Genomic DNA, 57,671 nt, shown 5'->3' with positions numbered 1-57,671 from the left:
GCGCCGCACAATTACTGATCGAGATTAAGCAGTGCTTAGCCGACTATCACGCGGCCCTCGATCAGCATCTGCCAACCTTACTTGCGGAGCTCGGCTTACAGGTTCAGCAGCTCGTGCAGGGCGCGTTGGGGCTGGAGCGCCTCAGTCAAATGTTGTTTCGGCATTGGCGTGAGCAGCGTTTAGGCTTGGGCTTGGCCGCAGAGATACAGGCAGCGCAGTTAGTCACGGCAGAGGATATTCAGTCCTATGCACAAGCCATCCAAAATCAGCAGCACTGGTTGTTGTTGAGCAATCAGCCGCTTGCTGGATGATCTGGGCGGGCGACGGCGCGCTTAAGGCGCGTCACGCCACGCTCTCGATTCTCTAACCCTTCTCCCTCTAATGGCCTGCTGCTAAAGCACTGTTCAGCGCTGTTGTGCTGCTTGGGCGCTGCTTTTCTGTGATTTTTTCCCGGTGCTGTGGGTCGCGGTTTTTCATCCTTAGGGATAGCGACTATTGAGCTGAAATAGAACGCTCTAAAGATCTGCTTAGTAAGTTCAAAGAGTTGGCCACTAAAGCTGCGTATTAGTCGAGCGCCTAGCTTCTAATAATCAGTGTCGAAGCGACTGATAGGTCAGTTGTTCCATTTTTGTGGAGAAGACTATGTATAACAAGAAAATTGCCAAACATATTTTTATGCCGTTAGCGCTCGCCGGCGCTATCGCAACAGCCAGCAGTCCAGCTCTGGCTGAGATCGTTCTGTATGATAAAGACGACACCACCTTTTCTACCGATGGTTATGTTAATGCGTTTTATGTCAACAGTGATGTTGACCGTGATGGTGATCAGTTTGACCGCCGTCAGTCGCGGATTAAAATGGGTTTCCTACCCAACTATATTGGTTTCAATATGGGTAAAAAAATTGATGGGTTGCAGCTAGGGGCGCGCGCATCATTTTGGGTGACGATCAACGACAGTGATGATAACGGTACAGGCACCGATATCGACGTTCGTCAGTTTTACGGTACAGCCGCCGGTGAGTGGGGTGAAGTGCTGATTGGTAAAGATTTCGGTTTGTTTGCCCGTTCCAACATCCTGCTGGATGAGCTGTTGGCCGGTTATGGTCAGGTCAGTGACACCTTGGGTCTTGTCGATGGCGGTGGTGTGTCCTTCGGTAATATCGGCAGTGGCTACCCGTATCCCTTCCCAACCTCACAGATTACTTATCGCTCGCCAGTGATGAGTGGTTTGCGGGTGGCGGTCGGGGTGATGGATCCAGTGGATACCAACGACAGCAGTGCCTTGGGTAAGGCGTATCAGAAAAACCCACGTTTTGAATCGGAAGTGACCTATCAGTTTGATCTGGCCGGTGCGAAGATTTACTCATGGTTGAACGGTGGTTACCAAACCTCTGAAAACACCGACAGCAGCGTTAAAGACGTGACCTCAAAAGGCTTAGGCTACGGCGTACAAGCAAAAATGGGTGACTTTACCCTCAGCGGTTCTGGCTTTACCGCAAAAGGCATTAACCCGTTCTTTACCAATAACGCCGGCAACGCAACCTTGCGCGATATCGACAGTAAAGGTTACTTGGCGCAAGGCTCCTATCGTTTTGGTAAAAACCGCTTGGCGTTAAGCTATGGCCAAACTAAAGACGATGGTAACGGTATTGGCGTAGGGGCTGATTATGAAACCCGTGGTATCGCCTTATTCCACGATATCAATGACAACTTAAAATTAGTGGCTGAATACAATCAGTTTGAAATTGATGGCCATAAGGGTAATACCGCGGTCAATGAAGACACCAATACCTTTGCGGTCGGTGCTGTTTTGACCTGGTAAGACACCTTAGCTAAAGCGAAGCCAGAAGTGTTCACACCTTCTGGTTTTTTTCTGTTCAGGACTTTAGTAGGTGCTGCTCGCGACTGAAGGGGCATGGGTTTATTACGGGATGCTTTTAAAATAGGGACATACTAGGTAGGTGAGTTATGGGTCTAGCACAGTTCTCATTTGATAATGAAGGTATCACCACAGCCGTCTCCTTTGCCCAACAGGCAGAAGAGGTGGCTGAGGATTTAGCACAGCAGTTGCTTAACCCAGATTTAGGCTTTGTCTTGTTTTTTTGTTCTGCTGAATATGATTTACCCGCTTTATCCAAAGCGTTAACCCGTCATTTTGGCGATATGCCGCTGGTCGGTTGCACCACTGCTGGGGAAATTACCCCTGAAGGTTATGGGCGTGGTTGTATCAGCGCGATCGGCTTTGATCATCGAAATTTTTCCATTGCCAGTGTCTTAATTGATGAAATGGAGCGCTTCAGTTTATATGACGCGCAAGCACTGGTAGATAATCTAATCAGTGATTGCCGTAGCAATGCGGTCGCGCCGATTAAAGATCACAGTTTTGCCTTAACGCTGCTGGATGGTTTATCCAGCCGTGAAGAAGTGGTCTTGGCTGCCCTCAGTGCTGCGTTAGGGAGCATTCCGCACTTCGGCGGCTCAGCCGGTGATGACAATCATTTAACCCACACTCATGTCTATTACAACGGCCAATTTCATAATGGCGCGGCGGTGGTGGTGTTGATTAACACCCACCTAGACTTTGAGGTTTTTACCACCCACCATTTGCAACCCTCCACAGAAAAACTGGTGGTGACCAAGGTCGACAGCGACTCACGACGGGTGTTGGAGTTTAATGCCGAACCGGCCGCCAAAGAGTATGCGCGCTTAATCGGCCGTGATTTAGATGAGCTGGATATGCATATTTTTTCCAGCCATCCATTGGCGGTGAAAATCAGTGAGCGTTACTATCCGCGGGCGATTCAGCAGACCAATCCAGACCAGAGTCTGACGTTTTATTGTGCGGTAGAAAATGGCATTGTCCTTACTGCGATGAACACCACGTCCTTGCTGGACAATGTCAATCAGCTGTTCCAAGGGCTCAATCAGCGCCTCGGTGAGCCATTAATTACGATTGGCTGTGATTGCTTTTTACGTCGTTTAGAAATTGATAGTAAAGGGGGGCAGCACGCCATCGAAGAGGTGTTGCAAAAACAGCATGTGATTGGTTTTAACACCTATGGCGAGCAGTTTAATGGCATGCACATCAACCAGACCTTTACTGGCGTAGCGATTGGACGACCTAAATATGGCCAGCGCTGATCTGGCCACGCAACTGCTGGCACTCCAGCAGGAAAATAGCAAACTGCGCCGCATCAATGCCGCTTTGGTCGAGCGGGTGGAGTCCGGTACGTCGCAAAGCTCGGATGCCTATGCGGCCTTTCGCCACTCCGTGGTGTTGGCTGAACAAGTACGCGAGCGCACCGACGCGCTCAATCAAACCATGGCCGATCTGCAAAAAAGCAACATCCTGCTCAGTGGTGCGCGGCAGACCGCCGAAGTGGCGCATCAGCATTTAATTGATGCGATTGAAAGTATCAGCGAAGGCTTTGTCTTATTTGATAAAGAACAGCGCATCGTTTTATTCAATCGCCATTTCAAACATTTCTGGGATAAAAGTGCCTACCGTATTGATGTGGGCACTTGCTTGCATGAGGTGAAAACCTTTATTGAAGACACCGGCCTGATTGTGGAAAAGCAACGCAGCGGTCGACAACGAATTTTATATCGCCTGCGCACTGGGCGTTGGTTACAAGTGACTGAGCGTCCCACGCAAGAGGGCGGTTTGGTGATTTTATACACCGATATCACCGAGCTGAAACACAGTGAGGCGCAACGCCGTGAACAGGCGCTGGCGCAAAAAACCCGACTATTACAGAAAACCGTAGATAACTTATCGCAAGGCGTGGCAATGGTCAGCGCTGAGGGTGTTTTAGAGCTGTGGAACCATCGTTTTCTGGAGCTCTGTGATCTGCAGCCGATCGAGGCCAATTGTTTCTTTGTTGAAGTCATGGCTGTCAGCGATACCGCAGTATTAACACCGCAAAGTCTCGATAAACGTGGCCAGCCTTTGTTGCAAAAAGAGCAGCGTTTAGCGGATGGCCGCGTGGTTGAAATTCGCACGCATCCGTTGCCTGGCGGTGGTTTTGTTAATACTTTTACCGATATGACCGAGCGCTATCAACATGCTGAAGCGCTGCGTAAAAGTGAGCAGTGGATACGTCTGATTACTGACCATGTGCCGGCCATGATCGCCTATGTCAATCAAGACTTTGTCTACGAGTTCACCAATAAAGTTTATGAGGAATGGTACCGCTGGCCGCGTAACAGTATTTTAGGGCACAGCTTGCGCGAGGCGCACAGTGATGAGCACTTTCTGCGTTTGCAGCCGTATATTATTCGTGCCTTAAATGGCGAAAGTCTGACTTTTGATGTGGCGGAAAGCAGTGTCTTGGGTAAGCCGCGTTTTATGCAGCGCTCTTATGTGCCCAATCGGCAAAGCAATGGCGACATTACCGGTATTTTTGTTTTGGTGCGTGATATTACCGAGCGTCGGCAAACCGCCGAAGCCTTGCATCAAGCCTATCAAAACCTTGAAGGGCGAGTGCGTGAGCGTACCGCTGAGCTGACCCAGTTAAACACCCAGCTAGTTTCAGAGATTGATGTGCGCAAGCAAGCGGAAGTGCATCTGCTCGATGCCAAGCGTGAAGCAGAAGAAGCCAATTTATCGAAAACTAAATTCTTAGCCGCAGTCAGTCATGACCTGTTGCAGCCACTGAATGCCGCGCGCTTATTTACCGGTTCCTTGGCCGAGCATCCGGAAGCAGCCAATTGTTTAACCTTGGTAAGAAATATCAGTAATTCGTTGGATGATGTCGAAAATCTACTGGGCACCTTGGTCGATATTTCCAAGCTGGATGCGGGCGTGATTAAGGCTGATGTTTCAGCGTTTGCAATCAAACAACTGTTGGATAACCTGGCGGTGGAGCATCAACAGCTGGCGAAAAGTGTCGGTCTAACTTTAGATTTTGTGCCCAGCTCGGTGTTGATCAAAAGCGATATTCATTTGCTGGCGCGAATTTTACGTAATTTCCTCAGTAATGCCATTCGTTACACCGAGAGTGGACGGGTGTTGTTAGGCTGCCGCCGCCATGCTGGCTATGTCTCGATTGAAGTCTGGGATACCGGAATTGGCGTTCCAGATGATAAAAAAGAAGAGATTTTTCAGGAGTTTAAACGCGGTGATGGCCAGCACTTAAAGCAAGACCGTGGTCTTGGTTTAGGCTTGGCGATTGTCGATAAAATTACCCGTATTTTAGGCCATCGCGTGCGCGTGGCGTCGCAGCCGGGTAAAGGCTCAGTCTTTGCCGTGGACGTGCCCTTAGCGCATGCGTATGAGCTGCAACAGCAGCCAGAAGTGGACGTGCCGTCTTATGCTTTAGATCGTCTGCAGGGTGCGCGGGTCTGGGTGCTGGATAACGATATGGCCATTTGTATGGCGATGCGCACCTTATTGGAAGGCTGGGGCTGTTTGGTCAGTACCGGTCTCTCGGAAGACGATCTAATCGAGCAGGTCGGTAGCTTTCAAGCGGCGGCAGATTTATTGGTTGTTGATTATCACTTGGATAATGAGGTCAATGGCGTTGATGTGGTGGTCAAGATAAATCAGCAGCGCAAGCAGCCGATTCCCACGCTAATGATTACCGCCAATTACAGCAATGAGCTGAAACAGCAAATGCGCGCTCTCGGCCATACTCTCATGCATAAACCGGTCAAACCCATGCGCTTAAAAACCGCCATGAATCATCTGCTGGATCAACAGCGTTAAAGCCTTGACTCTGATGCGCAGGGTCGTGGCAACATATCAATTGCTTTGTGTGTTTATAGAAACTAATATGTTGCTTATATCGATAAAAGCAATATATGTGTTTACCTATGGACTCTATTCTCCAACAAGTTAAAGAACGTCGTGAAGCACTGGGTTTTAGGCAGAGTGACATGCTGTTACGTATTGGTATTTCTCGACAGCAGTATCAGCGCTTAGAAGCCAAGGGCAATCCTCGACTGGATACCCTTGAGCTGATTGCCAAGGGGCTTAACAGCGAAGTTTTATTAATTCCCAAAGAAAAGCTTAATGCCGTCTTGGCTATTCTTAATACGGACGATGCTAACGTTTCAGCTGCTTCTGACAAACAACAGCTGTTTGATGAAGAAAAAGACTACTCAATTGATCCTTGGCAGGGATTGTTGGGGGACGAGACATGACTAGAGTGCCTCCCGATGAAGCAAGTGTTCTCCAGCTTAGCCTGTCAAGGACGCTGTGTGCGCCCAGGCAATCATGATTAACGCCAGCGAAGGCTTTTAGCGACGTAGGTAGGTGGAGAAATCAATATCACCGACGGAAAGGATGGCTTGCACGCGGTTGTGTACGTTGAGTTTTCTTAAGATCGCCGAGACGTGGGCTTTAACTGTGGTTTCGGCAATATCCAAGTTGTAGGCGATTTGCTTATTCGATTCACCCTTGGCCATGCGCTCGAGGACCTGCAGTTGTTTGCGGGTCAGGGCTTGCAGCAATTCTGGTGAAATCGTCGCTTCACGCGGCGTGCGGCGGGTGTTGGGTTGATCGGAGCGAATAATATCGGCCGGTAAATAGACATGGCCGGCGAGAACTTGCTCAATCGCTGCGGTCATTTTTTCGCGTGGCGTTGATTTAGTGATAAAGCCCACCGCGCCGTAGGTAATGGCTTGCAAAACAATATGCTTATCTTGTTCAGCCGAGACAATCACCACCGGAATGGTCGGTGCTTCGTTGCGTAAACTCATCAGGCCATTGAGCCCACTCATACCTGGCATATTTAGATCTAGCAGAATTAAATCGAGATTGTCATGCTCAGCGGCCAGCAGCAGAGTGCTGTCCAGATCAGCGGTTTCGAGAATCGTACAGCCTGGGAAACCGGAACGAATGACATTGCAAATTGCTTCGCGAAACAGCGGGTGATCGTCAGCAACTAAAATGTTGTACATGGTTTTTGATCTCTTTTTTATAGGCAAGGCATGCGATTACTGAAAAGGAACAGGTTGTGCGGGCACCAGCGGCAAATCAGCTTGTTGCCAGCCGTCAATGCCATCACGTAGCCAGTACAGGTTACTGTAACCTAAAGCGTCGGCACGTTTAATCGCATTCCAGCCCAACCAGCAGTCGGAGCGGCAATAAAATACGATCGGATGAGCTTTATTACCCTCAGTGGCCTGGGCAAACTGCTGTTGGCAGTAAGCTGCCCATTGCGCGTCGAGGACACCATCACCGCAGTTGGCCAGCCAAAGACTATTGGGCAGATTACTGTGCTGCTCTTGCAGGGTGTACACACCCCGTAGCCAAGGATTACGGTAGACATCAATCAACAACAGCTCGGGGTGTTGCTGCTGCAGGGCGACTAAATCGCTGGGCTCAAGGGTTTGCGCCTGCTCATGAAAGGTTGGTGTCGGGCTGCGGTAAAGGGTGTTGCGATAACCGTCTTCAGTAAATAAAGGGATGTCTGCGGCATAACTGGGCGCTGCCGCTACAGGCAGTAAGGTTAAGGCAAAGGCAGTAAGGAGTGTTTTTAACATTATTATTTCTCACTGTTGTTGAATTCATTAGATGCAAAACAGCCGTCTTTGGGAATGCTACATTGTGTGGCTTGGCTTTCTACTAAAGTACTGTTTTTCTGTGATTGCGCTTATTTACTGGGTGCCGTGCGTAAGGAGGTGCGTTTTGGGCTAAAGGTCAGCACCGCAGCACAGAGGCAGATGGCCGTGGTCGCCGCACAAACCATTAAGGCAACCGGGTTAAATTGTAAATACAAGGCATAGCGCACCAGTTCTACGCCATGGCTAAAGGGGTTGAGGACGCAGAGCCAATACAGCCAGAGGCTGGCTTCTTGCATTTTCCACAGCGGATACAGGGCTGAGGATAAGAAGAAGAGCGGGAAAATCACGAAGTTCATCACCCCAGCAAAGTTTTCCAGCTGACGAATGCCATTGGATAACAGCAAACCAATCGCACCGAGCATCAAGGCCACCATTAATAGCGCCGGTAACGCCACCAGTAAGCCCAGCAGTGGTGGTTGGACGCCGTAGAACCAGGTAATGGCTAAGAAAATATAGACCTGCACAATAGAAATACACGCGCTGGCCAGCAGTTTGCAAATCAGCAGAAAACTCCGCGGCTGGGGACTGGTCAGAAGAATGCGCATGCTGCCCATTTCACGGTCATAGACCATGCTGAGCGAGCTTTGCATGCCATTAAACAACAAAATCATGCAGGCCAAACCCGGCACGATATAGGTCTCGTAGGTGATGTAAGTGTCGTAGGGGGCAATAATAGCGATGCCCAGTGCCGCGCGAAAACCGGCGGCAAAGACGATCAGCCAGAGTAATGGTCGGACTAAAGCACTGAGTAAACGCGTGCGTTGCTGCCAAAAGCGCAACCATTCACGAAAGAAAATCCCCGAGAGGCAATACCAGTAGGCTTTCATAGCGGCGCCTTTTGCGTAAGCTGTTCGAATATCTGCGGCAAGGACTGCTGCTGATACTGGTCTTGAATCGCTGCAATACTGCCGTTGGCGACTAACAGCCCTTTATTGAGGATTAACACATGATCCTCAGGGCCGATTTCATCCAGTATGTGAGTGGTGGAGAGCACGGCAATATCGCGTTCTTGACAGAGGCTGCGCAGGTGCGTTTGTAAAGCTTGGCGGCTGGCCGGATCGAGACCAACGCTGGCCTCATCCAGCAACAATAGGCGTGGATTGTGCAGCAGCGCGCGGGCAATCTCGACGCGGCGGCGGTGACCGCCATTGAGCAGGCGGACTTTATCGTGGCGGCGCTCGCTGAGTTGCTGACGCTCCAACTCAGCATTAATGCGCTGCTTGGCGTCCGCCGGTGAGAAACCATGCAGGGCGGCATGGTAGCGTAGGTTTTGCTCAACGGTCAGATCCAAATCCAGCGTGCTTTGTTGAAAGACCACGCCGAGCTCACGTAACGCTGAGCGTGGTGCGCGCGTTAGATCGTGGCCACTGACCTTGATCTGCCCCTGTTGCAGCGGATAGAGGCAGGTGAGCAAGGAAATCAGCGTGGTTTTACCGGCGGCATTAGGCCCGAGTAAGGCCGTCACTCGACCTCTAGGGCAGGTAAAGTTCAGGCCATGCAACACGGCACGAGCGCCATAGGAAAAACTGACATCGCTGACTTGCAAAGCATTCATGGCGTCACCACAACACCCCAAGGGTAACGGCCGACTTTAATCGACTTGGTCACTTTAAGGCTGTCGATATCAATCAATGACACATCACCGCTGACACCATTGGTCGAAATTAGGGTTTTTTGATCCGGAGTAAAGGCCATGTGCCAAACGCGGCGACCGACCAGCAAGTAATCTAAAATCTCCCACGTCTTGGCATCCACCACAGCAATATGGTTGGCTGGGCCGAGAGCGACGAAAGCGTAGCGGCCATCGTCAGTCAGTTTGATGCCAACCGGTTGGATTTTGTCCGGGTGAATGCCTTTGATCTCAAAGGTCATGGTCTTCAAAATCTCCCGCTGATCGACATCGATAATGGTGACCGTACCGCCAATTTCAGCACTGGCCCACAGGCGTTTGCTGTCTTTGCTGAACTCGACATGGCGCGGACGTTGATCAACCAGAGTGTTATGCACCAGTTCATTGCTGGCTGTGTCGATCCAGTGCAGCATATTGGTGGTTTCGCTGGTATTCACCGCCCATTTACCATCCGGACTGACCGCCATCCCTTCTGGCTCAACGCCGACATCAATCTGTGCCATTACCACGTTGCTTTCGACATCGACCACGGTGACCAAGGCATCGTCTTCATTGGAGATATACAGCCATTTGTTGTTGGGGTGTAAAGCGAATTGCTCAGGGTCATCGCCTGAGGCCAGTTCTTTAATGATGCTGTGATTGCTTAAGTCCATGACTTGCACGCGATCCGAATCGCTGGCGCAGATATACAGTAGCTTGTTGTCATGTGAGAGCAACAGGCCGCGCGGACGCATGCCGACCTCTAAGGTCTCGGTCACGGTTTGTGTGGCCAGATCAATCACGCTGATCGTGTTGTCTTTCTCGTTGGAAACGTAAGCGGTCGCGGCCAAGCTGCTGTGGCAGATCAGCATTAGGGCAGATAAAGGCAATAAACGGCGCATGGTATGTCCTTCTTGTTATAAATAATTAACCAGTACAACAGGCAGTACGCGCTGTTGTTACAGGGCTTTGTCGCTTAAATGACAGGTGGTTTCTGCTTGGTCAAAACCTAAACTGTCCATTTCATTGTGTGGGTGCAGGTAGCCTTCTTGTGGTGAAGTACTGACCAATGCGCGAGGGTGGACTAAGGCGATGGGTTGACGTAATTGTCCGCTCCAAGGGCGAAAACTGAGTTTGCGTCCTTTAAAACCATCGATGGGTAATTGCTCGCTGAGCGCCAGTTCACGTATGGCCGTAGGATCAGCGTTGTTTAGTTTAGTCACCGCCGACGCAATGCTGCGTACGGCAATCCACGCCGCGAAGTCGACGCTATTCATCCAGCGTCCGGCGTGCTTTTCAAAACGTTTTTGCAGCTGTGCCGCGCCGTAGGTTTCAATGGTTTTATGCCAGCCGACGGGGGTTAAGCCTTGGGTGCCAATGACTGGCCGTGCTAACCAGGTGTTGTAGGGTAGGTATTCACCAAAATCACCGGCTTTGTCGGCCACCACGACCACGTCATACTCTTTGCTTTGGGTGAACAGCGGCATTTCGGCGCTGGCTGAGCGGCGTTGATCACTGCTGAAATCCCAGGTTTTTTCCGCTACGATTTTTAAGCCAAAGCGTTTTGCCGAGCGGCGTAGAGCATTGGCATAGGCGATATCTTCAGGGGCTTGGCCGACAATCAACAGCCATTTTTGCCATTGGCGCAAGGCCATAAATTGGGCCAATGCATCAGTCAACATGGCATTGCTGGGCAAGGTATGCAGAACATTAGTTAGGCAAGCGGACTGGCGTAATTCATCATCGGCGCTGCCAGCGTTAAACCATAAACTGTCCGGCAAGTGGTTGGCCAGTTGCTGCAAGATTGCCTGTGGGGCATTGACCACAAACAGGCGTACACCGGCGGCATGTTGCTGCTGCGCCATCGCCAGTAAGGTCTCGGCGTTATCCGAGCTGTGGCTGCTGAGGCTGTAGCTTTGTTTGAGAAAACGCCCGGTGCTGTTGTTATCGACTAAAGCCAATTCAGCACCGCGCAAGCCGGCATCGGTCGGCTCGGGAATGACATTCGACAACAACGGCCGCGGCGCCGGTTGATAGGCTAAATAAGCAATAGCGATATCGAGATTCGCAGTGCTCGCGGTTACCGCGTAGCTGACTGAGGCACAGCTCAGACCGATTAGAAATAGTAAAATGCGCATAATAAAGACGTCCTCGCTAATTAAAAACCAGCATAGGAACAGTGCGCCGCGAAAGGAATATGCAGAAAGTACCAACTAGGCAGTACCAAGGTAGGAGATTGTTTAGATTGGTGTCTGATTAGCATGGACTTGTCATAAAAATAACTAGGAAGACAGACTATGAGTTTTTTAAAAGCGACGACTTTAGCCACGGTGCTGCTCTGTGGTATGGCGGGGATTGATGCGGTTCACGCCGCCGGAGATTTGACCACTAAACCTGAGCGTCTAGCTGATTTAATTATGGGCTCTGAGCAAAGTGATTACAGTTTTTCAGAAAAAAGCTATCAGTTGCAAACCGGCAGTTCCTACCGTCTCAAGGTGATTTCTAACGGGCAAAAAGAGTGCGCGTTCCAAGCACCACAGTTTATGCAATCGATTTACTTACGCAAAGTTGAAGCCGGTGGCATCGAAGTGAAAGCGGTGATGTTGACCGAGCTTGAGTTTGAAGACGCCGGCCAAGCGGAGATGTTCTTTGTGCCGATTAAACCCGGTAGCTACCCATACTTCTGCAAAGGCCTGGAGAGTAAAGGGATGCAGGGCGAGTTTGTTGTTAAGTAAGCTTTAACCCACAAGGATCAAGCTGATGTCGACGCTATGGCGGATTAATGTCTATGTGACGCTATTTTTTGCCGCGGTGATTAGCGTCTGCTTAGTGGTGCTATTGCGTCAGGCTGAAGCCGATGTGCAGCGTGAGTTAGGCGCAGCACAAGTGTTGGTCGATTATTTAGCCGAAGCCGCCCCCAATGATCCTGAGCGTTTTGTTCGTTTAGAAGGCTATTTACGCCATGTGCGTCTGGAGTTGCTGGCCGAAGGGGAAAGCAGTCGTTTAAGTGCGGCTGCGCAGAACCATGATCGTTTAACCCGCTGGTTATACCCGCAGCCCGCGCCTTTACACCGCATTGAGTTGGACGATGGCCGCGCGCTGTTGTTGGCGATTGATCCAGAAGATGAAGTGGAAGAGGCACAAGATTCGATTGTGCAATTACTTGGCGTCTTTGCCTTAGCTCTGATCATGACTTTGCTGACCATTCGTTGGGCGGTCCGTCGTGGCTTGTTGGTGTTGGATGACGTGTTGTTAGCGTTGCAGCAAGTGGGCGAAGGGCAGTTGGCGGTACGTTTGCAAACCTATCCGCTGCTGGAAGCGGAACAGCTCGCCGAGCAGTTTAATAAAATGGCCGCAGCGTTACAGTCCACGCAAGCTGAAAATGTGCAACTGACCCGTGCCCTGCTGAATTTGCAAGACACTGAGCGCAGCCGTCTAGGGCAGACCTTACATGATGATTTAGGCCAATATGTGGCGGGGATGCGTGCGCAAATTAAGCTACTGCAAGTGGTGCACGAGCAACCGCAAACTGTGCTGTCGGTGGCGCACGTCTTGGAAGAACATGGCCGGCAATTACAAACCGGCTTTCGCTGTTTAGTGCGCGATCTGTACCCGGCCATGCTCGATCACCTCAGTGTCGTAGAAATGCTGGATAACCTGCAGGAGCACTGGCAGCAAAGTCATGCTGGGCAGTGTCGTTTGCATATTCTGGGTGCTATTCCGCGGTTAGCGGTGGCGCAAAAAAACCAGCTCTATCGTTTTCTGCAAGAAGCCTTAACCAATGTCAGCCGTCATGCCCAGGCCACAGAGGTGCAGCTCTGGCTGCAGTATAAAGATCATGCCTTGCGTATCTTATTGCGCGATAACGGCAGCGGCTCAGCGCTGCCACAGCAAGGTTTAGGCTTGCGCTCGATGGCCGAACGCGCGCGTACCCTCGGTGCACAGTTGCAGATTCAGGCGCGCAGCAGTCGCGGTTGGAGTATTTATCTCTATTTACCACTGACAGGTGACAACAATGAAAATACTATTGGTTGATGATCATGCGGTGGTGCGTCAAGGCTATGCCAGTTTACTCAAAGCCTTATTGCCCGAGGTACAGGTCGATGAAGCCGGCAGTGGCGAGGACGCCTTGCAGTGCGTGCCGGTATTAGCGCCGCATCTGGTAGTGTTGGATATAGGTTTGCCGGGGATCAGTGGTTTAGAAACCTGTCGACGTTTGCGCCAACGTTTACCGCAGTTACCGGTGCTGTTTTTTAGCATGCACGATGAATTGTCATTGGTGCGTCAAGCTTTAGATGCTGGCGCGTCGGGCTATATTACCAAAAGCTCCGCGCCCGATGTGTTGGTTGAAGCCGTACGGCGCACGCTGGCTGGGCACATGTATATTGAACAGGAATTGGCCACGCAGTTGGCCTGTCATAAGTCCAGCCACGGCGCGCTGGATCCGCGTTTGCAAAGTATGACGCCGCGTGAAATGGAGGTCTTTGTGATGTTGTCGCGCGGCTTTCCGACCCAGCAAATTGCCGCAAAACTCTGTATCAGTCATAAAACGGTGTCCAACTACATGACCTTACTCAAGCATAAACTGCAGGTCAGCTCGCATGTGGAATTGGTGCATTTAGCCATTGATACTGGGGTGCTGCGTATTGGTGAAGCCAGCTAATAAGCGCTGAGTTAAGCGCTATTAGCGACTCGCTGAGACATGTGTTTTACCAATCGAGCGGACATGCCGTGCAGCCTTCCATAAAGGTTCCGAGGAAGGTGGCGTAGTGACGGCGCGCGCCGGTCATATTGGCTTTCGCCATATTGGCTTCGCTAAGTTTTGACTCTTGCAGATTGGCATCGATAAAAGTGGCCTTGCGTAAATCGCTTTTATTCAGCCAAGCCATTTCTAGGTTGGCCGCATTAAAATTAGCACCCGGTAACTTAGCACCGGAAAAGCGGGCGAAATCTAAATTGGCTCCGTTGAAATCAGTATTTTTACCTTTTGCCCCTTGCGCCATCAGTGCCCAGCCAGTGATCGCGATCAGTTTGGTATTATCCAGATTAGCCCCGCGTAAGCTGGCTTGTTGCAGGCTGGCGCGGGTCAGGTTGGCGCCGGTTAAGTTGGCTTGATTGAGGGTGGCCAGATCCAATTGCGTGTGACGTAAGTTGGCACCGGATAAGTTGGCTTTGTCGAAGTTGATTTTTTTCAAATTCATATTGCTGAGATCGGCATTACGCAAATCCATGCCGGCACAGTTACTGGCGGGTTCAAGCTTACAGCCATTGATCGTTGGGACGTCGTCTTGATTGGCGCAAACGCCGGTGCTGATCACCAGCGCTAAAGCAGTTAAAAGATGGCGTTGCATATCGAGTTCCTCAGGAAAACCGCTGCTGCGCGAGCACAGCAGCGGTGAGTGCTAAGTGAATAGACGTGTGGTGATTACTTCTTGTCCCACTCAGGCAGTTTGAACACCCAGAATGAGCCACCTTGAGCAACCGGCTTGGTTAACTCAGCCATATCGCCACCCCACAGTGGTACCGCGCCGCCGTAACCTGAGGTCACGCCGATGTATTGCTGACCATCCATTTCCCACGTCACTGGTGGTGAAATCACGCCACTACCGGTTTGGAATTTCCACAGCTCTTTACCGGTTTTAGCGTTAAAGGCTTTGAAATAACCGTCACTGGTTCCGGTAAACACGAGGTTACCTTTGGTCGCCAGCACGCCAGCCCACAAAGGTAACTTCTCTTTATGTTCCCAGGCCACTTTACCGGTGGTAGGGTCCATCGCGCGTAAGATACCGACGTGGTCATCAAACAGACGTTTGATGCGGAAGCCTTGACCTAAGTAAGCCGAACCTTTTTTGTAGCTGACTTCTTCAGTCCAGTAATCTTCTTTCCAGTGGTTAGCCGGTACATAGAACAAGCCGGTGTCTTGACTGTACGCCATTGGGTTCCAGTTTTTACCACCTAAGAACGGCGGTGAAACTTCCACTGACTTACCGCGTTTCTCACCGGGCTCAGGCTTAGCTGGACGCTGTCCTTCGTTTTCAACCGGACGACCGGTTTCCAAGTCAATATGCGAAGCCCAAGTGATGCCATCGACAAATGGGAAGGCGTTTTTCAACTTGCCGTTGTTGCGATCAACGACATAGAAGAAGCCGTTACGGTCAGCGTGCGCAGTAGCTTTGGTGACCTTACCGCTTTTATCTTTGTGATCAAACAGCACTAACTCGTTGTTACCTGAAAAGTCCCATGCATCGTTCGGGGTGTGCTGGTAGAACCATTTAACTTCACCGGTGGTAGCGTCAACGCCCAACTGGCCAGATGTGTAGAGGCTATCGAAATCTTTTGGATCGCCGCCCTCAGCGGTACGCTCCCAACCATTCCAAGGTGCTGGGTTACCGGCACCAATAATAATAGTGTTAGTTTCTTCGTCAAAGCTTGCGCTCTGCCAAGGCGCACCACCGCCTTGACTCCAGGCTTCTTTTTTACCCGTTGGGTGATTTGGATCATCGGGCCATGACGGCGCTTTAATATCACCGGTAGGCGTGCTGTCTTTACCGTTGAGGCGGCCCATATGGCCTTCAACGAATGGACGCATCCACACTTCTTCACCGGTATCAGGATCGCGAGCAAAGAGTTGACCGACCACACCAAACTCATCACCGGAGCTGCCGTGAATCAGCAGGACTTTGCCGGTTTTGGCGTCTTTGGCCATGGTTGGCGCACCGGTCATGGTGTAACCGGCGGCGTGATCACCAAATTTCTTGTTCCAGACCACTTTACCGGTGTCTTTATTCAGCGCAACAACGCGTGCATCGAGCGTACCAAAGTATACTTTATCGCCGAAGATCGCTACGCCACGGTTCACTACGTCACAGCATGGACGGATATCGTCAGGCAGACGATGGCTGTAGTTCCACAGGCGTTTACCGGTTTTGGCATCCAGTGCCCAGACCCGTGAATACGAACCGGTGACATAAATAATACCGTCATGAATCACTGCTTGTGATTCTTGGCCGCGCTGTTTCTCATCACCGAACGAATAGCTCCAAGCTGGGGTCAGCTTGAACACGTTGTCTTCGTTAATTTTGCTGAGTGGGCTGTAGCGCTGAGCGTTGGTGCCCATCCCGTATTGCAAAACGTTGTTAGTGGATAAGTGATCCTGCGCAATATCTTCCCAGGTCACTGGCGTCGCAAAGCTGAGGCTGGAGCCAAGTAGGGTGGCGCCTAAGATTAAGCCCTTGACGGCCAGGGCTAAGGGTTTGGCAGAGCTGGGTAATTGTTGTTTTATCATTGCTGTACTTCCCGTGGTTACATGTTGTGAGTCGTGCGCCAGATCTCTGCGCAGTGACGGTCTCCATGGTGTGAAAGTACGAGGAGGATGCATACGGAATTTTTCCCGTTGGTGGCGGGAGATATTCCCAGGTGGCAGATCAATTGGCAGTGCTTCTAAAACGCTTATTTTGTATACCTTTGCACCTACTACTAAGGGCGTGGTTCTCGACCACTAAAGCAGCGTTCAACTCTGCCCGTAGCATTTCTAACATAAATGGCATGGTTCAGCTGATTGGCGAACGTCTTACATATCATTTTTGATGGTGGAAATAATGAATAAGAAAAATACAATATTTGCCGCATTAATCGCCGCAACTTTCGGGTTCTCTAGCGCTGCATACGCACACGGTGATGTGGTGCCGCAGAGTGTTAATACCGGTGAATTGCATGCTTTGGGTGCCGAGTGGTTGGATGAAAACCCCTACCGCGCGCCGAATGAACAAAATGAGTTGGCGATCGAAATTGGCTCATCAGCCTATAACCAAAACTGCGCACGTTGCCATGGCCTAGAAGCCATGTCCGGTGGCATTGCTCCTGATTTGCGTTTATTAGAAGTCGGTCTGGACGGCGATGATTGGTATAAAGAGCGCGTGATCAATGGTGCGGTGCGCAATGGCGCGGTGTATATGCCAAGAATGGCCGACTATTTAAGCCAAGAAGCGCTGTGGGCGATTCGAACCTACATTGAAAGCCGTCCTGTACCGGAGTGATAACGATGATGCGTCGAATCTTAATCGCGTTGTGTGCTGCAATCAGTCTGTCGCTGAGCGCACAGCTGTATGCCGAAAGTCTCAGCACTGCGGTGCGCACATACGATGACATGATCGCCGCAGGTACATTAAAAGTCGCTGTCTACGAAAACTTTGCGCCCTATAGTTTTCGCCTTGATGGTCAGCCGCAAGGTGTGGATGTCGAATTAGCTGAGCAGGTTGCGCAAGAACTGGGCGTCACCTTAGAGATAATCTGGATGACACCGGGTGAAAAACTCGATGATGATTTGCGCAATTTTATTTGGCGCGGTCATTATTTACGCAAGGATATTCGCGCCGATCTAATGCTGCGCGTGCCTTACGATCGTGAGTTTTCCAATCGCCGCAATGAGCTGGGTGAGCTGGTCAACGAGCTGGTGGTGATGTTTGGCCCCTACCAGCGTGAACGCTGGCTGACCGTCTATAACAGTCGCCGCATCAAGAACTTGGAAACCGTTGGTGTGTTTCAGTATCACCCCGTTGGGGTTGAGGATGATTCAGTCCCTTCGTTTTACTTGCTCACTGCTTTTGCTGGACGCCTCAGTTCCAGTGTTAAACACTTTGTCAGTCCGACGGCAGCTTTTGCGGCCATGCAAGAGGGCAAGGTTGATGCTGTGATGGCGATGCGCGGTGAATTGGAATGGCTACTGAGTCAAGCCAAAGACGAGGCGCTGAAAAAATCTGATGCAGCCTATCCAAACTTGGGCCAAGCGACTTGGGATGTGGGCATGGCGGTGCATGAAAGCAATCGTCAGCTGGCCTATGCCGTGGAAGCCCTCACCGAAGCGATGATTGCCGATGGGCGTATGCAGGCCTTGTATGCGAAATACCATTTGAGCTATGAAGTGCCTGGTTTGTACCAGTAACTGCAACATCCTATCCCTGTGTCGTAACGCTGGAGGTGGTATGAACACGCGTATTATCTATGCCTTAGCCTTGACCCTAACATCCTGCTGGGCGCATGCCGTTGAAGGTGATCCGCAGCCTTCGGTGATGTGGGAATACTTCCATCAGCGTCTCCTCGACAATGCTGACTTTGTTTTTGACGAGGCGGTAAAGGTTAGCGTGCCGCCGTTTGCCGAAGATGCACGACAAGTGCCGATTGAAGTGGATGCGCGGGCGTTGCCTGGCAAAGTCGAGCGGGTGATGATTTGGGCGGAGCTCAATCCGATTCCGCAAGTCTTGACCTTGTATCCCAGTGCTGAACTGGAAAAGTTTTTGGCGGTGCGTATTCGTGTTGAACAAGCCACGCCGATTCGTGCGGCATTGTTAATGGATGACGGCATCTGGCATGTCGGCTCAGCGCGAGTGGAAGCGGCTGGTGGCGGTTGCAGTGCGCCCAGCGTGGTCAGGGCGCAGGAAGGCTGGGAAGACCATCTCGGAGAAATCTTTGGTGCGCGTTTTAAGGCCGGCGATAACAGCCGTTTACGCTTAAGCGTTTCTCATCCGATGGATAATGGTTTGGTCGATTCGATTCCTGAGTTTTATGTCAACCAAGCCGAGCTGCGCGATCGTTCCGGTGCGGTGCTGGCGCGCATCGATTTATTTTCTGCGGTGAGTGAAAACCCAACCCTGACTTTGGGGATTAAGGGCCATCCAGAAACGCAGTTGTGGCTCCGTGATAACAACGGCAATGAATTTACCGCAGATATTCCTTAGCGCGCAGCATGCCGTTAGTGCTGTTTGCGCCGTTTGCGCCGTTTGCGCGTCGCGTGTTGCTAGGCGTTGCGCCGTCACTGAGCTGCGTCTTTTTTGATCGATTGAGGTGAGGTTATGCGTTGCTTATTGATCTTTTTATGTAGCAGTATATTGAGCTTTAGCGCTTGGGCTGACTATCAGTTAACCCCAAAAAAAATAGCCGAAAACACCTGGCTGCTAGAAGGCTCCACGGAAAACTTTAACTTTGAAAATGGCGGCAATATTGTCAATGCCGCCTTTATTGTCACCGATACTGGCGTGGTAGTGATTGATACCGGCCCGTCCTTGGCCTATGGCAAAGCCTTGCGCGCCGCGATTGCTACGGTCACCGATAAACCGGTCATTCAAGTCTTGCTAACCCATCACCATCCCGATCATGTCCTCGGTAATCAAGCCTTTGCTGATGTACCAATTGCGGCGCTGGCTGGCAGCAAACAGCTGCTGCAAGAGCAGGGCAATCACATGGCGGAAAATATGTACCGCGTGGTTGGCGATTGGATGCGTGGCACCGAAGTGCTATTACCCTCACAGCTTGTTGAGGCGGGCGTCTTAACGATTGGCGGACACCCGTTACAGCTCTTAAGCCTGACGGGGCATACCGGCGCGGACTTGGTGATTTTAGATCAGCGTACTGGGGTGTTATTTGCCGGTGACTTAGTCTTTTATCAGCGCGCTTTAGCCACGCCCAATACTCCAGGACTTGCAGCGTGGTTGGCGGACATCGATACCTTAGAAAAACTGCCATGGACACTGATTGTGCCCGGTCATGGCCCGCTGGCCAGTGACGCACAACCCTTTGTGCAGATGCGTGATTATTTGACTTGGCTCGATAGCGCCTTACGTGAGGCGGCGCAGACGGGGATGGACATGAATCAAGTGTTACGACTGCCAATTCCCGAGCGCTTTGCTCAGGTCAGTTTGACTCGCTATGAGTTGATCCGCACGGTCAGTCACCTCTATCCGTTGTATGAGAAACAACAGTGGCAGCGCCTTGATCAGGACTGATTGATCTCTGCTGAGTCACGCCTGACCTCATCGATAACCCTCAAGCATTGCTGGCGCAGTCTTGGGGGTTTTCTTTGTCAGGCGCTTGATCAATTGGCGTGCTGCGTCGAGTGCTGGCTGGCTGATGCCTGTTGTTGCGGCGATGAGCGCGGCGAGGTGTTACTACTAACGTAGGTACTAACTAGGCTTTGAGGTCAATTGTTGTTGAGCCTGCTGCAGCGAAGAATCTATAGCGGTTCGGGATTATTTCCCGATCACAATAATAACGCTGTAGAGGTGGCCATAATGAAACGCACAAGATTGCATCAAATGTTTGCTCTATCCGCATTATGCGGCGCAATGCTGCTACACAGTGTCGGTGTACAAGCAGTCACTGACGAAGAAATTTTAGACGATGCCAACACCACTCACCAGATTGTCAGCAATGGTTTAGGTTTGGCTGGGCAGCGTTATAGCCCGCTGGCAACAGTCAACGTTGACACCGTGCAACAGCTGCGTCCAGTTTGGGCTTTATCCTTTGGGGGGGAGAAGCAGCGCGGGCAAGAATCACAGCCCATGATTAAAGATGGCGTGATGTATGTCACCGCCTCCTATTCGCGGGTTTTCGCAATGGACGCACGCACCGGTAAAGAGCTGTGGCAGTACGACGCGCGTCTGCCGGATGGCATTATGCCGTGCTGTGACGTGATTAACCGTGGTGTTGCTTTGTACGGCGATTTAGTGATTGTCGGTACCCTGGATGCCAAGTTAGTCGCATTAAATAAAGACACCGGTAAAGTGGTTTGGCGTAAAACTGTCGCCGATTACAAAGCGGGTTATTCGATTACTGCCGCGCCGATTGTGGTTAAAGGCAAGCTGATTACCGGCGTTTCCGGTGGTGAGTTCGGTATCGTTGGTAAAGTTGAAGCCTACAACCCTGTGAATGGTGATTTGATCTGGACGCGTCCGACGGTTGAAGGCCACATGGGTTATGTTTGGAAAGACGGTAAGAAAATTGAAAGTGGTATTTCTGGTGGTGAAGCCGGCAAAACTTGGCCGGGTGATCTCTGGAAAACCGGTGGTGCTGCGCCATGGCTCGGCGGCTCTTATGATGCTGAAACCGACTCATTATTGTTTGGTACCAGTAACCCGTCACCTTGGAACTCGCACATGCGCCCAGGCGACAACCTGTTTTCATCGTCACGCTTAGCGCTGAATCCTGATGATGGTTCGATCAAATGGCACTTCCAAACCACACCACACGATGGTTGGGATTACGATGGTGTGAACGAGCTGGTGTCGTTCAGTTACGAAGAAAATGGCAAAACGGTTAAAGCGGCAGCGACCGCCGACCGTAATGGTTATTTCTATGTCTTGGATCGCAGCAACGGTAAGTTCATCCGTGGCTTCCCATTCGCCGACAAGATTACGTGGGCGAAAGGCTTGGATAAAGATGGCCGTCCAATCTATGACGAAAGCAACCGTCCAGGCGCGCCGGGCGAGGGCAAGCAAGGTTCTTCAGTCTTTGTCGCGCCGGCGTTCTTAGGTGCGAAAAACTGGATGCCAATGGCCTACAGTCAAGACACCGGTTTGTTCTATGTGCCGGTCAATGAGTGGGGTATGGACATCTGGAACGAAGGTGTGACCTACAAGAAAGGCGCGGCGTACTTAGGTGCGGGCTTTACCATCAGACCGTTGAATGAAGATTACATTGGCGTGTTAAAAGCCATTGATCCAAAAACCGGTAAAGAAGTTTGGCGCTATAAAAACTACGCACCACTGTGGGGCGGCGTCTTGGCGACCAAAGGTAATCTGGTGTTTACCGGTAACCCTGAAGGTTTCTTAATGGCCTTTGATGCAAAAACTGGTAAAAAACTCTATGAGTTCCAAACCGGTTCTGGCGTACTGGGTTCACCTGTCACTTGGGAAATGGACGGCGAGCAATATATCAGCGTCGTTTCCGGTTGGGGTGGCGCGGTACCTTTGTGGGGCGGCGAAGTGGCGAAGCGGGTTAAAGACTACAACCAAGGCGGCATGGTCTGGACCTTCAAACTCCCTAAAGAACACACGCTGTAATAACCGCGCGCAGCATGTAAGTGCTTAAGTGTCATCGATATTGCTTAAGCAGTATCGAAACAACAAAACCGGCCTCGCCGGTTTTGTTGTTTCTGCACATCCCCTACGGTAGCGGCGCATTCTATCTAGTTCTAAATAACTAGATTTTCTGTGCCTAGGGTGCATTCGTCTGGTTGCTGGGAGTGGCTATTATCGAACCATAACCTGCCCGTGGTTGGCGCAGGCACTGAATAAGAAGAGGCTACGCAGATGATTTATGCACAACCAGGTACACCAGGTTCTTTACTGACCATTAAGCCACGTTACGGCAACTACATTGGTGGCCAGTTTGTGCCACCGGTCAATGGTGAGTACTTTACCAACACCACACCCGTCACTGGTGCAGTGGCCGGTGAATTTCCGCGCTCAGATGCTGACGATATTAATCTGGCTTTAGATGCTGCCCACGCAGCGGCATCGGCTTGGGGTAAAACCTCAGCACAAGACCGCGCCCGCGTCCTGTTACGCATTGCTGATCGTATTGAAGACAACCTAGAGTTGTTGGCAGTCGTCGAGACTTGGGACAACGGCAAGCCTGTGCGTGAAACCCTCAACGCTGACATCCCATTAGCCGCTGACCATTTCCGCTACTTCGCCGGTTGCTTACGTGCGCAAGAAGGTTCCGCTGCAGAAATCAACGAACACACCGCTGCTTACCACTTCCACGAGCCACTCGGTGTAGTGGGACAAATTATTCCATGGAACTTCCCATTGTTGATGGGTGCTTGGAAACTGGCGCCAGCCTTGGCTGCGGGTAACTGCATCGTGCTGAAACCAGCCGAGCAAACGCCACTGTCGATCAGTGTGTTGATGGAATTGATTGGTGACTTATTGCCAGCTGGCGTACTTAACATCGTGCAAGGTTATGGTCGTGAAGCCGGTGAAGCACTCGCCACCAGCAAGCGCATTGCTAAGATCGCCTTTACCGGTTCAACTCCAGTCGGCTCGCACATTATGCATTGTGCGGCAGAAAACATTATCCCAAGCACAGTTGAGCTGGGCGGCAAATCACCGAATATCTTCTTTGAAGACATCATGAATGCCGAGCCGGCCTTTATTGAGAAAGCCGCTGAAGGTTTAGTCCTCGCGTTCTTTAACCAAGGTGAAATTTGCACCGCACCATCGCGCGCTTTGATTCAAGAATCAATTTACGAACCTTTCATGGCCGAAGTCATGAAGAAGATCAAAAACATCCGTCGCGGCAACCCGCTCGACACTGAAACCATGGTTGGCGCACAAGCGTCAGCGCAGCAGTTCGATAAAATCATGTCCTACATGGACATTGCTAAAGACGAAGGTGCAGAGCTGTTAACCGGCGGTAAAGTCGAGCAGCTGGAAGGTGACTTCGCCAGCGGTTATTACATCCAGCCGACCTTGCTCAAAGGCCACAACAAAATGCGCATCTTCCAAGAAGAGATTTTTGGTCCAGTGGTCGCAGTCACCACCTTTAAAGATGAAGCAGAAGCGCTGGCCATCGCCAACGACACCGAGTTTGGTTTAGGTGCAGGCTTGTGGACGCGTGATATCAACCGTGCCTACCGTATGGGCCGTGCTATTCAGGCGGGTCGTGTGTGGACCAACTGCTACCACCTCTATCCAGCGCACGCGGCCTTTGGTGGTTACAAAAAATCGGGTGTGGGCCGTGAAACCCACAAAATGATGCTGGATCACTACCAGCAGACCAAAAACCTGTTAATCAGCTACGACATCAATCCTTTAGGCTTCTTCTAAGAGGCGCTACAGATGCCGCTGGAGCGATCTGGCGGCATGCACGGCAACATTGCAGAATGTTGATTAAGTTATGCTTGTGACTGGACATGGACGTTTTCTTATCGACGAGAAGAGCTGCGTTGTCTAACGTCATCTCCCCCGCGAACTTGCTCTATCTCGGTCGAAACGCAGCCCTTGGGTTGCGTTTTTTTTTGCCTAAAATATAGCGTTTAGCACGTGGATAAAGACAGTGCGACCAATGGCAAGCTAAACCGGTTCCAAAGTACCGTTTTCTGCATGGGCGAACAGCGCTATTAATAGAGGCACCGGAATTGACCGGTGTTAATAAGAGAGAGGAATCTGCTATGTGGACTAAACCTACCTTTAATGATCTGCGTATTGGCTTTGAAGTGACGATGTACATCGCAAACCGTTGATACACGTCGCTTTATGTTAATCGTTTAACGATCAGGCCCCAGCTTGCTGGGGCTACTAAGGAATACCAACATGTACATTCAAGTATTGGGTTCAGCAGCAGGCGGTGGTTTTCCGCAGTGGAATTGTAATTGCCACAACTGCCATGGTTTACGCTCCGGCACCTTGCGTGCTGTACCACGTACACAGTCATCGATCGCCATTAGCGACGATGGTGTCAACTGGATTTTATGCAATGCTTCGCCAGACATTCGCAGTCAGATCGAAGTATTTCCTGCGCTACAACCGGCGCGCCAGGCTCGCGACACAGCGATTGCTGGAGTTATCTTACTCGATAGTCAAATTGACCATGTCACCGGCTTGCTGACCTTGCGTGAAGGCTGTCCGCACGATGTTTGGTGCACCGAGATGGTCTATCAAGACCTCACCTCAGGCTTTCCGATCTTCAAGATGCTGGCGCATTGGAACGGTGGTCTTAAGCATCAACTGATCAGCCTCGATGGCACGCCCTTTACGGTGCCAGCCTGCCCGGCCTTAAGCATCACCGCAGTGGCGTTACGCAGTAATGCTCCGCCGTACTCACCCCGCCGTGACGATCCGCACCCCGGTAATAATATTGGTCTGTTAATCGAAGACACGCGCAGCGGTAAAAAAGTCTTTTACGCGCCGGGTCTCGGTGAGATGGACGATAACCTGCGTAGCATCATGCGCAGTGCCGATTGCTTATTGGTGGATGGCACGGTCTGGACTGATGATGAAATGCAAGTCTACGGGGTCGGCACTAAGCTCGGCAGCGAGATGGGGCATTTGGCGCAAAGCGGCCCCGGCGGCATGCTCGAAGTACTGGCCGATTATCCTGAGGCGCGACGTATTTTAATTCATATCAATAATACCAACCCCATTCTCAATGAGGACTCCGCCGAGCGCGCGCAAGTGCAGGCTGCCGGTGTCGAAGTGTCTTATGACGGAATGAGTATTCAACTCTAGGAGCCTGCGATGAGCCAGCCAGCGATGACCCCCGAACAATTTGAACAGGCGCTGCGCGCGAAGGGTGCTTATTACCATATTCATCACCCGTACCATATCGCCATGCACAACGGGCAGGCCACGCGTGAGCAAATCCAAGGCTGGGTGGCCAATCGGTTTTACTATCAAATCAATATCCCGATGAAAGATGCAGCGATTATGGCCAACTGCCCTGAGCGTGATGTGCGTCGTGAGTGGGTACAACGCATGATCGATCACGATGGTGCGCCGGGTGAAGAAGGTGGCATTGAAGCGTGGCTGCGTCTGGCCGAGGCGGTTGGCTTGGATCGCGAGCAGGTCATCTCAGGCGAGTTGGTGTTGCCGGGGGTGCGTTTTGCCGTGGATGCTTATCTTAACTTTGCCCGTCGTGCCAGTTGGCAAGAAGCCGCCAGCAGTTCTTTAACTGAGCTGTTTGCGCCACATATCCACCAATCGCGTCTCGATGCCTGGCCGCAACATTACCCATGGATTGATAGCAGCGGTTATGACTATTTCCGTAAGCGTCTCAGTGAAGCACGGCGTGATGTTGAGCACGGTTTGAAAATCACCTTGCAACACTACACCACGCTCGAAGCACAGCAGCGCATGTTAGATATTTTGCAATTTAAACTGGATGTGCTGTGGAGCATGTTGGATGCGATGAGTATGGCCTATGAGCTGAAGCGTCCGCCGTATCACAGCGTCACCGAGCAACAGGTTTGGCACCGAGGGTTGGGGGTATGAGTGACAATGAACTGAACCTGCAACAACCTCTGCGTATTCGTCGTGGCTTTCGTTTGCAGTGGGAACCGGTACAAAACGGCCATGTGCTGCTCTATCCTGAAGGCATGATTCAGCTGAATGACAGCGCTGCGCATATTTTAAAATTAGTCGATGGCCAACGCAGTATCGAACAGATTATTAGCGAGTTGCAGACACAGTTTCCCGATGTGTCCGGCCTCGATGAAGATGTCTTAACCTTTATGGGGGTGGCACATGCACAGTTCTGGCTTGAATACTGCTAATCCGGTGAGCGCCACGCAAAGCCCGCCGCTGTGGTTGTTGGCTGAGCTGACCTACCGTTGCCCATTGCAGTGCCCCTATTGCTCGAATCCGGTGGACTTTGCCAAAAGTGGTGAAGAGCTGACTACCGCGCAATGGATTGAGGTGTTTCGCCAAGCGCGTGAGCTGGGTGCGGCGCAACTGGGTTTCTCCGGTGGTGAGCCCTTGGTGCGGCAAGATTTGGCCGAGCTGGTCAAAGCCGCGCGCGATTTAGGCTATTACACCAACCTGATTACCTCGGGAATTGGCTTAACGGAAAAGCGCATTGCTGAGCTGAGTGAGGCCGGATTAGATCATATTCAGATCAGCTTTCAGGCCGCCGATGAAGAGGTCAATAATATGTTGGCCGGCTCGAAAAAAGCCTTTGCGCAAAAACTGGCGATGGCCAAAGCGGTGAAAGCCGCAGGCTATCCGATGGTGCTGAACTTCGTCACCCATCGGCATAACATCGACCGTATGGATCGTATTATCGAGCTGTGCATCGAGTTGGATGCCGACTTTGTTGAGCTGGCCACCTGTCAGTTTTATGGTTGGGCCGAACTCAATCGTGCCGCCTTATTACCGACCCGTGAGCAGCTTGAGCGCGCCGAAAAAGTCACGCAACAATGGCGTGAAAAACTTGCGGCAGAAAACCATCCCTGTAAGTTGATTTTTGTTACTCCAGATTATTACGAAGAACGCCCCAAGGCCTGCATGAATGGCTGGGGCAGTTTGTTTTTAGATATCACCCCAGACGGCACCGCACTGCCGTGTCACAGTGCCAGACAATTGCCCATCCAGTTTCCTAACGTCAAAGAGCACAGCATCCAGCATATTTGGCAGGAATCCTTTGGCTTTAATAAATTTCGAGGCTTTGATTGGATGCCAGAACCCTGTCGCTCCTGCGATGAAAAAGAAAAAGATTTCGGCGGCTGCCGTTGCCAAGCCTTTATGCTCACCGGTGATGCCAGCAATACCGATCCGGTGTGCAGTAAGTCCGAGCACCACGACAAGATTCTCGCCGCACGCGAACAGGCCGAACACGCGCCTTTAGGGGTCGAGCAGATGGTTTATCGCAATGAAAAAATGTCCAACATTATTATCAAAGGCTAAGTGGCGATGTTAGCGCAAGACAGCCCCGCCGCTGGCTTTTGGCCGAGTGACTGGAGCGCCGAGCAGGCTGCGGCGGCAGGACGTGAAATCAATGAACTGAAAGTCTCGGCGCAGGGGGTGTTTTGGTCGGAGTCTGATCCAAAAACGGCACAAACCCTGCTCTATCGTTATCAACACAGTACGCAAAGCAGCACTGTCTTTACCCCCGCAGGCTTCTCGGTGCGCAGCCGCGTTTATGAATACGGCGGCGGCTCGTTTTGCCTGACTGAGCAGGGCGTAGTGTTTACTAATGAAGCCGATCAGCAAGTCTATCTGCAACGCTGGCAGGGTGCGCCGCAAGCGTTAACTCAGCGCAGTCAGTGCCGTTATGCCGATATGCAGTTTGATCCGCTGAGCAACAGCATTATTGCCATCGAAGAAGAGCAGCAGGCGCAGGCGCTGATTCATCGGTTGGTGCAGATTGAGTTACCCATTGATAACAGCTCTGTTTGCCGCGCCCCCAGACTGATTGCCGAAGGCAGCGACTTTTATGCGGCGCCACGTTTAAGCCCCAATGGTCAGCGTCTGGCCTGGATTGAATGGCAGCGCCCCGATCAGCCCTGGACACAAACGCAGCTCTTCTGCGCCGCCCGCCAGCCCGATACACGCTGGGGAACGCCGATCTGTATGGCAGGCGCAGAGGGTGATGCTTCACTGCAACAACCGGTATTCGATCAACACAACCGCTTAAACGTACTCAATGACCAACAAGGTTATTGGCAGCCGTGGCGCGAACAGCCTGGCGGACACTTAGAAAAACTGCAGGGCATCAACGCCGACTACAGCGGCGCGCCGTGGCAGTTGGGTGGTTGTAACTATCTAGCGCTGAGTGCTGATACCTACTTAATCAGTTGGCTGGAAGATGGCCATGGCCAGTTGGCGGTGTATTCGTTTGCCCAGCAAGCGATTCGGCAACGGCTGGCGACGGACTACAGCCGCTTACGCCATTTAGCCGTTGATCAGCAGTTTTTTTATTGCATTGCCGAACATCAAGCACAAGGCCGCGCGGTGTTAGCCATCGAGCGTCACAGCGGGCACAGCCACATCCTGCAACAGTTAAGCATTGGCTTAGCCGCCGAAGAAATTGCCCATCCGCAAAGTTTTTACTTCCCCAGCACGGATGATGAACAGGTGCACGGCTTTTTCTATCCACCGTGCAATAGCCAGCACAGCCTCAAAGACCAAGAGCGGCCACCGCTGCTGGTGTTTCTGCACGGCGGCCCCACCTCGGCCTGTTATCCGGTGTTTGATGCGCGGATTCAGTTTTGGACGCAGCGTGGTTTTGCCGTGGCGGATCTCAATTACCGTGGCAGTACCGGCTTTGGTCGCCGCTACCGGCAGCGCTTACACCAGCAGTGGGGGCGTGTTGAGGTGGAGGATATTTGTGCCTTGGTGCAGAGCTTAATTGCTCACGACAAAGTCAATCCCCAGCAAATCTGCGTGCGTGGTGCCAGTGCCGGTGGCTACAGTGCATTATTAGCCATCGCTGCCAGTCCGAACTTTGCTGCTGCTGCGAGTTTATATGGGGTCAGCGATCCGGAGGCGTTACGCAAGGTCACGCATAAATTTGAAGGCGATTATCTCGACTGGCTACTGGGTTGCCCCGAGCAATTTGCCGCACGAGCGCCGCTTGAACAGGTGGCGCAGATTCACACGCCAGTGATCTTCTTTCAGGGCGGGCGTGATGTGGTGGTGGTGCCTGCACAAACCACGGATATGGTCAGCGCGTTACAAGCGCAGGGCGTACGCGTCGATTATCATCTCTACCCAGAAGAAGGCCATGGTTTTCGGCAGGCGCATAACTTAGCCGCAGTCTTGCGTTTGGAATTGGCTTTTTATCAGCAGGTTTTTCAGAATAGCTGAGCGCCGTGGCCAAAGCGCAGATTAAACACCAGCGCGCAGCAATGGCTGGACTCTTAGCTAGTGCTTAAAGCTTGAGTGTAGCGCTATACTATTGCCCATAGTCTGAGTTGTTGCCTGCTGCATAGGGATCGCGCTGTTGATGATTGCTTCAGTCTGTTTTCGCGCGCATAAAAAAGTGCAAATATGCCTGCTTGGCCAATCCAATAACAATAAGACGAGTCGCTATGAACCGATCAATCAGCGAATTACGTAAATTCGTTTCTCCCGAAATTGTCTTTGGTGCCGGTTGCCGGCATCGTGTCGGTCACTTTGTCAGTGTATTTGGCGCGACAAAAGTGTTGATTGTTTCTGACCCTGGGGTGCAAGCGGCCGGATGGGTGGCGGATATTGAAGCCAGTTTGCAAGAGCAGGGCATCAGCTACCATTTATTTACCGAGGTCTCGCCCAATCCACGCGTTGAAGAAGTCATGCATGGTGCAGAAATTTATAAAATGCACAACTGCACGGCGATTGTTGCGGTGGGAGGTGGCAGCCCGATGGATTGCGCGAAAGCGATTGGTATTGTTGCCGCGCATGGTCGCAGTATTTTAGAGTTTGAAGGGGTGGATACCATCCGCCTGCCCAGTCCGCCGCTGATTTTAATCCCCACTACCGCCGGTACCTCTGCCGATGTCTCGCAGTTTGTGATTATTTCCAATCAACAGCAGCGGATGAAATTCTCCATTGTCAGTAAAGCCGTGGTGCCGGATGTGTCGTTAATTGACCCGGAAACCACCCTGACCATGGATCCGTTTCTTGCTGCCTGTACCGGTATTGATGCCTTGGTGCATGCCATTGAAGCCTTTGTTTCGATTGGCAGCGGGCCGTTGACCGATCACCATGCCCTCGAAGCCATGCGTCTGATCAGTGGCAACTTAATAGAAATGATCGCCAACCCCAGCGATATCGTTCTGCGCGAGCAAATCATGCTCGGCAGCATGCAAGCCGGTTTGGCTTTCTCCAATGCCATCTTAGGTGCCGTACATGCCATGTCGCACAGCTTGGGTGGTTATCTGGATCTGCCGCACGGGCAATGTAACGCGGCGTTGATTGAGCATGTGGTGGCGTTTAACTACCACTCCGCACCCGAGCGTTTTAATATTATTGCGCAAACTTTCGGCATTGATTGCCGTGGCTTAACCCCAGAGCAGATCCGTCAGCGCTTAATTGATTTCTTAATTGCCTTTAAACAGGCAGTCGGTTTTCATGACAGCCTCAGCGTCTATGGTGTCAGCCCATCAGATATTCCTTTTTTATCACAGCATGCGATGGGCGATCCTTGTATTTTGACCAACCCCAGATCCTCCAATCAGCGCGACATGGAAGTGGTGTATGGCGAAGCGCTCTGAACATACCTTAGCCGGGTTATTAGGCTTAAGTGATCAGTCGGCGCGCAAAAGTCATTATCCTGAACTGTTGCTGCAGCTGGAAGAAGTGGAGCGCGAGCGCAATCGCTATAAATGGCTGTTTGAACATGCCACCTACGGGATTTTTCAGGCGCATATTGGTGGCGGCTTTAGTGCGGTCAATCCGGCGTTAGCCAATATGCTGGGTTACAGCAGCGCCGAAGAATTATTGGCGATGAACCGCACTGAAGCCGATCATCTCTTTCTTGCCGGCGGCGACGAAGTTAAACGCATTCGCGCCGAGTTACTGCAAAAAACCATCGTCCGCGGTTATGAAACCCGTCTCCTGTGTAAAGACGGTAAAACCCTCGATGTGTTGATGAATCTGTTGCTTAAGCATGATGAACCCGGCGTGCTCGAAGGTTTTGTCGCGGATATTTCCGAACGCAAAAAGAGCCAAGCGCGCCTGCAACAACTCAATCAAGAATTAGAGCAACGGGTCGCGGTGCGCACCCGCGAGCTGCAACTGAGCAATGACGGCCTGCAACAACAAATTATTCAGCGCGAACAGATGGAAGTAGCCTTACGTGAAGCCCGCGACGCCGCTGAAGAGGCCAATCGCAGCAAAGATAAATACCTCGCCGCCGCCAGCCATGATTTATTGCAGCCACTGAATGCCGCACGTTTACTGATTTCCACGTTGCGCGAGCGCACGTTGCCGCAGGCCGAAAGCCATTTGCTGGAGCGCGCGCACATGGCCTTGGAAGGGGCAGAGGATTTGCTCGCCGATCTATTGGATATCGCTCGCCTCGATCAAGCAGCAATCACCCCGTCCTTATCGGTGTGCAGCATTGATGAGTTGTTTCGTTCACTGGCCTCAGAGTTTGAACCGGTCGCCGAGGCGGCTGGCTTACAACTGAGCGTCTTTGCCACCGGCTTACAGGCCTATACCGATTGTCATCTGTTGGTGCGGATTTTAAGAAACTTCCTCAGTAACGCCTGCCGCTATACGCCGGCTGGGCGCATTTTGCTCGGCGTACGTCGTCGTGGCGATAACGTCCGTTTAGAAGTGTGGGATACCGGCTTAGGTATTGCGCTGGATCAGCAGGAGAAAATTTTCCAAGAGTTTAATCAGCTGGGTAATAACCACGCCAGTGGCCGTAAAGGCGTCGGTCTTGGTTTAGCCATTGTCGAGCGCATCGCCACTATTATCGGTGCGCGGATTCAGTTGCGCTCAACGGTGGGACGCGGTTCGTGCTTTAGTGTCGAAGTGCCGCTCAGTCAGGTCACTGCACCACGGCCCAGCGTCAGCCTTCCCAGCCCTGCCGACAGCCATAACCTCGAAGGTCAGCGCATTTTAGTCATAGATAACGAGCCTGAAATTCTGCACAGCATGGGCGCGCTCTTGACTCAGTGGCGCTGCGATGTGTTGTTGGCGAAGGATTACAGCGGCGCGCTGGACGCACTGGACGGGCAGGCACCGGATTTGATTATTGTTGATTTAAATTTAGACAATGATGTCACCGGCTTGCAGGTGGTTGAGCAGCTCAGACGCGATTTTGCACATATCATTCCTGCAGTGTTAATCACCGCCGACTACACCGATCAAGAACAAGCACTGCGCAAAAAACTGCAGATTCCGCTGCTGACCAAACCGGTACGCCCGGGCAAACTGCGTGCCGCGCTCAGTCATCAACTCAAACCCTCAGCGCCTCAGCCCACGCAATAACTCCGCATGCTCAGCAAACTGCGCGACTAACCACTGATACACCGCAGCAAAGCGTGCTAACTGTGCGGTTTGTCGGTGGCTGAGCAGCCAAATCTCACGAAACACCACCGGCCCCGCGCTCAGTTGCTTTAATCCAGCATTGTCCGCCAGCATGCACGGCAAGAGCGCCAAACCCACACCGTGCTTGCAGGCTTGAATCAAGGTTTCGAGATGACTGGACTGCAACAGCGCTGGCGCAGTTAAGCCCAGTTGCTGCAACCAGCGCATTTCCGGCACATGGGCGAGATCCTCGGTGTAACTCAGCCAAGCTTGCTGCGGCCACTCGGCAGGTGTCAGCGGTGCCTGCTCGGCATGGCCATACACCGCCCAGCCCATCTCGCCAACCTTACGCATAAATAACGCCGCATCACCCTCAGGCCGCGCTAAACGAATGGCAATATCCGCCTCACTCTGACTAAAAGATAAATCACGATTGTCGTTTAGCAGTTGCAAATTCAACTGAGGATGCTCTTGGGTCAAACTGGGCAGATGCTTGACCAGCCACAGGCTAAACAGACAATCCACCGCGGTGATACGCACCGTACCGCTGATGCTTGCGGCGCTGTTTTGGGTGTTCTCCAGCATCTGCTGAATATGCCCAGAAATACCCTGCGCCGACGCCAAAAAAGTTAAACCGGCTGCCGTGGCTTGATAACCACTGGGGGTACGAATAAACAAGCGCGTTTGCAAGGTCGTCTCGGCGGCGCTGAGGCGGCGACTTATTGTCGACACATCCACCCGCAAAATCCGTGCAGTGGCGCGCAAGCTGCCTTCACGCTGTAAAATCAGCAGCAAGCGAATATCATTCCAATCAAAGGCATGGGCTAGCATCGTCGTTATTCACCTGTCATCACACTGTTGCACAGATGCAAACAGCGGCGACCAGTGTAGAGCCTGTCACTGCCACGCGCACTCCGACAATGGCAGCGCCTAACTACGACTGCAGAACAATAAGCAGACCGCTGCGACTACCACCCAGCAAAAAACACCGTTATGCTCACCTCCAGCCAACCATAAACCAGCAAGCACGACACGCTCTTGTAGGCGCTGGCCATGCCTGCGACAGCGCTATAGCAAACAGCATAGCGCCAGCAAGCACCACACGCTCTTGTAGGAGCTGGCCATGCCTGCGACAGCGCTATAGCAAACAGCACAGCGCCAACAAGCACGACACGCTCTTGTAGGAGCTGGCCATGCCTGCGACAGCGCCACTGCAAATAACACCGCGTTAGCCAACACCCTAATAACCGCTCTATAAGGTAAATATTTTGATAAACACATGGATTGATGCTTTTTATTCAATAAAACCCGATGCCCACACCCCAGCTCAAGCCGTGAGTTTTGGCACCTCGGGGCATCGTGGCTCTTCGTTACACGCCAGCTTCAACGAGCTGCATATCCTCGCCATCGCCCAAGCCGTGGTTGATTACCGCCAACAAAAAGATATCAACGGCCCATTATTTCTCGGCCTAGATACCCACGCCCTATCGCGTCCGGCGTGGGATGTAGTGTTGCAGGTGCTGGTGGCCAATCAGATCACTGTACAAGTCGCAGTACAGCAAGGCGTCACCGCCACCCCTTTAGTCAGCCGTGCGATTTTGACCTATAACGCGCAGCGCAGCACCGACTTAGCCGATGGCTTGATTATCACCCCCTCGCATAACCCGCCGGAAGATGGTGGGATTAAATACAACACGCCCGATGGCGGACCCGCCGACAGTGAGGCCACCACTTGGATTGAAAGCCGCGCCAATCAGTATCTGCAGGATCAATGCACCAAGGTCAAACGCATCAGCCAGCAAGAAGCACTCAGTCAAGTCGGAGAATACGATTACGTTGCCCAGTATGTCGCTGAGCTAGAGCAGGTTGTTGATTTGCCGGCGATTCGCAAATCAGGCCTGACGCTCGGTGTCGATCCGATGGGCGGCACCGGACTGGTAGTCTGGCAGGCGCTGGCGCTGGATCCAGCGTTAGGTATTCACATCGTCAATAGCAGTCAAGATGCTAGTTTTGCCTTTATGCCGCCGGATCATGATGGCCGTATTCGCATGGACTGTTCCAGCCCGGCGGCGATGGCCAATCTGCTGGCCATTCGTCAGCAGTTTGATTTGTCCTTCGCCAATGATCCGGATGCCGATCGGCATGGCATTGTCGATGCCGCTGGCTTAATGAACCCCAACCACTTCTTATGCGTGTGCGTTGACTACCTGTTAACCCATCGCCCTCAGTGGTCGGCGGCGCTGAAAATTGGTAAAACGCTGGTGACCTCATCCTTAATGGATCGCGTGGTCGCTGCGCATGGCCGTGAACTGTATGAAGTACCGGTAGGCTTTAAATGGTTTGTTGAAGGCTTACACCAGCGCTGGCTGGCCTTCGCTGGTGAAGAAAGTGCTGGCGCGAGCCTGTTAACCTTCGCTGGCGACACTTGGACCACCGACAAAGACGGCATTGCTCTGTGTTTACTGGCTGCCGAAATCACCGCCGTCACCGGTCTCACGCCATCGCAGTACTACGCCACACTCACCGCCCAACACGGCCATCCGTACTACCGCCGCATCGATGCCGCCGCCACGCCTGAGCAAAAAGCCGCTTTTAAACAACTCAGCGCCGAACATATCCAAACCAAGACTTTAGCCGGTGAAGAGATCAGCGCGATACTGCTCAACGCACCTGGCAATGGCGCAGCCATCGGCGGGATTAAAGTTTGCACCGCTAACGGCTGGTTCGCCGCCCGCCCCAGCGGCACCGAGAATCTCTATAAAATCTACGCGGAAAGCTTTATCAGCGAACAGCACCTACAGCAGTTGATTGATGAAGCACAGACGCTGTTGGCCAGCGTGTTGTAGCGCGTAAATAATCCTGCTGTCGGTTGTGCGGCCGGCAGCAGGGCAGAGCCGCTTAAGCTAGCGAGACAACCACTGTTGCAAAAACGCAAAGCAGAGCTGCACATTTAGCGATTCCAATTGCCGCGCGTCACTTCGACAATGAGCGCACTCAACTACAACTGGAGAACAACAATGAGTCAGTTTCCGACCCTGTTTCAACTCACCGGCAGCGAACACCCCGTCGCACAGTGGCAAGATGCCGTCTTGGTGATTATCGATGCGCAAAATGAATACCGCATCGGTGATATGCAATTGCCCGATGTCGAGCCGGCGACCGTACAGATTCAACAGTTATTAGCCGCGGCGCGCGCGCATGGCAGCCCCGTTGCCCATATTCGCCATATCGGCGTACCCGGCTACTTGTTTGATCCAGAGGGTCCACGCGGACAGATTTTTGATGAGCTGACGCCAGTCGATGGCGAAGCGGTGATTGATAAACCGCTGCCCAACGCCTTTGCTCACAGCAGCTTACAAGCGTTTGTGCAAAGCACCGGCCGCACTGATTTGATTGTTTGTGGCTTTATGACCCACATGTGCGTCAGCGCCACCGTACGTGCGGCAAAAGATCTTGGCTACCAAAGCACCGTGGTTGCCGATGCCTGCGCCACGCGAACCTTACCCGGTTTAGCCACAGGCCACTTGGATGCCAAAGCACTGCATGAGATGGAACTGGTAGCTTTAGCTGACTTCTTCGCCTGCGTGGTTAAAGACGCCGCCGCGCTAGGCGCATAAGCACAGCAGCAACAGTTTTCGCTGCAGCACAGACACAATCTCGGCTGGCAAAGCTGGGGTTGTGTTGCTCTGGATCAAGGATAATTGGCCTTAATCACACAGATGCCAAGCATAAATATTCTGTTAGAAGACTAGTCAAGCCGCGCAGAACGTCATAAACTCCGCCATCAGTTAAGCGGATCACCTTGGTTCTAGTATAAAAATGCTCGACGCGAGCACAACGCCCAAGCTGATGTTAAATCGATATCTAAGTCTGTGGTCAGCCTGTTGTCGCACATGATTGCACAACCCTCACTGCGCTAAAAACATAGCAAACAGACCTGTTATCCAGTGCAGTTTAGAAGGGACTTTAGTGAGCCATGGCCAGTCAATGCCGCTTACACGCAATTGCTGATGCAAGACATGCTCTCAAGCACACCATGCTTATGAAAGAGCGCGCAGTCTATGCTGCGCAACTTCAAACTAGCGCACAATCCGCTCGACCACAGCCTCAACAGACTGCTCATGACAATATGGCGTGGTCGTATTGAGCATGAAACAAACCTCCCCCGCAGCCGAGCACAGCGCAGCTGATCACAACTGGTATGTGGTGTTGACCAAGCCTAAGCAAGAGCTGCGCGCACAAGACAACCTTGAGCGCCAAGGCGGGAGCGTTTTTTTACCGATGTTAGCCATCGAGCGTATCAGCCGCGGCCAACGCGTCATGCGTCAAGAGCCATTATTTCCCGGCTATTTATTTTTACAGGCCGACGCACAAGACCCTATTTTAAGTAAAGTGCGCTCCACCATGGGCACACGTCAGTTGCTGACCTTTGCCAGCCAAGTGATGACCGTCGATAACAGAATCATTGACGATTTACGTCAGCGTAGCAACACCGATCACACTGTCCAGCAATTCAGCGCTGGGCAAAGCGTCACCCTAAACAACGGCCCCTTTCAACACTATCAAGCCCTATTTAAAGAGTACGATGGCGCAGAACGGGGCATTATTTTGCTCAGCCTACTGGGCAAGCAAAACGAATTACTGATCCAACTGGCCGACCTGCGCGCAAGCTAACGCACAACTGACCAGCACAACTTAAACACGATGCGACTTAGGGGCGATACGCGAACAACCCTAGGGCGGTAGCGTGCCTGAAACAGTTAGCCTAGTAGGCGTCTGTTTCAGGCCAATAAAAGGCTTGCAGCCAGCACCCTCGTGTAGGAGCTGGCCATGCCTGCGACAGCGCTAGTGCAGACAGCATAGCAACAGCACATGCAACTCTATCTTTAATACATTCATACATACGGTAAATGAGCACTCTACTTATGCTGACTTTAAAAAATATCAAACTTGCAGTCATTGGCCTTGGCTATGTTGGGCTACCTCTTGCCGTTGAATTCGGTAAAAAACGTAGTGTGGTCGGGTTTGATATTAACCAACCGCGCATTGACGCGTTGCAAGCAGGGCATGACGCCACCTTAGAAGTCAGCAATGAAGAACTCGCCGAAGCAGTCCAGCTGAGCTACACCGCCAGCTTCGATGGTCTAAAAGATTGCAATGTCTTTATCGTCACCGTACCCACACCAATCAACGAACACAAACAGCCTGATTTAACGCCACTGATCAAAGCTTCGGAAACCATAGGTAAAGTACTGAAAAAAGGCGATATCGTTATTTACGAATCGACTGTTTACCCTGGTGCTACCGAAGACGATTGCGTACCTGTTCTGGAACGTGTGTCTGGTTTAGTATTTAACCAAGACTTTTACGCAGGCTACAGCCCAGAGCGGATTAACCCAGGCGATAAAGAACACCGCGTCACCAATATCAAAAAAGTCACGGCAGGCTCCACGCCAGAAGTGGCTGATCTAGTGGATGCGCTGTATAACGAAATCATTGTGGTTGGCACTCATAAAGCCAGCAGCATCAAAGTCGCTGAAGCGGCTAAAGTGATTGAAAATACCCAGCGCGATGTCAATATCGCTTTGATCAACGAGCTGGCAATTATCTTTAACAAGCTGGGCATTGATACCGAAGCTGTATTAGAAGCCGCGGGTACCAAATGGAACTTCTTACCTTTCCGCCCAGGTTTGGTCGGTGGTCACTGCATCGGTGTTGACCCGTACTACCTCACCCACAAAGCGCAAAGCATTGGTTACCAGCCAGAAATTATCCTGTCGGGTCGCCGTCTGAACGACAGTATGGGCGAATACGTGGTCAGCCAGCTGATTAAAGCCATGCTGAAAAAACGCATTCACGTGCAAGGCGCGCGCGTATTAATCATGGGCTTAACCTTCAAAGAGAACTGCCCAGATTTACGCAACACCCGCGTAGTGGATATTGTTAAAGAACTAAAAGAATATGGCATTCAAGTGGATGTATTTGATCCTTGGGTCAACCTACAAGAAGCCCAGCACGAATACGGTATTACTCCAGTCGCCGAAGTTGAGCAGGGGGTTTATGACGGCATCGTTTTGGCCGTCGGGCATAACCAGTTTAAAGATATGGGCGCAACTAAGATTCGAGCATTAGGTAAAGCCGAGCATATTTTATACGACTTAAAATACTTACTCAGCGCCGCCGAATCCGACCTACGCCTATAAATGTAGATCGGCCTGTAGGAGCGGGCCATGCCCGCGATTAGAATAAGATATGCAGCCCGGGCTAACCCCACGCGGATGACATATATGTGTAACACCTTGGAGAACACATGAGCGCTTACCAACAACTGTTAGAGCAACTGCCACAACAGCCAAAAAAATGGCTGATCACCGGCGTTGCCGGCTTCATTGGCTCTAACTTGCTAGAAACACTACTCAAGCTAAACCAACACGTAGTAGGTCTAGACAACTTTGCCACTGGCCATCAATACAACTTAGATGAAGTGCAAGGGTTGGTCAGCGCTGAGCAGTGGTCAAACTTTAACTTCATCGAAGGCGATATTCGCCAGCTCGATGATTGCCAGCGCGCCTGCCAAGGTGTCGATTACGTTCTACACCAAGCTGCTCTTGGCTCAGTACCACGTTCAATCAATGATCCAATCACCACCAACAGCACTAATATCGACGGCTTTTTAAACATGCTCGTCGCTGCGCGCGATGCCAAGGTACAGAGCTTCACCTACGCGGCCAGCAGCTCCACCTACGGTGATCACCCTGCATTACCTAAAGTTGAAGACCATATTGGCAAGCCACTATCGCCTTATGCCGTCACTAAATACGTGAACGAGCTCTACGCGGATGTGTTTGCCAAAACCTACGGCTTTAACTGCATTGGTCTGCGTTATTTCAACGTCTTCGGTCAGCGACAAGATCCAAATGGTGCTTATGCGGCAGTGATTCCAAAATGGACTGCAGCAATGATTCAAGGCGAGCCAGTGTTTATCAATGGCGATGGCGAAACCAGCCGCGACTTCTGTTTTATCGATAATACAGTACAAGCTAATTTACTCGCAGCAACAACAACTAATCCAGATGCTAGAAATCAAATTTATAATGTCGCTGTAGGCGATCGCACCACATTGAATCATCTGTTTGAAGCGATTCAGGCTGCATTGCAAGAAAACAGCGTTAATCACAGTAAAAAACCAGTTTATCGCGAGTTTAGAGCTGGGGATGTACGTCATTCACAAGCTGATGTAACCAAGATCAAAACTTTATTGGGTTACGAGGCTGATTTTGTAATTAAAGATGGAATTGCTAAAGCGATGCCTTGGTATGTCGCTAATGTCAAAGCTGCAAGCTAGCGTGGAAAGTAATAAATACAAACGCATGGCCAAAAATGCGGGGATGCTCTACATCCGCATGCTACTTACTATGGCTGTGAGCTTGTACACCTCAAGGGTCGTATTACAGACCCTTGGTGTTGATGATTTTGGTATTTACAGTGTGGTTGCTGGCTTCGTCACCATGCTGGGCTTTTTAAATAGTGCCATGTCGTCAGCTACCCAGCGCTTTCTCTCGTTTGAGCTAGGCAAGCCAGGTGATAAGGATGTGCGCGGTATATTCAGCATGAGTTTGAATATCCACGTGCTTATCGCTGTGTTTGTATTGGTGTTGGGGGAAACGGTTGGTCTGTGGTTTGTGAAAACACAGATGACCATACCTGCCGATAGAATGCTGGCTGCCGAGTGGGTTTTTCACTTTGCGCTACTGTCGTTTGTAGTCACTATCATTAGTGTACCGTATAACGCACTGATTATTGCCCATGAACGTATGAGTGTGTTTGCTTGGGTGAGCATTATTGATGTGATACTTAAGCTTTTGATTGTGTTTATGTTGAGCTGGTTTGGCATGGATAAGCTGATTCTCTATGCAGTGTTCAGTCTGTCTGTCGTCTTTATCATATTTATGGTGTACCGCAGTTACTGTAAAAGCCGCTTTGCAGAATCTCGTTTTAGGCTGTACTGGGATAAGAAACTATTCAATATCATGCTGCCTTACACCGGCTGGAACCTGTGGGGCAATATCGCGGCGGTTATGAGCGGGCAGGGTGTGAACGTACTGCTGAATATCTTTTTCGGCCCATCAGTCAACGCCGCTAGAGCTATTGCGATGCAAGTTTCTGGAGCCTTGAATAGCTTTGTGCAGAATTTACAAGCAGCAATTAATCCGCAAATTATCAAATCCTATGCGGCAGAAGATATGACCTATATGCACAGACTTGTGTGTTATGGAGCGAAATATAATTTTTTTCTACTTTTGTTTTTATCTATGCCGGTATTGATAAATATAGAAAATATTTTAAGTGTTTGGCTAGGAGTCGTCCCGGAATATACAGCTTTATTTGTTAAGCTTATTATTATCAATATTTTAATTGATAGTATATCCGCTCCATTAATAACTTCAGCGCAAGCTACTGGTCGAATAAAACTGTATCAAACTGTAGTGGGCGGTATTCTTTTGTTAAACTTACCTATTTCATATTCTATATTGAAATTTGAAGGGTCGCCAGAAAAAGTAATATACGCAGGGATTGTTACATCTCTTATTGCGCTACTGGCAAGATTAGTGATCTTGAAAAAGTTAACTTGTCTTCCCGTTAAAAATTATCTTAAAGAGGTTGTTGGTCGAAGTATATTCGTTGTCGTTTTTGTGATTGCTGCATACTATTTCTTGCTTCTAAGTCTATCTGATGAGATTGGTTTTTGGTTGGGATCTATATATATATCTAGCTGTATTTTTTTTGCGGTATTGGTTTTTGGCCTTGATCGTTTTGAACGTGGATTTTTAATTTCTAAGATTAAATCTAAAATTATATAGCTATCTATAGGTAGGTTTATTGTGCTTAATGTTTTTTTAAGGAAGATGAAAAGTTTTTTACTGTATGGAACACCATTTGGAGAAGTCTATACAAAGATATGTGATTTGATGCATCACTTAAAATATGGTTTTAAAGAAAGAAATTTAAAAAATGATAAAGCACATTTAAAATACTATTTAACAAAGCATTATCATATTGTTGAAAAAGGCCTTGCTTTACCTGAGCCAAGGCTAGGTTTTGGTCAGCCAAAAATACTTAATGTAATCAGTAAAGCATCACAGTATGAGAGTTTATATGGTGCTGATGGTTTGATTGTATCTATAAGAAAAACTTTTTCAGATTATCTTAAGTTTAACGAGGAAAACAGTTTTGATCTTCCATCAAGTTTTGAACTGGCTGTTACTGAGTTTATAAGTGAGGGAAGTCATGATGGTAATGGTGGGTTAAAACACATACAAAAAGAGTTTTCTAGCACTTTAGATTTACAGGAGTTTCGTGATTTTGCTCAAGGTAGGGTTAGTGTTAGAGATTTTTCTAGTGAAACTATTTCTGCTGAAACTATACGTGACATAGTTGATATTGCTAAAAGTGCACCTTCTGTATGCAATAGACAGGGCTGGAAGGCACATTGTTATAGCGATAAATTAAAAATTAAAGAATTATTATCTTATCAAAATGGTAACGCTGGGTTTACTGATGTGATTGATAAGCTCCTTATAGTTACAGCAGACGCAAAAGCTTTTACGAATTATGAGAGCAATCAGATTTTTATTGATGGTGGACTTTTTTCAATGAATATATTGTTAGCTATTCACGCCGCAGGCCTTGGTGCATGTCCTTTAAATACATGCTATCCCTATTTTATTGAGAAGAAAGTGAAATTGGCTTCAGAAATACCTGATAACGAGCGATTAATCATGATGATAGGTATTGGTTCTTTGAAAGAAAACTATACTGCTGCATATTCTCCTCGCAATCCAACAGATGAGATTTATGTTGCTCACTGATATAGCCGATATTTCCCTAGGTGATGCCTGGCTCGAACCCTATAGCCAAGACGGTCGTGGTACCAGTGTAATAATTACTCGCAGCTCATTGGCTGAAGTAATCATACAAGAAGGGGCAAGCAACTCGGCGCTGTTCATTGAATCAATCAGCTCCGACACCATGCGTGCGTTCCAGCAAGGCAGCTACAACCATAGACACGAAGGTCTTTACGTTAGAATCAAAGAAGCACAAAAGAAAAGTATAACCATACCCGAGAAAAGGTATGGAAAAAATAGTGTTTCACTCGATGCAACGCTGGTACAAAAACTAAGACGGGCTTCCCGTAAGAAAAGCTTAGAGGTTTGGAGCCAGAGCCCGTCAGCCGCAGAGTTTGATAAAGAAATGCACAAGATGCTCTTATCTTTAAGGCTTGCTACTCGTGGAACATACTATAGACGAAAAGGCTTTAAGCACTTGGTAACACGCGTAATTGTACGAATAATGAGGCAGAAATGAAAATTGCAATAATGACTCAGCCGCTTGGTCATAATTATGGCGGTATTATGCAGGCTTTTGCTTTGCAAAAAGTACTGCGTACACTAGGGCATGATGTCGTCACAATTGATTATATTGATAATAATCCTGGTTTTTTATATAAGCAGATAAGGTTTGGATATCGTCTCTTAATGAAGTTGAGAGGGAGGCGTAAGGTACCTATAGATTTTGAAAAGCACTTCGAATATTTTATGGCAGGAAATCATAAATTTATTAGGGATAATATTTTTCAGACGGAAACTCTTAGTACTGAAACAGAATTAAAGTTAAATTTTTATAGGAATCGCTATGAGTTAGTAATAGTTGGTAGTGATCAAGTCTGGAGACCTAAATACTCATTAAATATCTATAATTATTATTTAGACTTTTTAGAGAATTGCGATAAAGTTAAGCGTATATCTTATGCAGCATCATTTGGTGTAAGTGAATGGGAGTATAATAAGAAAGATACTGCTAAATGTGCTGAGCTTGCGAAAAAGTTTGATGCAATATCTGTTAGGGAGCAGTCAGGAGTTGACTTGTGCTCAAAGTATTTAGGAGTTGATAGTGTTTGCTTATTAGATCCTACTCTCCTATTAGATAAAGAAGAATACTTGGCGTTATTAGGCGATAAATGCAAGGGTGAGAGTGAGGGTGTTTTTACTTATTTTTTAGATAAAACTGAAGAGAAAATAAATTTAGCTAAAGTGATTGCATCTAGATTAAATACAGAAACTTTTAGTTGTCAGTCGAGGCTTGGATTAGGAGATTTAATCTCTAGTGATATGGAAGATTATAAAATACCTGCCGTAGAAGACTGGCTATCATCTTTTGCTAGTGCTAGCTATATAGTTACCGATTCATTTCATGGGTGTTTATTTTCAATTATTAATAAAAAGCCTTTTTTGGTGATCGCTAATTTACAGCGAGGAGTGTCGAGGTTTGAGTCGATCTTGGGAAAATTAGGGCTGTTAGATCAAATAATATATGATTTTGATAGTGTAGATCTTGATTTTAAAATAAAAAATAAAATAAATTGGTTTCATGTTGATGATATTATAATGCAAGAGAGAAGTAGAGCTTATAAGTTTTTTAAGGATAATATAAATTGAATAGTAAAGTCTCAAATTGTTGTGTGATAATAACAACTTATAATGATGAGTATTCTGATTTAAGTAGAGCTGTAGAATCTGTTATTAATCAAAAAGTTCTCCCTGAACAAATTATTGTTGTAGATGATGGGTCTAGTAATAATACATCAGATTTAGTTGCTGATAATTTATTCAAGCTTTCATCCTCACCTATTTTCTTATTAAAGAAAGAGAATGGAGGACCATCATCAGCTAGAAATTACGGATTAAAATATTGTACCTCTGATTTTGTTACTTTTTTAGATTCAGATGATGTAATGCTGGAAGATAATATAGAGAAGAAAGATCTTGCTATGAAGACGCTTAGCTTAGATTATTTTGGTGTTTATGGTACTCATGTTAAAGAGAATGGTGAGTTTCAACAGTATGGTAGATTTGATGGAGTCTTAAATCCTGACTTGATTGGAAGAAAGAATGGTTTTCCAGGAGGGGTTCATACTTATTTGTTTCGATTGAAAAATTTAATTGATGTAGGTGGATTTGATGAGACGCTAGTTAATAATGAGGATTATGATTTAGTCATAAGACTTATTAAAAAGAAGCTTAAAGCCAAAGGAGGGGGAGGGCCGGGTTTTATAAAAACTAATAGAGAAGGGTCTTTAAGTAGAAGTAATGATTATCTTAAAGTATATAATAATGTTCGGCTTTTTTTAGATAAGGCTGAGAAGAATAATTATTTTTCTAATGCAGAGTTGAATAGACGAAAAGCGGGTATAGAGCTTTGGTTAGCGAGGCAGATTGTAAAAGCTTCAGGTGAGCGTTTTGAATCCTTTAAACACTTTAGAGTGGCATTTTATTATATAAGACGAGCTGGGTTTAAACAGTATTTTAAGTATTTTTTATTGCGTTTTGGGGTTGCTTTAAATTAGTTGGTTTTGATTGGTTTTGATTGGTTTTGAGTTATGTTTCTGATGTTTTATTTTATTAGTAAAGTGATTGAGAGTATATATGAGAGTTAATGGCAATGATTATTCGGTTAAGAGAGGTTTGAAATCTTTTTGGCTTTTTTGCTCAGTTTTTTTTCTTTTTGTAGGACCAGTAATTAATTTTTTTAATTCTATTTATTTAAATTCGACGCATTTGTATTTTTCTTTTTTCTTTTTAATTGTTTTTTTAATAGAACTGATTAGTGATAAAAAGTTAAATAAAACATTTTATTTGCTTGTTGTTTTTTGGATTGTTCCTTTCTCTTACTTTTTGTTGGTAACTATGAAAATTGGAGATTTAAGTGGCTTTAATAGTGTTGTTTTTTCTGTGTTAGCAATTATTGTTTCATATACACTGGCTGATTTTTTCTATAAAGTGAAAGGTGTAGATTCACTAGAGTACTTCTTTAAAGTTTGCTTTTTTTGCGTAGTCATATGGGGTAGCGTGATTATGATAAGCTATCTTTTTCCATCATTCAGGTCAGTGATGGACCTGTTTTTTTATCGTGATTATTCACGTGGTGATCATCTAGTCTTATTAAGAGTGCCCGCTTTTCATCCTACTGGAGGTGATGGTGCATCAATGAATTTAGCCCTTTTGATTTTGATTTCTAGTGGTTATCTTTATTTTTTGAAAAATTTAAAAAAATTTCTTGCTGGGTGTATTTTGATTTTATGCCTTTTCGCGTCATTATTATCAGCAAGAACTGGCTTTGTATTATGTGTCCCCCTACTTTTAATTTCTTTTCTTTTATCAATGCGTACGTCTGTGTTAATTAAACTTATTGTTCTTTTCTGCTTTATAATGTTATTTATTTTGCTGTTTTTATCTTCTATTCCTTTTATAGAATCTTATAAATACGATGTTATTTCTGATTTTGGTTATGAGCACCCATTGTCACGTTCACTTATAATGCTTGATCAGTTCTCTAGTGGTGGTGTTTCTTCTACAACTGCAGGCACTTTATTCAATATGATTGTTTTACCAAATGATGCTTTTGATTTGGTTTTTGGAAGTGGAGATTTTAGTCGTTTTGTACCGTCAGCAAATCAAGTTAGAGGTTCAGATGTTGGATATATTAGAATTTTGAATGGTGCTGGCTTGATAGGTTCTATATTGATTTATGCGTTTTTTTTATATCCATTATTAATGCTTTTTTTAATGTATCGCAGATTTATTAATGTTAAATTGCGAGATTTTTATAGGTTTTTTGTTATTCTGTTTTCTTTAGTTACATTGTTTTTGTTTTTAGGGAATTTTAAAATTATTTACTTGCTGTCTAGCTACGCGAATTTAATGTTTTTTTCATTGTTTTTTATTTTGATTTTACAGTTTTATAAAGCTGAAAAATATCGTGTTAATGATACTCTTTGATTAATAATTTTTTAGTGGTGTTGTTATGAGTAAGATTTTTTTGTTGTCTCCTCTCCCGCCACCAGTAGGAGGAATTGCCAGTTGGACTGTAAACGTGCTTGATTACTATCAAAGTAATGGAAATGTAACCATTGTTCATCAAGACACAGCTGTTAAGTCTAGGGCGATTACTGATTCCGGTGTTGCTTCTCGTGTAATTGCAGGCTCTAAAGATGCTCTAGGTATTATTGCAAGTTTTTATCAGCTGATAAGAAATCATAAGCCAGATGTGATTCATATGACTAGTAGTGGTTCTATGGGTTTATGGAGGGATTTACTCTTATCATTATTAGCAAGTTTTTATCGCATACCTATAGTTATTCACTTTCGATTCGGTCGCATACCTGAGATAAGCAGACTAAATAATTGGGAGTGGAAGCTTTTAAAACGAGTTGTTTCTTTAACTTCTGCAGTTATGGTGCTTGATAATGAAACTCATCAAGTTCTATCTGCTAGCGGTTTTGAAAATATTTATAATATTCCCAATCCGGTTTCAGGCTCTGTTGCAAAGCTTCTAAATAAAGATAATCAAGTTATCAATGAAGATAATTACGCTAGAGTAGAAATTATTTTTGTTGGTCACGTAGTTAAAAACAAAGGCGTTTTTGAGTTGGTTAAGGCATGTTCACTATTGAGTAATGTGGATGAGTTACTCTTAATAGGCCCGTATGAAGACGACGTTAAGGAAAGCCTATTGAAATCTACGGCTGGTACAAGTGTAAAGATAAGCTTATTGGGGGTGCTTACGAAAGAAGATATCTTAGCTCAGATGAGAAGTGCCTCCATGCTTGTTCTGCCAAGTTATTCAGAAGGTTTCCCTAATGTGATTATTGAAGCAATGGCTATGAAGTGCCCTGTGATAGCAACAAATGTAGGTGCTATTGCAAGCATGCTAGATGCCGGCTCAGAAAAACCATGCGGTATCGTTATAGAGCCAAAGGATGTTCAGAGTTTAGTAGAAGCAATAAACGTGATGATTACGGATACTGCTAAGACTGAGCTATTCAAAGAGAATGCTTTTTCGAAAGTAAAAGAACAATACACTTTAGAAAAAGTATGCAGCCAGTATGAGAAAGTCTGGGATATCGCGTATCAACAAGGAAAAGCTAAAAATGTTTAAAAACAAAACCCTCCTCATCACCGGCGGCACCGGCTCATTCGGCAACGCTGTTCTAAAACGCTTCCTCGAATCCGACATTGTTGAAATCCGAATCTTCAGCCGTGACGAGAAAAAGCAAGATGACATGCGTAAGCGTTTCCCTAGTCCTAAGCTTAAGTTCTATATCGGTGATGTACGCGACTACATGAGTGTGCTCAATGCGACCCGTGGTGTGGATTACATTTTCCATGCCGCTGCATTAAAGCAGGTGCCATCCTGCGAGTTTCACCCGATGGAAGCGGTTAAGACTAATATTCTTGGTACTGAGAATGTTTTAGAAGCAGCGATCCAGAACGAAGTGAAGCGTGTGGTGTGCTTAAGTACAGATAAAGCGGTGTACCCCATTAATGCCATGGGTATCTCTAAAGCGATGATGGAAAAAGTCATGGTAGCTAAGTCACGTAACGTCGATGAGACCAAAACCGTGATTTGCGGCACCCGTTATGGCAACGTGATGGCTTCACGCGGTTCGGTGATTCCTTTGTTTGTTGAGCAAATTCGCGCGGATCAGCCGTTGACCATCACTGATCCGAATATGACACGCTTTATGATGACTTTGGCCGATGCGGTGGATCTGGTGTTGTATGCCTTTGAGCATGGCAATAATGGTGACCTGTTCGTACAAAAAGCCCCAGCTGCTACGGTTGAAACTTTAGCCCGAGCATTAACTGAAATTGTTGGTAAGCCAGAACATCCGATCAATATCATCGGTACGCGTCATGGTGAAAAGCTCTATGAAGCTTTATTGAGCCGTGAAGAGATGTTGTGTGCTGAGGATATGGGCGACTATTACCGTATACCGCCTGATTTGCGTGACCTGAATTATGCGAAATATGTAGATGAAGGGCAAAAAGATTTGTCCAAGGTTGAAGATTACAACTCGCACAATACTCAGCGCCTAGATGTTGCTGGTATGCAACAGTTGTTAATGAAACTCACCTTTATGCCTGCTATCCAGCGTGGCGAAAATATTGCAGCTGAGGAGTAAGGCATGCGTGTTTTAATTACGGGTGCCAATGGTTTTGTCGGTAAAAATCTACAACTGCATTTAGCTGAGCGTACTGATGTAGAAGTGTTGTGCTTTACTCGTGAGCACACACAGTCTGATTTGCTGCAACTGGTGACTGACGCTGATCTAGTCTTTCACTTAGCCGGTGTTAATCGCCCAGAAGACCCCGCTGAGTTTCAGCAAGGTAATGCTGACTTAACTCAAGCGTTATGCGATGCATTGCAACAAGCGGGTAAAACCATTCCTGTGGTCTACAGCTCTTCGATTCAAGCAACGGCAGACAATCCCTATGGAGCCAGTAAACGCGCCGCTGAAGATGCATTGTTAACCTTTGCTCAGCGCAGCGGTGCGCCCGTATTTATTTATCGTTTAGCTAATGTGTTTGGTAAGTGGGCGCGTCCCAATTACAACTCAGCAGTTGCCACCTTCTGCCACAATATTTCACAAGGCTTGCCGATTCAGATCAACGACTCAAGTGCGCAAATTAACTTGGTGTATATCGATGATGTGGTGGAATCTTTTTTACAAGTGCTGGATGGCCAGTTAACGCAAAGCGGCTTTGTTGATATTGCGCAGCAGTATCAGATTAGCGTGGGTGGTTTGGCTGAGCAGCTGCAAGCTTTTAAAGACAGTCGCGACAACTTGATCACTGAAAATGTAGGCAATGGCCTAGTTCGTGCGTTGTACTCCACCTATGTCAGTTACTTAAAGCCTGAGCAGTTCAGCTATCAAGTGCCTAAGTACGGTGATGAGCGCGGCGTATTTGTTGAAATGCTAAAAACCAAAGATGCCGGGCAGTTTTCATTCTTCACTGCGCATCCCGGTATCACCCGTGGCGGTCATTACCATCACTCGAAAACCGAAAAGTTTTTAGTGATTAAGGGTCAAGCCTGTTTCCGTTTCCGTCATATGCTGACGGGCGAGTTTTACGAATTGCACACCAGTGGCGAACAGCCAGAAATTGTTGAAACCGTTACCGGTTGGACTCACGATATTACTAACGTGGGTGACGATGAAATGGTGGTGATGTTGTGGGCCAATGAAATATTCGACCGTGAGAAGCCGGATACTTATGCTAAGCCTGTGGGGCGGGGTTGATCATGTCACTGCGAGGCCGTAGACCGTGGCAGTCCATGGTCGGCATTGTGTTGGTTTGCGGGGTGGATTGCTTCGCTACGCTCGCAAAGACAGAGTGGGAGGCGTAAAGGCGCACCGACGTCTCTGCGAGGAGCGTAGCGACGTGGCAGTCTATGGTTGAGCGCCGCGTTGTTTGCGAGGTGGATTGCTTCGCTGCGCTCGCAAAGACGGGGTGGTGCTCGCAATGACGCGTTGCCGTCACTGCGAGGAACGTAGCGACGCGGCAACCTTACTGATAATGCTAAGTAGTCTAAGCTGTTTCTATCCAGTAGATATTTTGGAGGGTGTATATACATGAGTCCTGATAAATTTCGTGATTTTTTAGCAGATCAAAAGCAGCAGCACTCCCAAGTTGAAACAATAGACTGGGAAGCTAAAAAAGTTGCTTGGCAAACTGCTGCAGAGGCATTTATTACTCAAGTTGAAAGTTTTTTAGCTGAGTTTAATGAAGATATACAATGTGAGCGTAAAGTGGTTCAGCTGAGTGAGCAGTATTTGGGTGAGTATGATATTCCTCAATTAACTATTCGGTTGCCCAAGGAAGTGATTGAACTAAAACCAATCGGCACAAATTTAATTGCTGCACATGGCCGTTATGATATGAAGGGTTTAGCAGGCACAGTGAAGTGGGTGTTAGTTCCTGAAAATGCTGATAAACCTACAATTTCAGTGCGTGTATCAGGTGAAACAGAACTTCCAGAAACTAAGATTAATCCCAGTAAATTAGTGTGGAAAATTGCTACGCCAGCACCCAATATTCGTTATATTCCTTTGACTCGAGAAGCACTGTTAGAAGCCATTATGGAAGTAAGTCATGGCTAAAAGGTTGAGTCGGTCAGGTGATGAGCTGCCTTTATCTGAAGTGTATTTATATAAAAAAGACGCTGAAGAAGGGTTGAGCTTATTATTTTCTCAAGCAGAGCATTTTGAGCGTTTTGCTTTAATGAGTGCTAAGGAAATTCAGCAGCTTTTTATAAAGAGAACCGCTGAACTAGAGCTGCAAGCGACCTTTTCTTTGATGACGAGTCTCGAGGCATTTCTTCAATTGGATTTTCATGACCGTATTGAAAAAAGGTATAAAGACCCACTGAGTAGATATTTTCGTGACAGTTATAAACAACCTAAACGAATTTCGTTTGAAAGTGACATTATTAATGGTTGGGAAGCTGTTTATCCTGAAACACGACGCTTCTTTCAAAAAATTAAAGTGGTTTTACGTTATAGGCATTGGCTAGCGCATGGGCGTTATTGGCTTATTGATAAGCCTAAAATAAGTTTTGAAGAACTCTATGAGCTAGCTGAAATCATACAGAATACTATGTACTCCATACGTTCTGATGGTGTTGTCACAAGTTAAGGCTTCCTGTGCTTTGGGCCAATGAGGTCTTTGCTCGTGAGAAGCCTGTTAAACCTTGTGTATTGCATTGTGTATTGTAGAATCAATGCATATCGGTTTTACACCGGAGGACAAAAAATGAAGAGTAAACACTTTTGGGCAGGGTTCCTTAGCGCGTTCGACCCCTTCAAACCAGCACCGAAGCGTGAGCCTGCGAGTAAAGCATCGAGGCAGTACGATATTGAGGGTGAGTTTAGGGTCGTGCCTGAGGCTGAAGCCTTAATGCACAATGCTTTTGTAAAGGCGTTATCTGATGTCAAACAAGCCTCCTAAGCAATCAAGCAAGCCTAAAAGGGGCGATGCAGTACGCCAGCATCGTGTGGAGCAATTCTCAGGCCCCGTACCGCACCCAGATTTACTTAAGAAGTATGATGAGCTGATGCCAGGCTTAGCCGATAGGCTGGTAAAATGGCTGAGAAATCCATGGATGCTGAGGTTTTGTTGCAAGAAAAAGCTCTTTCTGTGCGTGAAATAGAAATACGTTCTCGTGAGCGCCAAGAGAAGCAAGAGCATACAGATTACCGTCTCGGTGTCTTAGTCGCAGTATTGGTAGTGATTCTGTTTTTATCTGTCGCTGTTTTTTCCATTAATATCGGCGCCTATGCTGTGGCAGGTGCTGTTATTGCAGCTCTGGCTGGCATCATCTGGTCTGTTCGCCGTTCCTCTCACTGATTATTAATAAGGTACAGCGCTCATTATGTAGTGCTATGCCTATTATTGGCTGAAATATTTATGACTATTAAAAAATTAAAAGTCGTCACCGTTGTCGGTACGCGCCCTGAAATCATTCGTTTATCACGGGTGATGGCGAAGATGGATGAGCATTGTGAGCATATTTTGGTGCACACCGGTCAAAACTATGATTACGAGTTAAACCAAATCTTCTTTGAGGATTTAGGCATTCGCAAACCTGATCATTTTTTAAATGCAGCCGGGCAGAGTGGTGCGGAAACCATTGGTAATGTGATTATTGCCGTGGACCGAGTGTTAGCTGAAGTGCAGCCAGAAGCCTTGCTGGTACTGGGTGATACCAACAGCTGTATGGCAGTAATTCCAGCGAAGCGCCGTAAGATTCCGACCTTCCACATGGAAGCCGGTAATCGCTGCTTTGATATGCGTGTACCAGAAGAAATTAACCGTCGTATTGTCGATCACACCGCAGATATCAATCTGACGTACAGCACCATTGCCCGTGATTACTTACTGCGTGAAGGTTTGTCGCCCGACATGGTGATTAAAACCGGCAGCCCAATGTTTGAAGTGCTGAACTATTATCGTGAAGGCATTGAACAGTCTGACGTGCTGCAGCGTTTAGGTTTAGAAGAAGGTAAGTTCTTTATCGTTAGCGCGCACCGTGAAGAGAATATCGATTCCGATAAAAACTTCCTCAAACTGGTTGATGTGCTCAATACCGTTGCTGCGCATTATGACTATCCAGTGATCGTCTCTACCCACCCGCGCACACAAAAGCGTGTCGATGCGATGGGTGTTGAGTTTCACGCCAATGTGCGCTTGCTCAAGCCAATGGGCTTTAAAGACTACAATAAGCTGCAGTTATCGGCTAAAGCCTCCTTGTCAGACAGCGGCACCATTAACGAAGAGTCATCCATTCTAAACTTCCCAGCCCTGAATCTGCGTGAAGCGCATGAGCGTCCAGAAGGTATGGAAGAAGCCTCAGTAATGATGGTGGGCTTAGAAGCTGATCGCGTGATGCAAGCCTTGCAAGTATTGGAAAGTCAGCTGAGTGGCACAGAGCGCACGTTGCGCTTGGTGGCAGATTACAGCATGCCGAATGTGTCAGATAAAATTGTGCGTATTGTGCACAGCTATCGTGACTACGTGATGCGTACCGTTTGGAAGCAGTATTAATTTAAGGTTGGAAGCTGTCATGGAAAAGATTGCAATAGTGAGCCGAAGCTTTTGGCCAGAAAACCCAGCTATTGGCGAAGCGCTGCTATTGCTATCGGAGTCACTGGGTAAAGATGCACAGCCCATTGTGATTACCCAAGTGGCGAAAGGCTTTCCAGAAAAGCTGCAGATGGCTAAGCGAGGGCAAGGGGTTAAGTTTTCTACTTTGCCGAGCTTAACCAACTCTTCAAGCCACATGCTCTTGCGTATTGTTGAGTTACTGACTTTTACCGTATTCGTTTTTTTCAGTTTATGTTGGCATCGCCCGAGTAAGGTGTATGTGGCAACCAATCCACCCATTTTTACGCCTTTGGCTGTGCGTTTGTATTGTGGGTTGTTTGGTAAAAAGTTTGTGTATCACTTGCAGGATATTCATCCTGAAGCAACACAAGTTGTGACTGGGAAAACCAATTGGGTGGAGCGTTTACTGCGCAAAATTGATGTTAAAACAACGCGTAAAGCAGCAACAGTGATCACGCTAACTGAGCAGATGAAGTCTTATATTACGCAGCGCACAGGGCAGGAATTACCTATTGTATTGTTGGAAAATCCTTCTGTTCAGGGCGCTGTACAAGAGACAAATGTTGTAATAGAGCGCAAACAAGGCTTTGTTTATTGCGGTAACGCTGGGCGCTTGCAGCGTATTCCATTACTGCTTGCAGCAATTGAGCGTTACTTAAATGAAGGTGGTCAACTCCCTTTTGTGTTTGCTGGTGGTGGTGTTTACCGTGGCGCTATTGAGAAGCTGGCCAGTCAATTTGAGCAAGTCAGTTATTTAGGTGTGTTACCAGCCGATCAGGCTGCTGCTGTGTTACGTGGTTACAGCTTTGGCTTGATGCCAATTGATGATGAAGTAACCAATTATGCGTTTCCAAGTAAATCATCATCGTATGTGTTCTCAGGCTGCCACGTGATTGCTATTTGTGGTGGCAATACAAGTGTTACCAAGTGGGTACTGGACAATGGGTTAGGGTTTGTTGCAGAGCCTGATATGGATGCGGTAGTGAGCTTGTTTCATAAGCTTGAAAGAGAAGCTATACCAGCCTTAAACGTAGATGCAGAGTTATTTGAGAAGTTAACACCTCAGGCGCATGCGGCCAGTCTTGAGCAAATATTAAACCTATAGCTTGGGTTATATATCATCTGTGTTGGCCGCGTGTATTAGTAAACTATTGAACTCAAATTTTTGTTGATAGGGTTGAGAAATTGATTACGACACGGCTCGCCTTATTATCGTCGCATTGATGCTGCTGCTACGCCTGAGCAAAAAGCCTCGTTTAAGGGTTTGAGTGCAAAGCATATTGTCGCTACTGAATTGGCTGGTGAGGCAATTACTTCTGTGTTGCTGAATGCCCCAGGCAATGGCGCGGCAATAGGTGGGATTAAGGTCTGTACTGAGAACGGCTGGTTTGCAGCGCGGCCCAGTGGTACAGAGGCTCTGTATAAGATTTATGCCGAGAGCTTTATTAATGAAGCGCATTTACAGCTGTTGATTAATGAAGCGCAGGGGTTGTTGGCTGAGGTTTTGTGAGGTGGATTGCTTCCCGCCACGTTCCTCGCGGTCGCAAAGACGGGGTGGCTGTTCGCAATGACGCGTTTCTGTCTCTGCGAGGCTGTAAGCCGTGGCAGTCTATGGGTTGGCACGGCGTTGTTTGCAAGGTGGATTGCTTCACTTCGTTCGCAAAGACAGCGCGGGTCATTGCGAGGAGCGTAGTGACGCGGCAATCCATGGTTGAGCACCGTGCGGTTTGCGAGGTGGATTGCTTCACTTCGTTCGCAAAGACAGCGCGGGTCATTGCGAGGAGCGTAGCGACGCGGCAATCCATGGTTGAGCACCGTGCGGTTTGAGGAGTGGATTGCTTCGCTGCGCTCGCAATGACTAGCTAGGGCTCGCAATGATGCTAAACGCGGGCCAGCGGCCCGCGCTCCCAGGCCTCGTTTCTGCGAGGAGCGTAGCGGCGTGGCAGTTCATAGGGATAGGCTTAGTGATAGAGCGCAGTGTTTGTTGGTTTGTTGTAATTATGCATGGATAGTCGGATAATTTGCGTTTATCCACTCAAGAGTATGACTTTATGCTTGAGTTTCGTTTATCTTCCTTTGGTGCTGTGCCGTTTTCGCATGGTGCGCTATTGCCTTTGTTGTCTGATTACGCACGTCCGAATGATAAAATTTCGGAATGGTTAGCCTCAGGCACACTTATTTCTTTGAAGCGCGGCTTGTATGTTGTGGGTGCGCCTTGGCGTCAAGAAGCCTTGTGCTTGCCTTTGATTGCCAATCGATTGTATGGACCCTCTTGTGTCTCTTTGGAGTATGCACTGTCATGGCATGGGTTGATTCCTGAACGAGTCATTGAGGTTACGTCCGTCTGCACAGGGCGTGGGCGGGAGTTGGAAAATTCCTTGGGACGTTTTTCTTACTCTAAGATTCCGCAGCAGCTTTTTCCGCTTGGTTTAACGATTGAGAGCGTCGGTAATCAATGCTTTTGGCTAGCGAGTCCAACCAAGGCGGTGTGTGATACGGTTTTGTTAACTCGCCACTTAAAGGCTTTAGGCAAGGCTTCTATGGAGGCGTTTTTGTTTGAAGACTTACGCTTGGACGAGGCGTTCTTATGTGATTTTGATCCGACGGTGTTGGACGGGTATGCGTGCTCTGGTTATAAAACACGCCAGTTTAAAGCTTTGCGTCAGGTGCTAGAGGGGTTGCTATGAGTGTTGTTGAGCAGATGCTGAAAAAATATCATTTGGCTGATGGCGATAATATCAATGATGCTTTGCGTGAAGTAATGCAAGAGATTGCGTTAGCCGGTTTAGTGCGGGCAGGTTTTTTTGATAAGGCGGCTTTTTATGGCGGGACTTGCTTACGAATTTTTTACGACCTGCCACGATTTTCAGAAGACTTGGATTTTTCGTTACTGCAATCACAAGCTGGCTTTTCTTTTGAACCCTACTTTGATGCCTTGATCACTGAGTTTAATGCCTTAGGGTTTGAGGTGGAGATTTCGGCGCGTGAAAAATCGATTGAAACGGCGGTGGTATCTGCATTTTTAAAGAAGAATACCAGTATTTATGATGTGAGCGTGCGCGGGCAGAAAGTGTTGAAAATTAAGTTCGAGGTCGATACTGAGCCGCCGCTGGGTTTTAAAACCGAAGAAAAGCTGTTGTTGAATCCTTATTCTGTGTATGTGAAGTGTTTTAGCTTGTCTGATTTGTATGCCGGTAAAATGCATGCTCTGTTGTTTAGACGGTGGAAAAATCGAGTTAAGGGACGAGACTGGTTCGATTTTGAATGGTATGTGCGGCAGGGTGCTGAGTTAAATTTAACGCATTTAGAAATGCGAGCTAGGCAAAGTGGGGATTTGGGTGACAAGCTTTTAACTCCAGATTTGTTTCGCGCGTGGTTAATACAGCGCATTGAGCAACTGGATGTTGAGTCGGCCAAGAATGATGTGCGACGCTTTATTGCAAATGCACAGGTTTTAGATATTTGGTCGCATGATTATTTTATGCAGTTGGCGGGGCGTATTAGGTTTACAAATACTGGGGAGCGTAATGCTTAGTTGTGGTGCTGTGAGGCCGGATTCGTCTCTGCGAGGAGCGTAGCGACGTGGCAGTCCATGGTTGAGCACCGCGTGGTTTGCGAGGTGGATTGCTTCGCTGCGCTCGCAAAGACGAGATAAGAGTTCGCAAAGACGGGGTGGCGCTTGCAATGACGCGCTTCTGTCTCTGCGAGGAGTGTAGCGACGCGGCAGTCCATGGTTAGGCACCGTGTGGTTTGCGAGGTGGATTGCTTCGCTGCGCTCGCAAAGACGAGATAAGAGTTCGCAAAGACGGGGTGGAGTTCGCAAAGACGCGCTTCTGTCTCTGCGAGGAGTGTAGCGACGCGGCAGTCCATGGTTGAGTACCGAGTGGTTTGCGAGGTGGATTGCTTCGCTGCGCTCGCAAAGACGAGATAAGAGTTCGCAAAGACGGGGTGGAGTTCGCAAAGACGCGCTTCTGTCTCTGCGAGGAGTGTAGCGACGCGGCAGTCCATGGTTGAGTACCGAGTGGTTTGCGAGGTGGATTGCTTCGCTGCGCTCGCAAAGACGAGATAAGAGTTCGCAAAGACGGGGTGGAGTTCGCAATGACGGCTTGGCTACACTCGCCATGACAGTACTCAAGGACAGGAGTTATGAGATATGAAGTCCGGCTATATTTACATCATGTCGAATAAAAAGAACGGAACTCTTTATGTTGGTGTAACCAGTGATTTGATTAGGCGCGTGTATGAGCATAAAAATGGGTTGTGTGACGGTTTTACCAAAAAGCACGGTCTGAAAATATTGGTTTATTATGAGGATTGTGAAGAAATAATCAGCGCGATTGCTAGAGAAAAGCAACTGAAAGCTGGGAGTAGAAAAAGAAAGATTGATCTAATCGAATCCATCAATATTAATTGGCTTGATTTGTATCCAGGTTTGCTGGGTTAGAGCCTTGGATTGCTTCACTGCGTTCGCAAAGACGGGTGAGGGTTCGCAAAGACGCGTTACTGTCTCTGCGAGGCCGAAGGCCGTGGCAGTCTATGCAGTGCTGTCTCTGCGAGGAGCGTAGCGACGTGGCAGTCCATGGTTGAGCGCCGCGTGGTTTGCGAGGTGGATTGCTTCGCTGCGCTCGCAAAGACGGGGTGGGGTTCGCAATGATGGGGTGGAGTTCGCAATGACGCGCTTCTGTCTCTGCGAGGCCGAAGGCCGTGGCAGTCTATGCAGTGCTGTCTCTGCGAGGAGCGTAGCGACGTGGCAGTCCAT

Annotated in this window: 54 protein-coding genes and 1 pseudogene (1 of these 55 only partly in view); 46 read left to right on the top strand and 9 right to left on the bottom strand. The window is 48.6% G+C overall.

Features of this window, described 5'->3' with window-relative positions; translation table 11 throughout:
- From JYJ62_RS04075 to JYJ62_RS04055, 5 genes are all read left to right on the top strand, one after another.
- Positions 1-311 carry the 3' portion of an insulinase family protein gene (locus JYJ62_RS04075; RefSeq protein ID WP_205340940.1) on the top strand. 2,146 nt of this gene lie to the left of the window's left edge, so the window shows 311 of its 2,457 coding nt (coding positions 2,147-2,457); the start codon falls outside the window, past its left edge; its stop codon occupies positions 309-311.
- Positions 312-675: 364 nt separating this feature from the next.
- Entirely contained in the window at positions 676-1,821 is a 1,146-nt protein-coding gene (locus JYJ62_RS04070; protein ID WP_420042819.1) for a porin, read from the top strand.
- A gap of 146 nt (positions 1,822-1,967) precedes the next feature.
- Entirely contained in the window at positions 1,968-3,140 is a 1,173-nt protein-coding gene (gene nosP, locus JYJ62_RS04065) for a nitric oxide-sensing protein NosP (protein ID WP_205340938.1), read from the top strand.
- Positions 3,127-5,706, top strand: coding sequence for a NahK/ErcS family hybrid sensor histidine kinase/response regulator (locus JYJ62_RS04060; RefSeq protein WP_205341307.1), 2,580 nt, complete (start codon positions 3,127-3,129; stop codon positions 5,704-5,706). Before nosP ends, JYJ62_RS04060 begins: the two co-directional genes overlap by 14 nt.
- A gap of 107 nt (positions 5,707-5,813) precedes the next feature.
- Positions 5,814-6,143: a helix-turn-helix domain-containing protein gene (locus JYJ62_RS04055; RefSeq protein WP_205340937.1), complete on the top strand. Its 330-nt coding sequence runs from the start codon at positions 5,814-5,816 to the stop codon at positions 6,141-6,143.
- Between the two features lie 96 nt (positions 6,144-6,239).
- Here JYJ62_RS04055 and JYJ62_RS04050 read toward each other — a convergent pair whose 3' ends face one another.
- The 6 genes from JYJ62_RS04050 to JYJ62_RS04025 form a co-directional block, all read right to left on the bottom strand.
- Positions 6,240-6,902, bottom strand: coding sequence for a response regulator (locus JYJ62_RS04050; protein ID WP_205340936.1), 663 nt, complete (start codon positions 6,900-6,902; stop codon positions 6,240-6,242).
- 36 nt (positions 6,903-6,938) lie between these two features.
- Positions 6,939-7,487: a rhodanese-like domain-containing protein gene (locus tag JYJ62_RS04045; RefSeq protein ID WP_205340935.1), complete on the bottom strand. Its 549-nt coding sequence runs from the start codon at positions 7,485-7,487 to the stop codon at positions 6,939-6,941.
- A 110-nt stretch (positions 7,488-7,597) separates the two neighbouring features.
- Complete coding sequence (locus JYJ62_RS04040) at positions 7,598-8,395, bottom strand: ABC transporter permease (protein WP_205340934.1); 798 nt, start codon at positions 8,393-8,395, stop codon at positions 7,598-7,600.
- The gene (locus JYJ62_RS04035; RefSeq protein ID WP_205340933.1) at positions 8,392-9,123 is read right to left on the bottom strand and encodes an ABC transporter ATP-binding protein; all 732 of its coding nucleotides are present in this window, start codon (positions 9,121-9,123) and stop codon (positions 8,392-8,394) included. The genes JYJ62_RS04040 and JYJ62_RS04035 overlap by 4 nt, the downstream gene beginning before the upstream one ends.
- The gene (locus tag JYJ62_RS04030) at positions 9,120-10,079 is read right to left on the bottom strand and encodes a YVTN family beta-propeller repeat protein (protein ID WP_205340932.1); all 960 of its coding nucleotides are present in this window, start codon (positions 10,077-10,079) and stop codon (positions 9,120-9,122) included. Before JYJ62_RS04030 ends, JYJ62_RS04035 begins: the two co-directional genes overlap by 4 nt.
- Before the next feature lie 57 nt (positions 10,080-10,136).
- Positions 10,137-11,315 carry an ABC transporter substrate-binding protein gene (locus tag JYJ62_RS04025; protein WP_205340931.1) on the bottom strand — a complete coding sequence of 393 codons (1,179 nt, stop codon included), beginning with the start codon at positions 11,313-11,315 and terminating at the stop codon, positions 10,137-10,139.
- A gap of 159 nt (positions 11,316-11,474) precedes the next feature.
- On the opposite strand from JYJ62_RS04025, the gene JYJ62_RS04020 reads away from it, so the two are divergent.
- The 3 genes from JYJ62_RS04020 to JYJ62_RS04010 are packed head-to-tail and all read left to right on the top strand — an operon-like array spanning position 11,475 to position 13,840.
- Positions 11,475-11,912: a copper-binding protein gene (locus tag JYJ62_RS04020; RefSeq protein WP_205340930.1), complete on the top strand. Its 438-nt coding sequence runs from the start codon at positions 11,475-11,477 to the stop codon at positions 11,910-11,912.
- A gap of 25 nt (positions 11,913-11,937) precedes the next feature.
- Positions 11,938-13,212 (top strand): sensor histidine kinase, encoded by a 1,275-nt coding sequence (locus tag JYJ62_RS04015; protein WP_205340929.1) that lies wholly within the window; start codon positions 11,938-11,940, stop codon positions 13,210-13,212.
- Complete coding sequence (locus JYJ62_RS04010; protein WP_205340928.1) at positions 13,193-13,840, top strand: response regulator transcription factor; 648 nt, start codon at positions 13,193-13,195, stop codon at positions 13,838-13,840. Before JYJ62_RS04015 ends, JYJ62_RS04010 begins: the two co-directional genes overlap by 20 nt.
- Positions 13,841-13,886: 46 nt before the next feature.
- Here the strand turns inward: JYJ62_RS04010 and JYJ62_RS04005 are convergent, their stop codons facing one another.
- Positions 13,887-14,528 (bottom strand): pentapeptide repeat-containing protein, encoded by a 642-nt coding sequence (locus JYJ62_RS04005; protein WP_205340927.1) that lies wholly within the window; start codon positions 14,526-14,528, stop codon positions 13,887-13,889.
- Between the two features lie 74 nt (positions 14,529-14,602).
- Complete coding sequence (exaA, locus tag JYJ62_RS04000) at positions 14,603-16,462, bottom strand: quinoprotein ethanol dehydrogenase (protein ID WP_205340926.1); 1,860 nt, start codon at positions 16,460-16,462, stop codon at positions 14,603-14,605.
- 313 nt (positions 16,463-16,775) lie between these two features.
- Here exaA and pedF point away from each other — a divergent pair, with 313 nt between their 5' ends.
- From pedF to JYJ62_RS03930, 14 genes are all read left to right on the top strand, one after another.
- Positions 16,776-17,213, top strand: coding sequence for a cytochrome c-550 PedF (gene pedF / locus JYJ62_RS03995; RefSeq protein ID WP_205340925.1), 438 nt, complete (start codon positions 16,776-16,778; stop codon positions 17,211-17,213).
- A 5-nt stretch (positions 17,214-17,218) separates the two neighbouring features.
- Positions 17,219-18,118, top strand: coding sequence for a substrate-binding periplasmic protein (locus JYJ62_RS03990; protein ID WP_205340924.1), 900 nt, complete (start codon positions 17,219-17,221; stop codon positions 18,116-18,118).
- Positions 18,119-18,158: 40 nt separating this feature from the next.
- Positions 18,159-18,911, top strand: coding sequence for a quinoprotein dehydrogenase-associated SoxYZ-like carrier (locus JYJ62_RS03985; protein WP_205340923.1), 753 nt, complete (start codon positions 18,159-18,161; stop codon positions 18,909-18,911).
- 114 nt (positions 18,912-19,025) lie between these two features.
- The gene (locus JYJ62_RS03980; RefSeq protein ID WP_205340922.1) at positions 19,026-19,955 is read left to right on the top strand and encodes a quinoprotein relay system zinc metallohydrolase 1; all 930 of its coding nucleotides are present in this window, start codon (positions 19,026-19,028) and stop codon (positions 19,953-19,955) included.
- A gap of 285 nt (positions 19,956-20,240) precedes the next feature.
- The gene (locus JYJ62_RS03975; RefSeq protein ID WP_205340921.1) at positions 20,241-22,010 is read left to right on the top strand and encodes a methanol/ethanol family PQQ-dependent dehydrogenase; all 1,770 of its coding nucleotides are present in this window, start codon (positions 20,241-20,243) and stop codon (positions 22,008-22,010) included.
- 249 nt (positions 22,011-22,259) lie between these two features.
- Positions 22,260-23,780, top strand: coding sequence for an aldehyde dehydrogenase family protein (locus JYJ62_RS03970; RefSeq protein ID WP_205340920.1), 1,521 nt, complete (start codon positions 22,260-22,262; stop codon positions 23,778-23,780).
- 344 nt (positions 23,781-24,124) lie between these two features.
- Complete coding sequence (pqqA, locus tag JYJ62_RS03965) at positions 24,125-24,196, top strand: pyrroloquinoline quinone precursor peptide PqqA (RefSeq protein ID WP_205341306.1); 72 nt, start codon at positions 24,125-24,127, stop codon at positions 24,194-24,196.
- Positions 24,197-24,266: 70 nt separating this feature from the next.
- Positions 24,267-25,181 (top strand): pyrroloquinoline quinone biosynthesis protein PqqB, encoded by a 915-nt coding sequence (pqqB, locus tag JYJ62_RS03960; protein ID WP_205340919.1) that lies wholly within the window; start codon positions 24,267-24,269, stop codon positions 25,179-25,181.
- Between the two features lie 9 nt (positions 25,182-25,190).
- Positions 25,191-25,943 carry a pyrroloquinoline-quinone synthase PqqC gene (gene pqqC / locus JYJ62_RS03955; protein WP_205340918.1) on the top strand — a complete coding sequence of 251 codons (753 nt, stop codon included), beginning with the start codon at positions 25,191-25,193 and terminating at the stop codon, positions 25,941-25,943.
- Positions 25,940-26,224, top strand: a complete 285-nt coding sequence (pqqD, locus tag JYJ62_RS03950) for a pyrroloquinoline quinone biosynthesis peptide chaperone PqqD (protein ID WP_205340917.1) — start codon at positions 25,940-25,942, stop codon at positions 26,222-26,224. Before pqqC ends, pqqD begins: the two co-directional genes overlap by 4 nt.
- Entirely contained in the window at positions 26,196-27,353 is a 1,158-nt protein-coding gene (pqqE, locus tag JYJ62_RS03945) for a pyrroloquinoline quinone biosynthesis protein PqqE (RefSeq protein WP_205340916.1), read from the top strand. The genes pqqD and pqqE overlap by 29 nt, the downstream gene beginning before the upstream one ends.
- Before the next feature lie 6 nt (positions 27,354-27,359).
- Positions 27,360-29,255 (top strand): alpha/beta hydrolase family protein, encoded by a 1,896-nt coding sequence (locus JYJ62_RS03940; protein WP_205340915.1) that lies wholly within the window; start codon positions 27,360-27,362, stop codon positions 29,253-29,255.
- Between the two features lie 224 nt (positions 29,256-29,479).
- Positions 29,480-30,643 carry an alcohol dehydrogenase-like regulatory protein ErcA gene (gene ercA / locus JYJ62_RS03935; protein ID WP_205340914.1) on the top strand — a complete coding sequence of 388 codons (1,164 nt, stop codon included), beginning with the start codon at positions 29,480-29,482 and terminating at the stop codon, positions 30,641-30,643.
- Complete coding sequence (locus JYJ62_RS03930) at positions 30,627-32,369, top strand: NahK/ErcS family hybrid sensor histidine kinase/response regulator (protein WP_205340913.1); 1,743 nt, start codon at positions 30,627-30,629, stop codon at positions 32,367-32,369. The genes ercA and JYJ62_RS03930 overlap by 17 nt, the downstream gene beginning before the upstream one ends.
- Here JYJ62_RS03930 and JYJ62_RS03925 read toward each other — a convergent pair.
- On the bottom strand, positions 32,346-33,239 hold the full coding sequence (locus JYJ62_RS03925) for a LysR family transcriptional regulator (RefSeq protein WP_205340912.1): 894 nt from the start codon (positions 33,237-33,239) through the stop codon (positions 32,346-32,348). The genes JYJ62_RS03930 and JYJ62_RS03925 overlap by 24 nt on opposite strands.
- Positions 33,240-33,676: 437 nt before the next feature.
- Between JYJ62_RS03925 and pgm the strand changes: the two genes are divergently transcribed.
- The 24 genes and pseudogenes from pgm to JYJ62_RS03805 all read left to right on the top strand — a co-directional run bounded on the left by pgm (position 33,677) and on the right by JYJ62_RS03805 (position 57,356).
- Positions 33,677-35,254, top strand: coding sequence for a phosphoglucomutase (alpha-D-glucose-1,6-bisphosphate-dependent) (gene pgm, locus JYJ62_RS03920; protein ID WP_232365712.1), 1,578 nt, complete (start codon positions 33,677-33,679; stop codon positions 35,252-35,254).
- A gap of 171 nt (positions 35,255-35,425) precedes the next feature.
- Positions 35,426-36,025, top strand: a complete 600-nt coding sequence (locus tag JYJ62_RS03915) for a cysteine hydrolase family protein (protein WP_205340911.1) — start codon at positions 35,426-35,428, stop codon at positions 36,023-36,025.
- A 532-nt stretch (positions 36,026-36,557) separates the two neighbouring features.
- Positions 36,558-37,082, top strand: coding sequence for a transcription/translation regulatory transformer protein RfaH (rfaH, locus tag JYJ62_RS03910; protein ID WP_205340910.1), 525 nt, complete (start codon positions 36,558-36,560; stop codon positions 37,080-37,082).
- 251 nt (positions 37,083-37,333) lie between these two features.
- The gene (gene tviB / locus JYJ62_RS03905) at positions 37,334-38,611 is read left to right on the top strand and encodes a Vi polysaccharide biosynthesis UDP-N-acetylglucosamine C-6 dehydrogenase TviB (RefSeq protein WP_205340909.1); all 1,278 of its coding nucleotides are present in this window, start codon (positions 37,334-37,336) and stop codon (positions 38,609-38,611) included.
- 107 nt (positions 38,612-38,718) lie between these two features.
- Positions 38,719-39,753, top strand: coding sequence for an NAD-dependent epimerase/dehydratase family protein (locus JYJ62_RS03900; protein WP_205340908.1), 1,035 nt, complete (start codon positions 38,719-38,721; stop codon positions 39,751-39,753).
- On the top strand, positions 39,734-41,269 hold the full coding sequence (locus JYJ62_RS03895) for a lipopolysaccharide biosynthesis protein (protein ID WP_205340907.1): 1,536 nt from the start codon (positions 39,734-39,736) through the stop codon (positions 41,267-41,269). The genes JYJ62_RS03900 and JYJ62_RS03895 overlap by 20 nt, the downstream gene beginning before the upstream one ends.
- 21 nt (positions 41,270-41,290) lie before the next feature.
- Complete coding sequence (locus JYJ62_RS03890) at positions 41,291-42,277, top strand: nitroreductase family protein (RefSeq protein WP_205340906.1); 987 nt, start codon at positions 41,291-41,293, stop codon at positions 42,275-42,277.
- Positions 42,264-42,773 carry a Coenzyme F420 hydrogenase/dehydrogenase, beta subunit C-terminal domain gene (locus tag JYJ62_RS03885; RefSeq protein ID WP_205340905.1) on the top strand — a complete coding sequence of 170 codons (510 nt, stop codon included), beginning with the start codon at positions 42,264-42,266 and terminating at the stop codon, positions 42,771-42,773. The genes JYJ62_RS03890 and JYJ62_RS03885 overlap by 14 nt, the downstream gene beginning before the upstream one ends.
- A complete protein-coding gene (locus JYJ62_RS03880; RefSeq protein ID WP_205340904.1) occupies positions 42,770-43,903 on the top strand; it encodes a polysaccharide pyruvyl transferase family protein in 1,134 nt (377 codons plus the stop codon). The genes JYJ62_RS03885 and JYJ62_RS03880 overlap by 4 nt, the downstream gene beginning before the upstream one ends.
- Positions 43,900-44,811 (top strand): glycosyltransferase family A protein, encoded by a 912-nt coding sequence (locus tag JYJ62_RS03875; RefSeq protein ID WP_205340903.1) that lies wholly within the window; start codon positions 43,900-43,902, stop codon positions 44,809-44,811. Before JYJ62_RS03880 ends, JYJ62_RS03875 begins: the two co-directional genes overlap by 4 nt.
- 79 nt (positions 44,812-44,890) lie before the next feature.
- Positions 44,891-46,243: an oligosaccharide repeat unit polymerase gene (locus tag JYJ62_RS03870; protein WP_205340902.1), complete on the top strand. Its 1,353-nt coding sequence runs from the start codon at positions 44,891-44,893 to the stop codon at positions 46,241-46,243.
- Between the two features lie 25 nt (positions 46,244-46,268).
- Positions 46,269-47,402 carry a glycosyltransferase family 4 protein gene (locus JYJ62_RS03865; protein ID WP_205340901.1) on the top strand — a complete coding sequence of 378 codons (1,134 nt, stop codon included), beginning with the start codon at positions 46,269-46,271 and terminating at the stop codon, positions 47,400-47,402.
- The gene (locus JYJ62_RS03860) at positions 47,395-48,429 is read left to right on the top strand and encodes a polysaccharide biosynthesis protein (protein WP_205340900.1); all 1,035 of its coding nucleotides are present in this window, start codon (positions 47,395-47,397) and stop codon (positions 48,427-48,429) included. Before JYJ62_RS03865 ends, JYJ62_RS03860 begins: the two co-directional genes overlap by 8 nt.
- A gap of 3 nt (positions 48,430-48,432) precedes the next feature.
- Entirely contained in the window at positions 48,433-49,548 is a 1,116-nt protein-coding gene (gene wbjC / locus JYJ62_RS03855; protein ID WP_205340899.1) for a UDP-2-acetamido-2,6-beta-L-arabino-hexul-4-ose reductase, read from the top strand.
- Between the two features lie 333 nt (positions 49,549-49,881).
- Positions 49,882-50,409 (top strand): hypothetical protein, encoded by a 528-nt coding sequence (locus JYJ62_RS03850; RefSeq protein WP_205340898.1) that lies wholly within the window; start codon positions 49,882-49,884, stop codon positions 50,407-50,409.
- Positions 50,402-50,944, top strand: coding sequence for a hypothetical protein (locus JYJ62_RS03845; RefSeq protein WP_205340897.1), 543 nt, complete (start codon positions 50,402-50,404; stop codon positions 50,942-50,944). Before JYJ62_RS03850 ends, JYJ62_RS03845 begins: the two co-directional genes overlap by 8 nt.
- A gap of 117 nt (positions 50,945-51,061) precedes the next feature.
- The gene (locus JYJ62_RS03840; protein WP_205340896.1) at positions 51,062-51,256 is read left to right on the top strand and encodes a hypothetical protein; all 195 of its coding nucleotides are present in this window, start codon (positions 51,062-51,064) and stop codon (positions 51,254-51,256) included.
- 135 nt (positions 51,257-51,391) lie between these two features.
- Positions 51,392-51,655 carry a hypothetical protein gene (locus JYJ62_RS03835; protein ID WP_205340895.1) on the top strand — a complete coding sequence of 88 codons (264 nt, stop codon included), beginning with the start codon at positions 51,392-51,394 and terminating at the stop codon, positions 51,653-51,655.
- Positions 51,656-51,721: 66 nt separating this feature from the next.
- Positions 51,722-52,852, top strand: coding sequence for a non-hydrolyzing UDP-N-acetylglucosamine 2-epimerase (wecB, locus tag JYJ62_RS03830; protein WP_205341304.1), 1,131 nt, complete (start codon positions 51,722-51,724; stop codon positions 52,850-52,852).
- 19 nt (positions 52,853-52,871) lie between these two features.
- Positions 52,872-54,017, top strand: a complete 1,146-nt coding sequence (locus tag JYJ62_RS03825) for a glycosyltransferase (protein ID WP_205340894.1) — start codon at positions 52,872-52,874, stop codon at positions 54,015-54,017.
- A 93-nt stretch (positions 54,018-54,110) separates the two neighbouring features.
- A pseudogene (locus JYJ62_RS03820) lies at positions 54,111-54,422 on the top strand (phosphoglucomutase, alpha-D-glucose phosphate-specific); the annotation flags it as partial.
- Between the two features lie 511 nt (positions 54,423-54,933).
- A complete protein-coding gene (locus JYJ62_RS03815) occupies positions 54,934-55,599 on the top strand; it encodes a type IV toxin-antitoxin system AbiEi family antitoxin domain-containing protein (protein WP_205340893.1) in 666 nt (221 codons plus the stop codon).
- Positions 55,596-56,447 (top strand): nucleotidyl transferase AbiEii/AbiGii toxin family protein, encoded by an 852-nt coding sequence (locus JYJ62_RS03810; RefSeq protein WP_205340892.1) that lies wholly within the window; start codon positions 55,596-55,598, stop codon positions 56,445-56,447. The genes JYJ62_RS03815 and JYJ62_RS03810 overlap by 4 nt, the downstream gene beginning before the upstream one ends.
- Positions 56,448-57,065: 618 nt before the next feature.
- Positions 57,066-57,356: a GIY-YIG nuclease family protein gene (locus JYJ62_RS03805; RefSeq protein ID WP_205340891.1), complete on the top strand. Its 291-nt coding sequence runs from the start codon at positions 57,066-57,068 to the stop codon at positions 57,354-57,356.
- Positions 57,357-57,671: the final 315 nt, after the last annotated feature.

The sequence above is a fragment of the Denitrificimonas caeni genome (assembly GCF_905120345.1).
Lineage (GTDB): Bacteria > Pseudomonadota > Gammaproteobacteria > Pseudomonadales > Pseudomonadaceae > Denitrificimonas > Denitrificimonas caeni_A.
This window is presented reverse-complemented; position numbering and strand designations above follow the sequence as displayed.

Excerpts from the sequence above, each read along its gene's own strand:
- JYJ62_RS04070 (WP_420042819.1), top strand. The coding sequence starts at position 676 with ATGCCGTTAGCGCTCGCCGGCGCTATCGCAACAGCCAGCAGTCCAGCT.
- nosP (WP_205340938.1), top strand. The coding sequence starts at position 1,968 with ATGGGTCTAGCACAGTTCTCATTTGATAATGAAGGTATCACCACAGCC.
- JYJ62_RS04060 (WP_205341307.1), top strand. The coding sequence starts at position 3,127 with ATGGCCAGCGCTGATCTGGCCACGCAACTGCTGGCACTCCAGCAGGAA.
- JYJ62_RS04055 (WP_205340937.1), top strand. The coding sequence starts at position 5,814 with ATGGACTCTATTCTCCAACAAGTTAAAGAACGTCGTGAAGCACTGGGT.
- JYJ62_RS04050 (WP_205340936.1), bottom strand. The coding sequence starts at position 6,902 with ATGTACAACATTTTAGTTGCTGACGATCACCCGCTGTTTCGCGAAGCA.
- JYJ62_RS04045 (WP_205340935.1), bottom strand. The coding sequence starts at position 7,487 with ATGTTAAAAACACTCCTTACTGCCTTTGCCTTAACCTTACTGCCTGTA.
- JYJ62_RS04040 (WP_205340934.1), bottom strand. The coding sequence starts at position 8,395 with ATGAAAGCCTACTGGTATTGCCTCTCGGGGATTTTCTTTCGTGAATGG.
- JYJ62_RS04035 (WP_205340933.1), bottom strand. The coding sequence starts at position 9,123 with ATGAATGCTTTGCAAGTCAGCGATGTCAGTTTTTCCTATGGCGCTCGT.
- JYJ62_RS04030 (WP_205340932.1), bottom strand. The coding sequence starts at position 10,079 with ATGCGCCGTTTATTGCCTTTATCTGCCCTAATGCTGATCTGCCACAGC.
- JYJ62_RS04025 (WP_205340931.1), bottom strand. The coding sequence starts at position 11,315 with ATGCGCATTTTACTATTTCTAATCGGTCTGAGCTGTGCCTCAGTCAGC.
- JYJ62_RS04020 (WP_205340930.1), top strand. The coding sequence starts at position 11,475 with ATGAGTTTTTTAAAAGCGACGACTTTAGCCACGGTGCTGCTCTGTGGT.
- JYJ62_RS04015 (WP_205340929.1), top strand. The coding sequence starts at position 11,938 with ATGTCGACGCTATGGCGGATTAATGTCTATGTGACGCTATTTTTTGCC.
- JYJ62_RS04010 (WP_205340928.1), top strand. The coding sequence starts at position 13,193 with ATGAAAATACTATTGGTTGATGATCATGCGGTGGTGCGTCAAGGCTAT.
- JYJ62_RS04005 (WP_205340927.1), bottom strand. The coding sequence starts at position 14,528 with ATGCAACGCCATCTTTTAACTGCTTTAGCGCTGGTGATCAGCACCGGC.
- exaA (WP_205340926.1), bottom strand. The coding sequence starts at position 16,462 with ATGATAAAACAACAATTACCCAGCTCTGCCAAACCCTTAGCCCTGGCC.
- pedF (WP_205340925.1), top strand. The coding sequence starts at position 16,776 with ATGAATAAGAAAAATACAATATTTGCCGCATTAATCGCCGCAACTTTC.
- JYJ62_RS03990 (WP_205340924.1), top strand. The coding sequence starts at position 17,219 with ATGATGCGTCGAATCTTAATCGCGTTGTGTGCTGCAATCAGTCTGTCG.
- JYJ62_RS03985 (WP_205340923.1), top strand. The coding sequence starts at position 18,159 with ATGAACACGCGTATTATCTATGCCTTAGCCTTGACCCTAACATCCTGC.
- JYJ62_RS03980 (WP_205340922.1), top strand. The coding sequence starts at position 19,026 with ATGCGTTGCTTATTGATCTTTTTATGTAGCAGTATATTGAGCTTTAGC.
- JYJ62_RS03975 (WP_205340921.1), top strand. The coding sequence starts at position 20,241 with ATGAAACGCACAAGATTGCATCAAATGTTTGCTCTATCCGCATTATGC.
- JYJ62_RS03970 (WP_205340920.1), top strand. The coding sequence starts at position 22,260 with ATGATTTATGCACAACCAGGTACACCAGGTTCTTTACTGACCATTAAG.
- pqqB (WP_205340919.1), top strand. The coding sequence starts at position 24,267 with ATGTACATTCAAGTATTGGGTTCAGCAGCAGGCGGTGGTTTTCCGCAG.
- pqqC (WP_205340918.1), top strand. The coding sequence starts at position 25,191 with ATGAGCCAGCCAGCGATGACCCCCGAACAATTTGAACAGGCGCTGCGC.
- pqqD (WP_205340917.1), top strand. The coding sequence starts at position 25,940 with ATGAGTGACAATGAACTGAACCTGCAACAACCTCTGCGTATTCGTCGT.
- pqqE (WP_205340916.1), top strand. The coding sequence starts at position 26,196 with ATGCACAGTTCTGGCTTGAATACTGCTAATCCGGTGAGCGCCACGCAA.
- JYJ62_RS03940 (WP_205340915.1), top strand. The coding sequence starts at position 27,360 with ATGTTAGCGCAAGACAGCCCCGCCGCTGGCTTTTGGCCGAGTGACTGG.
- ercA (WP_205340914.1), top strand. The coding sequence starts at position 29,480 with ATGAACCGATCAATCAGCGAATTACGTAAATTCGTTTCTCCCGAAATT.
- JYJ62_RS03930 (WP_205340913.1), top strand. The coding sequence starts at position 30,627 with ATGGCGAAGCGCTCTGAACATACCTTAGCCGGGTTATTAGGCTTAAGT.
- JYJ62_RS03925 (WP_205340912.1), bottom strand. The coding sequence starts at position 33,239 with ATGCTAGCCCATGCCTTTGATTGGAATGATATTCGCTTGCTGCTGATT.
- JYJ62_RS03915 (WP_205340911.1), top strand. The coding sequence starts at position 35,426 with ATGAGTCAGTTTCCGACCCTGTTTCAACTCACCGGCAGCGAACACCCC.
- rfaH (WP_205340910.1), top strand. The coding sequence starts at position 36,558 with ATGAAACAAACCTCCCCCGCAGCCGAGCACAGCGCAGCTGATCACAAC.
- tviB (WP_205340909.1), top strand. The coding sequence starts at position 37,334 with ATGCTGACTTTAAAAAATATCAAACTTGCAGTCATTGGCCTTGGCTAT.
- JYJ62_RS03900 (WP_205340908.1), top strand. The coding sequence starts at position 38,719 with ATGAGCGCTTACCAACAACTGTTAGAGCAACTGCCACAACAGCCAAAA.
- JYJ62_RS03895 (WP_205340907.1), top strand. The coding sequence starts at position 39,734 with ATGTCAAAGCTGCAAGCTAGCGTGGAAAGTAATAAATACAAACGCATG.
- JYJ62_RS03885 (WP_205340905.1), top strand. The coding sequence starts at position 42,264 with ATGTTGCTCACTGATATAGCCGATATTTCCCTAGGTGATGCCTGGCTC.
- JYJ62_RS03880 (WP_205340904.1), top strand. The coding sequence starts at position 42,770 with ATGAAAATTGCAATAATGACTCAGCCGCTTGGTCATAATTATGGCGGT.
- JYJ62_RS03870 (WP_205340902.1), top strand. The coding sequence starts at position 44,891 with ATGAGAGTTAATGGCAATGATTATTCGGTTAAGAGAGGTTTGAAATCT.
- JYJ62_RS03865 (WP_205340901.1), top strand. The coding sequence starts at position 46,269 with ATGAGTAAGATTTTTTTGTTGTCTCCTCTCCCGCCACCAGTAGGAGGA.
- JYJ62_RS03860 (WP_205340900.1), top strand. The coding sequence starts at position 47,395 with ATGTTTAAAAACAAAACCCTCCTCATCACCGGCGGCACCGGCTCATTC.
- wbjC (WP_205340899.1), top strand. The coding sequence starts at position 48,433 with ATGCGTGTTTTAATTACGGGTGCCAATGGTTTTGTCGGTAAAAATCTA.
- JYJ62_RS03850 (WP_205340898.1), top strand. The coding sequence starts at position 49,882 with ATGAGTCCTGATAAATTTCGTGATTTTTTAGCAGATCAAAAGCAGCAG.
- JYJ62_RS03845 (WP_205340897.1), top strand. The coding sequence starts at position 50,402 with ATGGCTAAAAGGTTGAGTCGGTCAGGTGATGAGCTGCCTTTATCTGAA.
- JYJ62_RS03840 (WP_205340896.1), top strand. The coding sequence starts at position 51,062 with ATGAAGAGTAAACACTTTTGGGCAGGGTTCCTTAGCGCGTTCGACCCC.
- JYJ62_RS03835 (WP_205340895.1), top strand. The coding sequence starts at position 51,392 with ATGGCTGAGAAATCCATGGATGCTGAGGTTTTGTTGCAAGAAAAAGCT.
- JYJ62_RS03825 (WP_205340894.1), top strand. The coding sequence starts at position 52,872 with ATGGAAAAGATTGCAATAGTGAGCCGAAGCTTTTGGCCAGAAAACCCA.
- JYJ62_RS03810 (WP_205340892.1), top strand. The coding sequence starts at position 55,596 with ATGAGTGTTGTTGAGCAGATGCTGAAAAAATATCATTTGGCTGATGGC.
- JYJ62_RS03805 (WP_205340891.1), top strand. The coding sequence starts at position 57,066 with ATGAAGTCCGGCTATATTTACATCATGTCGAATAAAAAGAACGGAACT.